Here is a 57,204-nt window from a genome sequence, read left to right on the forward strand (position 1 = left end):
CCCCCCCCCCCCCCCCCCCCCCCCCCCCCCCCCCCCCCCCCCCCCCCCCCCCCCCCCGCGGCGGGTTTGGCCGGGGGGGGGGGCTTGGGGGGGCCAACCCCCCCCACGACGTGCAACTCGGCGGGCCGGGTGGGCTCACACGAGGGCGGTGACAAGGGGGCGGAGCCAGGCGCGGAACGCGTGGGAGTCGTCGCGCAGGGTCGCTGAGACGACGACGGTGTGCGGTCCGACGATCCACGCGCCCTTCTCGGCCAAGGGCAGCACGTCGAGGTCGAGCCGGAAGTAGCCCGCCTGGCGCCGGAGCTCGTGCTCCCGCTCCCGGACCACGTCGACGATGTCGGCGGCGCGGCGGGCGTGGGTCGCCGCGGTCGCCTCCACGTACTCCGCGTGCCGGGCGGCGGCCCAGCCGGCGGCGGCGTCGTAGTGGGCGATCACCGCATCCTGAAGCTCGAGCGCCCGGTCGAACGCCTCGAAGTGCGGCGGACGCAGCAGCGGCGCGGTCAACCGCCGCGAGCGGTCGGCGACGATCTCGAACCAGGCCTGCCACTGCACCGCCAGCGGGTCGTCGCCGGCGCCCGCGGAATCGCCGGGCGCACCGCCGGGAGCCGGGCGCGCGACCTTCCGCCCCGACCGCGCGCCGCGCGACCGCAGCGCCGGCGTCACCGCGGGGTCGAGCGCCGGGAGCGACGGCCGCACGGCGTCCGACAGCCCGGCGAGATCGCGCACGGCGAGGGCGATGAGCAGGTCCCACGGGCAGTCCTCCGTGACCTGCCATCGAAGGGTGCCCTCGACGAACATGCCGTCATTGTAGGTTCGCGCCGCGTGCGGAGGTAGGGGGATGCCGAACCGGTTCAGTCCTGCGGCCAGGGCTCCTCGGCGATCAGCTGCGACGCCGGGATGACCGCGGTCGCATACGGACCGCGCCCGTCCCGCCGGTGCTGCGGCTCCGAGAACGACACGGTCCAGGTGGTCAGGCCGTCGAGCGGACCGTAGACGTTCCGGAGGCTGCGGTCGCCGGGCGCGATGATCACGCCGGTCGGCTCCCCCACCCAGTCGTCGCCGGTCTCCGGCTCGTGCTCGCGCACGTACACCTGCACACCGACCCCGAGACCGGGGCGGCCCGCGGCAGGACGGCTCGCGTCCGCCTCCCGCCGGTCACCCGCTGCGCGCTTCCACATGCCGCCAGCCTGCCACACCCGGCTCCGCGGCCGCTCAGTGCGAGGTGGTCGCGCGGGCGCTGCCCCCGGCGCCCCGCTCGGGGTCGAGGAGACGGCGCAGTGTCCAGCGCTCGGCGACGGTCCACGCCGTCGACGTCAGGATGTAGACGGCCGCCGCGAGCGGGACGAACGCGGCGAACACCACCGTGATGTACGGCAGGAACGAGAGGGCGCGCAGCATGCCGCCCGGGGCGGCCGATCCCTCCGGCTGCGGGAGCGTCAGCACCCGCCGCGACACGGTGGTGACGACCGCGATCAGCGCGAGCACGCCGAGGTAGACGAGCATCGCGGGCCACACCCCCGCCGAGGCGCCGGTCAGCCCGACGAAGCTGGTGCCGAGCGGCGCGCCGAGGACGTGCTGGTCGAGCAGGCCGTTGGGGTGGCCGGCGATCGTCGGATGCGTGAACACCGCGTACACCAGCGTCACGACGGGGATCTGCGCGAACAGCGGCAGCATCCCGGCGAAGGGCGATACCTGCTCCCGCTGGTAGAGCTCCATCGTCTTCCTGGCGAGGGTCTCCCGGTCGCCGGAGTGGCGGCGCTGCAGCTCGGCGAGCTGCGGGGCGATGCGCCGGCGGTGGTACTCCGCGCGCACCTGGCTGACGCCGACCGGCACGAGGAGGAGGCGGACGAGGACGGTGAGCACGACGACGGCGACGAGCCCCGCGGCGGCGCCGGCGAACGGTTCCACGCCGGCGGAGAGGACGGTGACGAGGCCGTACGCCCCGTCGAGGACGGCCGCGATCGGCGGCCAGGAGAAGAAGTCCATGAGTGAGTGATCCCTGCGATGAAGACGGTGGGTGGACGCGTCTGGTCGCGAGGGCGCGCCGGTCCCGCGGAGAGCGGGCGGCGGCGCCGGTTACGCGACCGGCAGGGAGGCGCCGGGCGCCCTGGGCCGCGGACGGCCGTCGGCGTCGGGATCGGAGGTGCTCTCCACGAGCCACCCGACCACCGGCTCCACCGGCCGCGACCACACCGCACGGCGGCGGAGGGAGGCGGTGAGCGCGGCGACCGACCGGGTCGCCGCGACGGCGACCACGGCGACGAGCCCGAGGGCCCCGGCCACACCGGCGAGGGCCACGAAGGCCGCGGGGCTGCCGCCGCCGAACGCGCCGAGCGCGAACGCGACGGAGCGTCCGAGCAGCTCGAGCAGGGCGGTCATGGTCCGACGGTAACAGAGCGGGCGCGGCCAGGCCCAGAGCGTTCGCGCCCGGCGGACGCGTGTCGCCGTTGGAATGGAGGCGGGGGAATGGAGGCGGTGGAAGGATGGACGCATGAGAGTCGCGATCATCGGAGCCCACGGAAAAGTCGCCCAGCAGCTGATGCGGGTGCTCTACGACCTCGGCGACGACTTCGTCGGGATCGTCCGCAACGACGAGCACGCGGACGACGTCTACCGCCTGGGCGGCGAGGGCGTGCTCCTCGACATCGAGTCGGCCGACGCCTCCGCCCTCGCCGGCGCGATCGCCGGCTGCGACGCGGTCGTCTTCGCCGCGGGCGCGGGCGCCGGCTCCGGCATCGAGCGCAAGCGCACCGTCGACTACGGCGGCTCGGTGAAGTCGCAGGAGGCGGCCGCGCAGGCCGGCATCCGCCGCTTCGTGCAGGTGTCCGCCTGGGGCGTCGACGCGCCGGTCGAGGGCGACGACCCCGTGTGGACCGCCTACGTCGAGGCGAAGCGCGACGCCGACGCGGCGCTCCGCGCCTCCGGTCTCGACTGGACCATCCTGCGCCCCGGCGGCCTCACCACCGAGGAGGGGACCGGCCTCGTCACGCTCGGCGACAGCGTCCCGCGCGGCAGCATCGCCCGCGAGGACGTCGCGCGCCTCATCGCGGTCGCGCTGCACGAGCCGGGCACCATCGGCCGGCAGTGGGAGGTCGTCGCCGGCGACACCCCGCTGGAGGACGCCGTGCGGGCGCTCGTCGCCTCCGCGTAGGCTTGCGGCCGTGACCACCGACAGCGCGACGGGCGCCGGCGCCCGCGACCACTCCCCCTACGACGCGATGCCCTGGGTGGCCTCCTACGCACCGGACGTGCCGGCCCGGGTGGAGGAGCCGGAGGGCTCCCTCTCGCACCTGATCGACGAGTCGGTCCGCACCTACGGCAGCCACGTCGCACTGGAGTTCTTCGGCGCCACCACCACCTACGCCGAGCTCGGCGACCAGATCGCGCGGGCAGCGGAGGGCCTCCGCAAGCTGGGAGTGAAGAAGGGCGACCGCGTCGCGCTGGTGCTGCCCAACTGCCCGCAGCACGTCGCCGCGTTCTACGCGGTGCTGCGCCTCGGCGCGGTCGTGGTGGAGCACAACCCGCTGTACACGCCGCGCGAGCTCAGGCACCAGTTCGAGGACCACGGCGCGACGGTCGCGATCGTCTGGGACAAGGTGGCCGGCACCGTCCAGGAGCTGCCCGCCGACCTCGGCGTGACCACGGTCGTCTCCGTCGACCTCACCCGGGCCATGCCCGCGTCCAAGCGGATCGCCCTGCGCCTGCCGGTGAAGGCGGCGCGCACGGCTCGCGACCAGCTGACCGCGAAGACGTCCGGGACCGTCCGGTGGGATGCGCTCGTCGCCTCCCGCAAGCTCAAGGCGAGCTACCCGCGGCCGGAGCGGGACGACCTCGCTCTGATCCAATACACCTCCGGAACGACCGGGCTGCCGAAGGGCGCCATGCTGAGCCACGGCAACCTGTCGGTCAACGCGGCGCAGTCGCGCGCGTGGGTGCCGACGATCGAGCGCGGTACCTCCGTGGTCTACGCGGTGCTGCCGCTGTTCCACGCCTACGGGCTCACGCTCTGCCTCACCTTCGCGATGAGCATGGGCGCCAGGCTCGTGCTGTTCCCGAAGTTCGACCCCGACCTTGTGCTGGACGTGGTCAAGAAGCGTCCGGCCACGTTCCTCCCCGCCGTTCCCCCGATCTACGAGCGGCTGGTGCAGTCGGCGGAGAAGCGGAAGGTGTCGCTGTCGGGCATCCAGATCGCGATCTCCGGAGCGATGAGCCTGCCGCAGAGCATCGTCGACCTGTGGGAGCAGAAGACCGGCGGCTACCTGGTCGAAGGCTACGGGCTGTCCGAGTGCTCGCCGGTGCTCATGGCGAACCCGGTCGGCGCGACCAGGAAGCCGGGCACCGTCGGCCTGGCGCTGCCGAGCACCGAGCTGCGCGTCGCCGACCCGGACGACCCCTCGGTGGACCGGCCGCTCGGCGAGGAGGGCGAGCTGCTCGCCCGCGGCCCCCAGGTGTTCTCGGGCTACTGGCGCAAGCCGGACGAGACCGCGAAGGTGCTCACGGCCGACGGCTGGTTCCGCACCGGCGACATCGTGACGATGGACGAGGACGGCTTCGTCCGCATCGTCGACCGCATCAAGGAGCTCATCGTCACCGGCGGCTTCAACGTCTCGCCGACCGAGGTGGAGGACGCGCTGCGCTCGTTCCCCGGCGTCGCGGACGTCGCAGTGGTCGGCCTCCCGCACCGGCGCGGCGGCGAGGACGTGGTGGCCGCGGTCGTCATGGAGGAGGGGGCCTCGTTCGACGAGGAGGCCATCCGGGCGTACGGGCGCGACTGCCTGACCCCGTACAAGGTGCCGAAGCACGTCGTGCAGGTGGACGAGCTGCCACGCTCGATCGTCGGCAAGGTGATCCGCCGCAAGGTGCGCGACCAGCTGCTCGCCGCGCACCAGTAACGCCGCCGCGATTCGTGCCGAATGTGCGTTTTGGCGCGCTGAAAGCGCACATTCGGCACGAATCGCGCGCCGGCTAGTCGCCGATCGGGAAGACGAGGAGAGAGCCGGTCGCGGTCGCGACCGGCTTGCCCGTCGCGTCGGCGATCACGGCGTCGGCGAACGCGACCCGGCTGCCCGGCTTCGACACCGTCGCCGTGCACGTCAGCGACCCGGAGTGCGCGTACACCGGGCGCAGGTAGTTCACGTTGATCTCGATGGACGTGTACCCCTGCCCCTGCGCGAGCGTCGTCTGCACCGCGCAGCCGAGGGCCGAGTCGAGCACCGTGCAGAGGAAGCCGCCGTGCACGGACCCGATCGGGTTGTAGTGCGACTCGTCCGGCTCGCAGACGAAGGTCGCGGTGCCCGGGTCGGCTGCGACCAGCGTCATCCGCATGAGCTCGGCGATGGGAGGCGGCGGGAGCTCGCCGCGGATCATCGACCGCAGATACTCGAGCCCGGTCATCGCAGGCATCCGTGCGACCCCGGGCGCCGGGTCCTCCCAGGTGACGGTGCGGGTTCGCTCGGTCGGGTGATCGGTCGGGGCCTCTTCGCTGGCGGCGTCGCTCATGCCGCCATCCTCTCGCGCCGACGGCCGGTCGCGCGAGCCGGGCTCAGGATGCGGCGAGACGGTCGAGTCGGCGCCGGGCGGCCAGCTCGGCCTGCGTCTGCGGGCCGAGCAGCACCCGGGCGCCGCGGAGCACCGCCGCGGTTGTCGCGTGCAGCGGCACGACCCGCTGCAGCGGAGTGGACGGGAGCCCGAGCATCGCGCGGTGCCGTGGCTCGAGCGTCGACACGGCGGCGTCGAACACCACCCGGTACGACGGTCGCAGCATGCGGCGGAGCGGCGCGCGGCGGATGAAGCGGACGATCTCCTCCACCTCCGGACCGCCACGCAGCTCCCCCGCGTCGGTCGTCGCATCGATCTCCGTGCGGAGCTCGGCGGTCGTGCGCGGCGCGTCCGGCACGCCCATGAGGTCCGCCGCCGTGGCCCACTCGCCCACGTACCCGTCGGCCCCTCCCGGGAGCGGCCCGCCCCACCGCTCGTGCGCGGTCAGGAAGGCGTCGGTGAACGCCAGGTGCACCCAGCGGGCGAGCTCCGGGTCGTTCGCCGAGTACGGCCGCGCGACGCCGTGCCCGTCGACGAACGTGCCGGTCACGCGGCGGTGCAGGGACTTCACCATCTCCGACCCCGCGATCGCCTGGCCGCGGCTGCCGAAGGTGACCGTGTGGATCCACTGGATGGTGCCCGCGAGCCGGCCCAGCGGGTCCTCCCTGTAGCGCGAGAAGTCGCGCACGCCCGCCAGCGCCCCCGGGTGAAGCGCCTGGAGGAGAAGCGCACGCACGCCGGCGACGAGGGTCGGCATCCCGCCGTGCACCGCCCAAGCCGCGCTGCCGGGCCCGAAGAAGCCTTCGTCTTCGCCGAACTCGAGGCGCAGCACCCACGCCGGTACCTCGTCCGACCGCCCGGCGAGCGTCTCGATCAGGCGGGAGCGGACCGGGCCGAGGACGCCGCCCGAGACGCCGGTGGTCGTTCCTGTCATCGTGACCGGCTCATCCCGCGGCGACCTCGAGGCCGAGACCGTCGATCGACCGGGCGGCAGGGAGCTCGGCCAGCAGGCGCCCCGGCAGGAGGATCTTCGACCGCCGCACGCCGGAGCCGATGATGACGACGTCCTGCTCGCCGACACGGGAGTCCACCAGCACGGGCCACTCGGCTGGGATGCCGATCGGGGTGATGCCGCCGTACTCCATCCCGGTCAGCTCGACTGCCCGGTCCATCGGCAGGAAGGAGGCCTTGCGCACGTCCAGCATCCGCTTCACGGTGTTGTTCACGTCCGCCCGCGTGGTGGAGAGCACGACGCACGCGGCGATCCGCTCGACCCCCTCGCGCTTGCCCGCCACGACGACGCAGTTGGCCAGGTGGGAGGCGTCAAGCCCGAAGGCGTCGCGCGTCGCCGCGGTGTCGGAGATGTCGGGGTCGATCTCCACGACGCCGACCTGCTCCAGCCAGCCGAGGTCTTCCAACGCGGCGAGCGTGGCAGGGGCCAGCAGATCGGTGCGGGTGGAGGCCGGCGCGGTGGTGAGCCCGCCGAGAGTGAAGACGCCCATGCCGCTACTCTGCCCGCGGAGGCTGGGAGTCGGCAAACAGCGAGCCGGGCAGCAGCGCGTCGGCGGCGGGCTCGTCGGAGAGCCGCTTGTACATCACAGTCGTGCCGCCGAGCCTGCCTGACGGCATGACCGCGAAGTCCGGGATGACGCCGACGGCGTGCCAGCCCCACCGCGCGTAGAGGGTCTCGGCCAGGCTGCCGGTCTCCGTGTCGAGGACGAGGAGCGTCAGTCCGGTGACGCGGGCGTGCTGCTCAAGCGCGCGCATCAGGGCGGGTGCGACGCCGCGCCCGCGAGCGTCCGGGTGCACCATCAGCTTGACGACCTCCCCGCGGTGCGGGCCGTTCGGCTTCGGCGAGAGGAGCAGTGTGATGGTGCCGAGCGCCCGGCCGTCGTCGCCCCGGGCCACCCACGACGTCGCGTCCGGGTCGTCGAAGAGCCGCAGCCACCACGACGTCGCCTCGTCTGCCGTCGGCGGCTCGATCCAGCCGACGCTGGCTCCGGCCGCGACGGTGGCGATCAGCACCGCGGAGAGCGCGGCGGCATCCTCCGCCGCGCTCTCTGCGGTGACACGCACGACGGCGACCGGAGGGCGTCCCGTCCCGGTCATCCGTCCGCCCTCGGCTACTCCGCCGAGCCGGCGCGCTCCAGCACCAGCTCGCGCACCCGGGCTGCGTCGGCCTGGCCGCGCATGGCCTTCATCACCGCGCCGATGACGGCGCCGGCGGCCTGCACCTTGCCGTCGCGGATCTTCGCGAGGACGTCCGGCTGAGCGGCCAGGGCCTCGTCGATGGCCGCGATGAGCGCCCCGTCGTCGGAGACGACGGCGAGGCCGCGGGCGTCGACGACCTCCTGCGGACGGCCCTCGCCGGCGATGACGCCCTCGAGTACCTGGCGGGCCAGGCGGTCGGTCAGCGTGCCGGCGTCGACCAGGGCGGCCAGCTCGGCGACGTGCTGCGGGCTCACCAGGGTGCCGGCCGGCACGTTCTGGGCGTTGGCGAGGCGGGCGATCTCGCCCGTCCACCACTTGCGCGCCGCGGCGGGAGAGGCACCGGCGGCGATGGTCGCCTCCACCTCGTCCAGCAGGTCGGCGTTGGCGACGTCCTGGAACTCCAGGGCAGTGAAGCCCCACTCCGCGGTCAGGCGCTTGCGGCGGGCGGCCGGCTGCTCCGGCAGGGTGCCGCGCAGCTCCTCCACCCACTCGCGGCTCGGCGCGACCGGGACGAGGTCGGGCTCCGGGAAGTACCGGTAGTCGTCCGCATCCGACTTCGGGCGGCCGGCGCTCGTGGTGCCGGTGTCCTCATGCCAGTGGCGGGTCTCCTGCACGATCGTTCCGCCGGCCTCCAGGATCGCCGCCTGGCGCTGGATCTCGTACCGCACCGCGCGCTCGATCGACCGGAGCGAGTTCACGTTCTTGGTCTCCGTGCGGGTGCCGAGCTCGGTGGTGCCGCGGCGACGGAGGGAGACGTTGGCGTCGCAGCGGACGTTGCCCTCCTCCATCCGGGCGTTGGAGACGCCGAGCGCCTTCACGATGTCGCGGATGGCGCGCACGTAGGTGCGGCCCACCTCCGGAGCGTCGCCCTCCGCGCCCTCGATGATCTTGGTGACGATCTCGACCAGCGGCACGCCGCCGCGGTTGAAGTCGACCAGCGAGTAGTCGGCGCCCTGGATGCGGCCGGTCGCGCCGCCCACGTGCGTGAGCTTGCCCGCGTCCTCCTCCATGTGCGCCCGCTCGATCTCGACGGTGATCTCGCGGCCGTTCTCCAGCTCGATGGTGATCGAGCCGTCGTGGGCGATCGGCTCGTCGTACTGCGAGGTCTGGAAGTTCTTCGCGAGGTCCGGGTAGAAGTAGTTCTTCCGTGCGAACCGGCTCGACTCGGCGATGTCGCAGCCGAGCGCGAGACCGAGGCGGATGCTCGACTCGATCGCCTTCTCGTTCACCTGCGGCATGCCGCCGGGGAGGCCCAGGCAGGTCGGGCAGGTGTTCGTGTTGGCGCCGGAGCCGAACTCGTTGGCGCAGCCGCAGAACATCTTGGTCTTGGTGTTCAGCTCGACGTGCACCTCGAAGCCGAGCACCGGCTCGAACAGCTCGAGGGCCTTGTCGTAATCCAGCAGGTCGGCCTTGGCCATCAGACGGCTCCCTCTTCGCTCGCGAACATCTCGGTGGCGCTCAGGTCGGGCGCCGAGCTGAGCAGCGTCCCGCCCCAGCTCTCCTCCAGCAGCTGCTCCAGCGCCGCGCCGTAGGTGTACAGGCGGGCGTCGGCGCGCGCGGGCGCCATCAGCTGCATGCCGACCGGCAGGCCGTCCTCCGGCGCGAGGCCGATCGGCAGGCCCATGCCCGGCACACCGGCGAGGTTCGCCGGGATGGTGGTGATGTCGTTGAGGTACATCGCCATCGGGTCGTCGATCTTCTCGCCGAGCTTGAACGCCGTGGTCGGCGCGCTCGGGCTGACCAGCACGTCCACCTTCTCGAACGCGGCCTGGAAGTCGCGCTGGATGAGCGTGCGCACCTTCTGGGCGCTGCCGTAGTAGGCGTCGTAGTAGCCGGCGCTCAGCGCGTAGGTGCCGAGGATGATGCGACGCTTGACCTCCGGACCGAAGCCCGCGTCACGCGTGGCGGACATGACGCGCTCGACCGTCACGGGCGGCTCGGCGGGGTCGACCCGCAGGCCGAAGCGCACCGAGTCGAACCGGGCGAGGTTGCTCGACGCCTCGGCGGGCAGGATGAGGTAGTACGCGGCGACGGCGTACTCGAAGCTCGGGGCGCTGACCTCGACGATCTCGGCGCCCGCCGACTCCAGCAGGGCCAGGGACTCGTCGAAGCGCTGCTTGACGCCGGCCTGGAAGCCGTCGCCCGCGATCTCGCGGATGACGCCGACCCGGACGCCCTTGAGGGCGCCCTCGCGGTGCCCGGCGCGCGCGGCGTCGGCCATCGACGGCCAGGTGTCTGTGAGCGAGGTCGAGTCGAGCGGGTCGTGACCGCCGATGACGTCGTGCAGCAGGCCCGCGTCGAGCACGCTGCGCGACACCGGACCGACCTGGTCGAGCGAGCTCGCGAGCGCGATCGCGCCGTAGCGGCTGACGCCGCCGTAGGTGGGCTTCACGCCGACCGAGCCGGTCACGGCCGCGGGCTGGCGGATCGAGCCGCCGGTGTCGGAGCCGAGCGCGAGCGGCGCCTCGAACGCGGACACCGCGGCGGCCGAGCCGCCGCCGGAGCCGCCGGGGATGCGCTCCAGGTCCCACGGGTTGCGGGTGGGGCCGTACGCGGAGTGCTCGGTCGAGGAGCCCATGGCGAACTCGTCCATGTTGGTCTTGCCGAGGGGCACGAGGTCGGCCTCGCGCAGCTTGCGCACGACGGTCGCGTCGTACGGCGGGATCCAGCCCTCGAGGATCTTCGATCCGGAGGTGGACGGCATGTCGTGGGTCGCCAGCACGTCCTTGATCGCGATCGGGACGCCGGCGAGCGGGCCGAGCGGGTCGCCCGCGGCCCGGCGGCCGTCGACCTCGGCGGCGGTGCGGAGCGCGGTCTCCCCCGCGACGTGGAGGAACGCGTGGACGTCGGCGTCCACCGACTCGATGCGGTCGAGGTGCGCGCGCACGGCGTCCACGGAGGAGACCTCGCGCGCGGCGAGCTTCTCGGCGAGGGCGGAGGCGGAGAGCCTGGTCAGATCGGTCATGGCCTACTCCTCGTCCAGGATGGTCGCGACCTTGAAGCGGTCGCCTTCGCGCGCCGGGGCGCCGGAGAGCGCCTGCTCGACCGTCAGCGACGGCCGCACCTCGTCCTTGCGGAACACGTTGGTCAGCGGGAGCGGGTGGCTGGTGGCCGGGACCTCCGGTCCCGCCACCTCCTGCACCTTCGCGACGGACTCGACGATCTGGCCGAGCTCCTTCGTGAGGCTCTCGAGCTCGTCGGGGCTGAGGTCGATCCTGGCGAGGTTCGCCAGGTGCGCGACCTGTTCTGCGCTGATCTCGCGTGCGCTGGTTTCAGACAAGGGTGCGTCTCCGTGGGATTCGGTGGTGGGCGGCAGGGATCGCGTGGCATCCCGCCGCTATCGATTCTAGGACGAGCCGAACAGCCCGCGCCCCAGCCGGTTGACCGCTTCGTAGGCCTGCTTGTAGGTGGCGGGCACGGGCGCGCCCGGCTCGCCGTAGCGCGCCATCAGGAGGCCGACGAGGCCGACGCCGGGCGGGCTGAGCGGCCGGTCCTCGTCCTGCGGCGCCGGCGCGTCGGCTTCGGGATTCGGCGGCAGATACTGCGGGTGCGTGTCCGGCCAGGTGCCCGGTTGGCGGGGCGCCGTGCGGTTGATGGCGTTGTCGATCGTCCGCGCCCCGCGGTCGCGCTCGGTCAGGTGCTTCAGCCCGTACTTCTTGCTGAGCGTCGCCACGACCGCCGAGTGGTGCATCTCCTCGTGGATGATCGTGTTGCGCGCCGTGTACGCCGAGATCGCGATCGCCGGCACGCGCACGCCCAGGCGGTCGAACCCGAAGCCGTTCTCCCCCGGCCCGCTGTCGTCCGGAGGGGTGGCGGCCCCGGGCGCGACGTGGTCGTACGTCCCGCCGTGCTCGTCGAAGGTGACGAGCAGCATCGTGTTGAGCGCGTTCGACCCCTTCGCGCTCCGCGCCGAGCGGATCGCGGAGTACACCCGGTGCAGCAGCAGGTCGCCCGCGCGCACATCGGAGATGGCGCCGCCCACGACGATGTCGCCGGCGACCTCTTCTTCGGTCATCGGACCACCCGGCGGGTGCATGTCGTTGTGGTCGTACAGCAGCCGCGGCTCGACGAAGGCGTAGTCCGGGAGGGTGCCCTCGGCCACATCCGTGTAGAACTGCGTCATCGTCCGGAAGTGGGTCTTCCAGTACGGCTGCAGCGCCGGCGCGTGGATGAACCCGGTCAGCGAGATCAGCTGCCGGTCGTCGAAATAGACCCGCCAGCTGCGGCCCGCCTCCTCCAGCCGGTTGAAGATCGTCGGGCTGTCGTTCTTCGGGTCGAACCACTTGCCCGGCCCCTCGGCTCCGCCGTTGTCGACATAGCCGTGCGAGGTGGACGCGTGGAAGAACGAGCGGTTGCAGAAGGTCTGCGACGGGACGGCGCAGTGCCAGTGATCGTAGACCGCGAACTGCCGCGCGAGGGTGGAGAACACCGGGAGCATCTCCGGCGTGAACCCGCCCATGATGCGGCGGTACTGATCGGTCGTCGGCTCCTGGCCCGTGTCCTTGCGGAGCACCCCGATGTAGTCGCGCACGAAGCCGCGCATGGTCGGCTTGGCGCCGGCGGCCGGCGCGTTGTACGGCGGGAGCATCTGCCGGAGACGGGCGTCGGCGTTCGACGGCGGGTCCACCACCTCGTAGAGCTGCGTGTTCACGTGCGGGTAGACCTCGCCGGGGTCGGGCGAGGGCTGGCGCATGATGAAGTCGGTGGTGCCGTCGTAGGCGTGCGCCGGGATGTCGGGGCCGCCCGCGGGATCCGGGTTGCTGTAGTCGCCGAACGCCAGCCCCTCGAAGCGCCGGCCCTCCGGCAGGTTCTCCTCGTCGTAGAGCAGGCCGAGGAGGTTGTCGAACGAGCGGTTCTCGTACATCAGCACGACGAGGTGGTCGAAGCCGGGACCGCCCGCGCGCGGCGGAAGGGGCGGGTACTCCTCGCCGGACTCGTCCGCCGTCGGCGCGGTCTGGCCGGCCGCCGACCCGAAGGCCGCGCCCGCGGCGCCGCCCGCTGCGCCGCCCGTGACGGCGCCGGCCGCGACGAGGCCCGCTCCCTTCAGGAATGAGCGCCTGCTCGCGCCGGGGCGCCCGGGCTCCCCCGCAGTCTCCCCGGCGGCCTCACCGCTGGGCGCGCCAGGGCCGGGCACGGCGGGGTGGTCGTCGTCCGATCGCATCCCCACCATTATGGGCGCACCCGCCGACAGGGGCTCAGCGCGCGGAGGCGGTCTTCACGGTGTCGCCCGAGTACGGGCCCGGTGCGAGCACCAGGTCGCCGCGGTCGATGCCGATCATCGCCAGGTTGCGCATGCACTCCGTCCCGGCCGTGAAGTACGCGTTGTGGCCCGACGAACCAGCGAGCGTGGCGTGCGTGAGGGGGTCGACCGCACCGCCGACGCCCATCGGCGTCGCGCCATAGCTCGGCGACCCCGGGTCGCTGCCGAAGAACGCGCTGTTCACGATCGGGTCCATCGGCGCCTCGCCGACGAACACGTTGCCGTGCGCCACGGCGAGACCCGCGACGGACTGCGCGGCGCTGCCCGGCGAGCCCATGAGCGCGAGCGCGTCGACCGTGACGGTGTGGCGTTCGAGCGCCATCAGGGCGGCGGTCGAGCCGTAGGAGTGCGCGAAGACGCTGAGGAACGGCTGATCCGCCTTGCGGATCGCCCGGATGCCCTGGAGGGTGCGCTCCAAGCTGTCGGCGCCCTGCGTGGCGAGCGTCGTGCCGCCGATGTTGGTCAGCACCGGCGTCTGGTACCCGATCCACGCGACGACCGCGACGCCGGGCGCTCCGCCGCTCCCGCGCGGTCCGAGCACGCGGCGCAGGAAGCCGGTCTGCAGGTCGTACTGCTCCTGGGCGACCTTCGCCCAGTCCTGGATCTGCTCGCCCACCGACATGTACATCCCGGGGACCAGCACGCTGACGTAACGGGCGGTGGCGAGGTCGCCGACGACGATCGACGCCTTCGCATCGGTGGACGGATCCAGCCCGACCAGGGTCCTGGTCACCCCGTCGTGCTTCGACAGTGCCTTCCGCACGTTCTCCAGCGTCTCCAGCTGGCGCTGCAGGCCGACGCGCTCGGCGCGGCCGTGCTCGGTCCGCAGGCGCGTGGTGACGTGCGAGATGGTCTGCTTCAGGTCGAGGGAGTTCGCCCGGCCGCGCACGGCGTAGGGGACGCCCTCCAGATTGCCGATGACGTGCGGTGCCGCCTCGATGAGAAGCTTCTGCTTGGCCGGGTCGATCAGCTTCCAGAGCCGGCTGACGTCGGCCGCCGCCGGCGACTCGACCAGCAGCGACTCCAGTTTCGCCCGGTTGGCGTCGAGGAAGGCCGGGAGGGCGGACGCGTCGACGCTCGCGACGGAGCCAAGCAGCGAGGCCGCGGCGCCCCGGCCGTTGGGTGCCGAGGGCAGGTCCGAGACACCCGAAGCGATGGGGTCCCCCGAGACGGCGGATTCAGCCGTCGCGACCGTGACGGAGGAGACCGCGGAGACCGGTTGCGGCAGGTCGGCGGGCATGACAGAGGCCCCGGTCAGTCCGGAGACGACCGAGGTCACAGTGAGTACAGCTGCAAAGCCGACCAGCACTCCGTCCGGGTCCCTCCGAGAGCGAGCGAGCTTAGCCCTTGCGCGTGCGCCCAGGGGCAGCGCACGCCTCGACTCTACCCGTGAACGGGTGGCGGACGGCAAGCCGTTCTACCCCCGATTCGGGGGGAGAATTTCAATCCTGTCGGCGAGTTGGAGGACCGAAATCCCGCGGATTTCACTCCGCGTCCAGCGCGGCGGGCCCTTCCTCGACCAGCTTCTTGAACTGGGCGGCGTCGATGACCCGCACGCCGAGCTCCTCGGCCTTGGCCAGTTTCGACCCCGCACCCGGCCCCGCGGCGACGAAATCGGTCTTCTTGGACACGCTCGACGCGGCCTTCCCGCCAGCCGCGATGATGGCCTCCTGAGCACCCTCGCGGGTGAAGCCCTCGAGCGAGCCGGTGGCGACCACGGTGAGCCCGGCGAGGACTCCCCCGGCCTCGTCCGCGCGCCCGGGCCCCGGGTGGCCAGGGGTGGTGAACTGCACGCCGTCGGCGGCCCAGCGCTCGACGATCTCGCGGTGCCAGTCGACCTCGAACCAGGCCAGCACGGCGTCCGCGATGATGCCGCCCACCCCATCCACGTCGGCGAGCTCGTCGCGCGTCGCCGAGCGGATCGCGTCGAGCGACCCGAAGTGGTTGCCCAGCGCGCGGGCGGCCACCGGGCCGACGTGACGGATGTTGAGGGCCACCAGGATGCGCCACAGCGGCTTCTCCCGGGCGGCGGCGAGGTTGTTCAGCAGCTCGATCGCGCTCTTCGACGGAACGTACAGCTCGTCGCCCGCGAACTCCTCGGCGGCCGGGTCGTAGGCGCCGTCCTTCTTCTGCCGCCGGCGGCGGAACGGGGTGTCTACCTTCTCCTCCCCCGAGTCGGTCAGTTTCGGCAGGCCGGTCTCCGAATCCCGCACCACGACCTCGATCGGGAACAGGTCGGCGAGCCGGAGGCCGAACAGCCCTGCCTCGGTCGGAAGCGGCGGCGTCTCCGGGAAGCGCGGCTGGGTGAGCGCCGCGGCGGCGACCTCGCCGAGCGCCTCGATGTCGAGCGCGCCGCGCGAGCCGATGTGCTCGACGCGGCCGCGCACCTGCGCCGGGCAGAACTCGGCGTTCGGGCAGCGCAGGTCGATGTCGCCCTCCTTGGCCGGGGCGAGCTTCGTGCCGCACTCCGGGCAGTTCTCGGGCATGACGAACTCGCGCTCGGTGCCGTCGCGCAGCTCCACCACCGGGCCGAGCACCTCGGGGATGACGTCGCCGGCCTTGCGGAGCACGACCGTGTCGCCGATGAGCACACCCTTGGCCTTGACGACCTCCTGGTTGTGCAGGGTGGCCTGCCGCACCTCGGAGCCGGCGACGCGCACCTTCTCCATGACGGCGAACGGCGTGGCACGACCCGTGCGCCCGACGCTCACGACGATGTCGAGCAGCTTGGTGTTCACCTGCTCGGGCGGGTACTTGTACGCGATGGCCCAGCGCGGTGCACGGCTCGTCGCGCCCAACTCGTCGTGCAGCGCCAGCTCGTCGACCTTGATGACGATGCCGTCGATCTCGTGCTCCACGGCGCCGCGGTGGGCGCCGTAGTACTCGATGAACTCGTCGACCTTCTTCGCGTCGTCGACCACCCGGTAGTGGGTGGAGGTCGGAAGACCCCAGCCCTTCAGCAGCTCGTAGACCTTCGACTGCGCGTCGACCGGCGGGTTCTGCCAGGCTCCGATGCCGTGCACGAGCATGTGCAGCCGGCGCAGGCGGTTGCGCATGAGCTCCAGCTGCGCCGGGTTCTTGCCCTCGGCCTTCTGCCGGAGGGACCCGCTCGCGGCGTTGCGCGCGTTCGCGAACACGCGCTCGCCCGCCTCCAGCTGGTGCGCGTTGAGCTCCTCGAACTCGGCCACCGGGAAGAACACCTCGCCGCGCACCTCGACCAGCGCGGGCGGGTCGTCGGTCGCCAGCCGGGTCGGGATGACGGGGATCCAGCGGATGTTCTCCGTCACGTCCTCGCCCACCACGCCGTCGCCGCGTGTCGCCGCGGAGACCAGCACGCCCCGCTCGTAGCGGAGGTTGATGGCGAGGCCGTCGATCTTGAGCTCGCACAGGTAGTCGACCCTCCGGCCCGCGTCGCGCTCGACCTTCGCCGCCCAGGCCTCGAACTCCTCCAGCGAGAAGACGTTGTCGAGGCTCAGCATGCGCTCGGCGTGCTCGACCGGCGCGAACAGCGTGGTCTGGGCGCGGCCGCCGACGGTCTGCGTCGGGCTGTCCTGCGACTGGAGCTCGGGGTACAGCCGCTCGAGCTCCTCCAGCCGCCGCATCATGCGGTCGTACTCCTCGTCGCTCACGAGCACGGTGTCGCGCTCGTAGTACGCGTCGCGCAGCTCGAGGATGCGCGTGGTCAGCTGCTGCGCCTCGGCCCGCGCGTCAGCGAGCTGGTCGTCCGTCGTCGTCTCGATCGCCACGCGTCCAGCTTATTCGGCACCCCCGACGTCCGACGCGGCCGCCGGCGTCGACCGCGGCCGGTGTTCGCGGCGCGACGGCGGCCGTACCGGGCGACGGCTGAGCACCGCCGCGACGAGGAAGCACGCCGCGCCCAGCAGCGTCCCGAGGTTCGCCCACAGCAGGCTCAGCGGGTCACCCGTCGACGGGATGGTGTACGCGCCGATCGCCGAGAGACCGAACAGCACCGACCCGACCAGGTTCAGCCCGGTGCCGTGCCAGGTGCGGGCGCTGGGATCCCACAGCCGCTCGCGGTCGACCGTCGCCGCCACCGCCAGCGCGCTGGAGACCAGGAAGCAGATCGACCCGAACGCGTCCGGACGCCAGCCGTCGCCGACCCGGGTGGAGCTGTTCGCCGCGGTGATGAGGGCCTCCGTCGTGCTGACGTTGAAGAACAGCGTCCCGGCGAACTGGATGGCCGCAGCCCACCAGTCGTACCGGTCCGGCGCGGAGCTCTCCCGGCGCGGCGGACGGCGACCGCTGAGCGCGAGCTGGATGAACGCGGCGGCTGTGAAGAACAGCGCCCCGACGAAGAAGGTCGCGTTGGCCACGACGTCGCCCACGGCGTCCTGGTACGCGGGAACGGCGCCGACCAGGAAGAACAGCGAGCCGATCGCGAAGCCCCACGCCTCGCGCCGCAGACGAGTCGACCGCTGTGCCGTCATGGCGGGAGCCTAGGGCGCGGCGCCCCTCCCGGGTACCCCGTGCTGTCGGCGGCGGCTCAGACCGGGACGGCGGAGACCGTGCGGTCGATCGTCGTCTGGCCGAGCACGCGCGTTCCGATGTACACGACGGCGGTCTGGCCGGGCGCGACGCCGTTGAGCGGCGCATCGGGCCGGATGACGAGCTCCCCCGCGGTCACGGACGCGACGGCCGGCACCGGGTCGGCGTGGGCGCGGATCTGCACCTCGCAGGCGAACGGCGTCGCCGGGTCGGCCGGCGCGAGCCCCGCCCAGGTGAACCGCGACCCCGCGATCTCGGCGATGTCGAGCGCCTCGCGCGGGCCGACGACGACCTCGTTCTCCTTCGGCCGCACCTCCAGCACGAACCGCGGACGGCCGTCGGGCGACGGATAGCCGACGTTCAGGCCCTTGCGCTGCCCGACCGTGTAGGCGTGCGCGCCCTCGTGCGTGCCGAGCCGGTTGCCCTCGCGGTCGACGATGTCGCCGGTCGCCGTGCCCACCCGCTCGGCCAGCCAGCCGCGGGTGTCGCCGTCCGGGATGAAGCAGATGTCGTGCGAGTCCGGCTTGTTCGCGACGGAGAGACCGCGGGCGGCCGCCTCGGCCCGCACCTCGGCCTTCGACGGCGTGGCGCCGAGCGGGAACATGGCGTGCGCCAGCTGCTCGGCCGTGAGAACGCCGAGCACGTACGACTGGTCCTTGGCCCAGGCGCTCGCGCGGTGGAGCTCGCGGTTGCCGTGCTCGTCGTTCACGATCGCGGCGTAGTGACCGGTGCAGACCGCGTCGAAACCGAGGTCGAGCGCCTTCTCCAGCAGCGCGGCGAACTTGATGCGCTCGTTGCAGCGCATGCACGGGTTCGGGGTGCGCCCGGCGGAGTACTCGGCGATGAAGTCGTCGACCACGTCCAGCTTGAAGCGCTCGGAGAAGTCCCACACGTAGTACGGGATGCCGATAATGTTCGCCGCACGCTGCGCATCCATCGAGTCCTCGATCGTGCAGCAGCCGCGGCTGCCGGTGCGGAGCGTGCCGGGCATGCGCGAGAGCGCAAGGTGCACGCCGACCACGTCGTGCCCCGCCTCGACGGCGCGGGCCGCCGCCACGGCGGAGTCCACCCCGCCGCTCATCGCCGCCAGAACCTTCACCTGCCCCATCCTACCGCCGCGCTCCTGCGCCCCGAGTTGCACGTCGTGGTCGCTATCCGGCCGAAATAGGCGCCACTACGTGCAACTCGAGGGCGGGGTCAGGGGGCGAGGCGGGAGGGGCGCTCGGAGAGGCCGGCGCGGGTCGCCTGCGCGTAGGCGGCGGGGAGCGCGGCGAGCAGCGCGTCGACGTCGGCCTCGGTCGAGGTGCGGCCGAGCGTGAACCGCAGGGCGCTGCGCGCCTCCTCCTCCGTCCGTCCCATCGCGATCAGCACGTGCGACGGCTCCGGGATGCCCGCCTGGCACGCCGAGCCCGTCGAGACCGAGACGCCCGCGAGGTCGAGCAGGAACAGCAGCGAGTCGCCCTGCGCGCCGGGGAATGTGAAGTGCGCGTTGGACGCCACCCGCTCCCCCGACGCCGGCTCCGGCCCGCTCAGCACCGCCTCCGGCACCGCGGCCCGCACCCCGCGGATGAGCCGGTCGCGCAGCGCGGACAGCCGGGCCGTCTCCTCCACCCGTTCGGCCTCCGCCGCACGGGCCGCCACCGCGAACGACACGGCGGCCGCCACATCCTGAGTCCCGCTGCGCACCTGCCGCTGCTGCCCGCCGCCGTGGATGAGCGGCACCACCGTCGAGGCCCGGCTCAGCACCAGCGCACCGATGCCCACGGGGCCGCCGATCTTGTGCGCCGACACGCTCAGCGCATCCACCCCGAGGGCGCGGAAGTCGAGCGGCAGGTGCCCGTAGGCCGACACCGCATCCACGTGGACGGGCACCCCGGCCGCGCGCGCGACCGCGGCGAGCGCCGCCACCGGCTGGACGGTGCCGACCTCGTTGTTGACGGCGAGGAAGCTGAGCAGCGCGACGTCGTCCCCGTCGATCGACTCCGGCACGACGATCCGGCCCTCGCGGTCGAGGGGCAGCCAGTCGGCACGAGCCCCCTCCGCGCGCTCCAGCCACTCCACGGTGTCCAGGGTCGCGTGGTGCTCCCCGCCCGGCGCGAGGATGCGCGGGCGCCGTCCGCCGTCGGCCCGCGCCCAGTACATCCCCTTGACCGCCAGGTTGACCGCTTCGGTGCCGCCGGAGGTGAACACGACCTCGATCGGATCGGCGCCGAGGGTGGCGGCCACGGTCTCGCGCGCCTCCTCGAGCATCCGCCGGGCCTGCTGTCCCTGGCTGTGGATGCTGGAGGGGTTGCCGACGACGGCCATGGCCTCGGTGTAGGCGGCGATCGCCTCCGGGCGCATCGGCGTGGTGGCGGCGTGGTCGAGGTAGACCGGCACGGTGTTCTCCGAGCTTTCTCTCCGGGCGGGTATCACTACTGTAGATCGCATGACCTCGTCCGATCCCCTGCGCAACCTCGGAGTACGTGTCGGGCCGCAGGCGGGCGAGCTCCGGGTGTTCTCCGCGAGCGCGGATGCCATGGAGCTGTGCCTGTTCGACGAGACCGACCCGAACTGGCTGGTCAAGTCGGTTCCGATGACCCGGGACGCTAACGGCGTCTGGGTCGGCCGGTCGCGCTCGCTCACCGTCGGCACCCGCTACGCGCTGCGCGTGTCGGGTCCGAACGCGCCGGCGAACTCCTTCGACCCGGAGGCCCTGCTGATCGACCCGTACGCGCGCGGCCTCGTGCACGTCGGGGGCGACGGGTGGCGCTCCGTCGTCGTGCCGGACGGCTTCGACTGGGGCGACGCGCGCAAGCCGGGGACGCCGCTCGACCACACGGTGATCTACGAGGCGCACGTGAAGGGCATCAGCCGGCTGAACCCCGACGTGCCGGAGGAGCTGCGCGGCAGCTATGCCGGGCTCGCCCACGAGTCCACGATCGCGTACCTGAAGGATCTCGGTGTCACCGCCGTCGAACTGCTCCCGGTGCAGGCGTTCGTCTCCGAGCAGCGCCTGGTGCAGGAGGGCCTCACGAACTACTGGGGCTACAACACGCTCAACTTCTTCTCCCCGCACACGCCGTACGCCTCCCGCGCTGCGCAGGCGGCGGGACCGGCGGCGGTCCTCGCGGAGTTCAAGGGCATGGTGAAGCTGCTGCACCTGGCGGGCATCGAGGTCATCCTCGACGTGGTCTACAACCACACGGCCGAGGAGGGCATCGACGGCCCCCGCACCAGCTTCCGCGGCATCGACAACGCCACCTACTACCGGCACGACGACACCGGCGCGTACATCGACGTCACGGGATGCGGCAACACGGTCGACTTCGGCAACCCCGTCCCGCAGCGGCTGGTGCTCGACTCGCTCCGCTACTGGGCGAACGAGATGCAGATCGACGGGTTCCGGTTCGACCTGGCCGCGACGCTCGGTCGCGGGACGGACGCGTCGTTCCATCGCGACCATCCGCTGCTCGTCGCCGCGCAGACCGACCCGGCGCTGCAGGGCGTCAAGCTCATCGCCGAGCCGTGGGACGTGGGGCTCGGCGGCTGGCAGACCGGCAACTTCCCCGGTCCCGTGGACGGGCACGCCGGCTGGTCGGAGTGGAACGACCGCTACCGCGACCGGGTGCGCAACTTCTGGCTGGCCGACATCGCGGAGGCGCGGCGCAACGGCCAGGCGCCGGTCGGCATCGGCGGCTTCGCCACCCGCTTGGCCGGGTCGTCCAACACCTTCTCGCCGGAGCGCGGCCCGCTCGCCTCGGTGAACTTCGTGACGGCGCACGACGGCTTCACCATGGCCGACCTGACCGCCTACGACGTGAAGCACAATCTCGGCAACGGCGAGGACAACCGCGACGGCACCGACAACAACCGGTCGTTCAACCACGGCGTCGAGGGGCCGACGGTGGATGAGGCCGTGCTGATGACGCGCGCCAAGGCGGTCCGCAACCTCCTCGGAACGCTGCTGCTGTCGGCGGGCGTGCCCATGATCACCGCGGGCGACGAGTACGGCCGCAGCCAGCGCGGCAACAACAACGCGTACTGCCATGACAGCGAGCTCACCTGGCTGAGCTGGCTGCGCACGCGCGAGCAGCGGGAACTGGCCGACACCACCAAGCGCCTGCTGCAGCTGCGGCGCGAGAACCCGGCGCTTCGTCCCGCCCTCTACGCCGTCGCCGGGCAGACCACGCCGAACGCCAGCCACATGGACTGGTACGACGCGACCGGCCAGCGGATGGACGACGACGACTGGAACTCGCCCGAGAACCGCACGCTCCAGTACCTCGCGGCCTCGACGCCCGACAAGGAGGAGTTCAACCGCATCCTCCTGATCGTGCACGGCGTGGAGGACGACGTGGAGGTCTCCCTGCCGCAGGCCCCGGGCGTCACCTCGTACCAGCTGCTGTGGGACTCGGCGACCGAGGTGCCGATCCCGGAGGACGAGACCGAGCTGCCGCCGGGAACGACGCGACTCGTGGGCGGCACCTCCATGCAGCTGTACCGGGCGAACGGACCGCGGGAGGCGTCCTGATGGCGAAGCAGAAGGCCGCGGCCGGCACCCCGGCGACGGTCGCGCTGACGGCCCTCGGCCTGCCGTTCGCGGCGCACCCGTACGAGCACGACCCGTCCGCGCCGTCGTTCGGGCTGGAGGCGGCCGAGGCGCTCGGCGTCGAACCCGACCGGGTGTTCAAGACCCTGCTGGCGGACACCGACCTCGGCCTCGTCGTCGGCGTCGTGCCGGTCACCGGGATGCTGGACCTGAAGGCGCTGGCCGCCGCCGTCGGTGCGAAGCGCGCGGCGATGGCCGACCCGGCCGTCGCGGAGCGGCGCACCGGCTACGTGGTCGGTGGCATCAGCCCGATCGGTCAGAAGACCCGTCACGTCACGGTCGTCGACGAGACCGCGCAGCTGTTCGACACGGTTTTCGTCTCCGGCGGCAAGCGCGGCTTCGACATCGAGCTCTCCCCCGCCGACCTCCTCACCGCGACCGACGCCAGCTACGCCCCCATCGCCAAATAGCCCGCCCCCAAGCCATCAGCTCCGGACTTTTTCGAGCGAATCGGCGCGAATCGGTCGAAAAAGTCCGGAGCTGACGGCTTGGGGGGTGGGTCAGGAGGCGGTGGTGACGAGGCCGAGCTCGGCGGGGGTCAGCAGGTACGGGTTGACCGGGACGACACGGACCGTGTAGCCGAAGGAGCCGGCCCACGCGAGACGGACCGTTCCGACGAACTCGTGCGCGACCGACGCGTCGTGCGTGCCGGGGACGGACGTGTCGACGGTGAGCGCCTGGCGGTGCACGTCGACCAGCTCGTCGCCCTCCTGGCTGCGGCCGTAGACGACCTGCACCTCGACGTCGTCCGGCGACAGCCCGTTCAGCTGCACCAGCGCGCGGACGTGCAGCTCGTCGCCCACCTGCGGCACCGCGTCCAGCCCGCCGGCGTCGACGTGCGCGACCGCGACGCCCGGCCAGGCGGCCTTGACCCGGGTCTTCCAGTCGGCGAGCGAGCGGGCGCCGGCGTAGTCGTCGGTGGTCAGCCGGCTCTCGTAACCCGCCGCCGGCAGGTACAGCCGTTCGACGTACTCGCGCACCATCCGCTCCGCCGACAGCGGCGAGGACAGCGTCGCGAGCGTGTGCCGGATGCGCGCGACCCAGGCGGCGGGGACGCCGTCGGCGTCGCGGTCGTAGAACCGCGGCGCGATCTGGTGCTCGATCAGGTCGTACATCGCCTCGGCCTCGAGCGCGTCGCGCTCGGCGCCGTCGCCCGCAGCGTCGGCGGACGGGATCGCCCAGCCGTTCTCGCCGTCGTAGAACTCGTTCCACCAGCCGTCGAGGATCGACAGGTTCAGCGCGCCGTTGAGGGCTGCCTTCATGCCGGACGTGCCGCACGCCTCGAGCGGGCGCAGCGGGTTGTTCAGCCACACATCGGTGCCCGGGTACAGCAGCTGCGCCATCCCGATGTCGTAGTCGGGCAGGAACACCATCCGCTGCCGGATGTCGTTCTCCGACGCGAACTGCACCAGCTTCTGGATGAGGCGCTTGCCTTCGTCGTCGGCCGGGTGCGACTTGCCCGCGATCACGAACTGCACCGGCCGCTCCGGGTCGGTGAGGATGCGGCGGAGCCGGTCGGGGTCGTGCAGCATCAGCGTGAGCCGCTTATAGGTCGGCACGCGGCGGGCGAAGCCGATGGTGAGCACGTTCGGGTCGAGCAGGTCGTCCATCCACGCGGGCGAGATGCCGCCCGGGTTCTGCTCCGCCCACGCGGCCTCGAGCCGTCGGCGCGCGTCCTGCACCAGCTGCTCGCGCATCCGGTTGCGCACGCCCCAGAGGTCGAGGTCGGTCACCGCGGAGGCGTTGCCCCAGTCGGCGTGCGTCGTGTCCTCGGTGCCGAGGCGCTCGAGGGCGAGGGCGCGGAGCATCGGGTCGGTCCAGGTCGGCGCGTGCACGCCGTTGGTGACCGAGTCGATCGGCACCTCCTGCGGATCGAAACCCGGGTAGAGGCCGTTGAACATGTGCCGGGACACGTCGCCGTGCAGCTGGGAGACGCCGTTGGCGTGCTGGCCGAGCCGCAGGCCCATGACAGCCATGTTGAACACGTCGGGCGAGCCGCCCGGGTAGTCCTCCGCGCCGAGCGGCAGAACCTCGTCGGCGCTCACCCCCGGCAGCAGCGAGGTGGAGAAATACCGCTGGACCAGCGCCCGGTCGAACCGGTCGATGCCCGCGGGCACCGGCGTGTGCGTGGTGAACACGGTGCCGGCGCGGACCACCTGGAGGGCCTGGTCGAAGGTCAGCCCCTCGCCGATCAGGTCGGAGATGCGCTCCAGCCCCAGGAACCCGGCGTGGCCCTCGTTGGTGTGGAACACCTCCGCGGGCGGCGCGCCGGTGAGCTCGGTCCACGCCTTGACGGCGCGCACCCCGCCGACGCCGAGCAGCAGCTCCTGCAGCAGCCGGTGCTCTCCCCCGCCGCCGTACAGGCGGTCGGTCACCGAGCGCAGGCGCTCCTCGTTGTCCGGGATGTCGGTGTCGAGCAGCAGCAGCGTCACGCGGCCGACCGCGGCCTGCCAGACGCGCGCGTGCAGCACGCCATCCGGCAGGGCCAGCGAGATCTGCACCGGCGAGCCGTCCGGGTTGCGCAGCACGCTGAGCGGCAGCCCGTCGGGGTCGAGCACGGGGTAGCTCTCCAGCTGCCAGCCGTCCGGCGAGATCGCCTGGGAGAAGTAGCCGGAGCGGTAGAACAGGCCGGCCGCCACCAGCGGAACGCCGAGGTCGCTTGCCGCCTTCAGGTGGTCGCCCGCGAGGATGCCGAGGCCGCCGGAGTACTGCGGCAGGGTGGCCGCGATGCCGAACTCGGGCGAGAAGTACGCGATCGTCTGCGGCGCGTCCGACCCGAGCGACTGGTACCAGCGCGGCTCGCCGAGGTACGACCGGAGGTCGTCGCGGATGTGGTTCGCCCAGTCGACGTACCCCTGGTCGCCCGCCAGCTCCTGCAGCCGGGACGGCTCCACGGCGCCGAGCAGCGCGATCGGGTCGTGTCTCACCTGCTGCCAGAGGTCGGGCGAGATCCTGGCGAAGAGCTCGCGTGTCGGCTCGTGCCAGGACCACCGCAGGTTGGCGGCGATCTCCTCCAATGCGGAGAGGTTCTCGGGGAGGACTGCGCGGACGGTGAATCTACGGATGGCCTTCACCCGGTCCACTGTAAACGAGCCTCATGTCGCGCAGGTTAATGAGTGTACGGTCGGGACGTGGTGAAGAACGCAGCGACCAGGTCAGCAGCCGCCGCGACAGAGGCGGCCACGGCGACGCCCGCGGCAGGCAGCCGGGGCACGAACGGGCAGGAGACGGACGACACGGGCACGAACGGACGGTCCGCGGCGAGCGCGCTGCAGGCGCAGGCTCCTGCGCCGTACGAGCCGCTGCTGCCGCGTATCCCGATCCTGGAGCTCTCCCCGCAGGTGGATGAGGGGCTCTGGGCGGCGACGGCGTTCAGCGGCGAGGTGATCCCGTTCCGGGCGACCGCGTTCCGCGAGGGGCACGACAAGATCGGCGTCGACCTGATCCTGCTCGACCCCTCCGGCACGCAGACCGAGCACCACATGCACCCGATCGAGCCGGGCACCGACCGCTGGGAGGTGCACGTGCAGCTCGAGGAGACGGGCCTCTGGCGGTACCGCGTGCAGGCGTACGCCGACGAGTACGCGACCTGGCGGCACAACGCCGAGGTGAAGGTCCCGGCCGGGATCGACGTCGAGCTCATGCTGACCATCGGCCACGACCTGCTGGTGCGGGCGTCGAAGGACAAGCGCCGCAGCACGGCGGAGCGCCGTCACCTCTCCGAGGCGGCGAAGGTCGTCGCGGACACCAAGCGGCCAGTCGAGGAGCGCTTCCAGGCCGCCGTGGACGACCGCATCCAGCACGTGCTCACCGAGCGCCCGGTGGTCAGTCTGCCGTCGCTGTCGGCCACCAGGGCCATCCAGGTGGAGCGCACGCGCGCCGGCGTCGGCAGCTGGTACGAGTTCTTCCCGCGCTCCGAGGGCGCGAAGAGGCTGGCCGACGGCTCCTGGCAGTCCGGCACGTTCCGCACCGCGGCGAAGCGGCTTCCGGAGGTCGCCGCGATGGGCTTCGACGTCGTCTACCTGCCCCCGATCCACCCGATCGGGCGCACCTTCCGCAAGGGCCCGAACAACACCCTGGTCGCGGGCGAGAACGACCCGGGATCGCCGTGGGCCATCGGCAGCGCGGAGGGCGGCCACGACGCCATCCACCCCGACCTGGGCACCGAGAAAGACTTCGTGTTCTTCCTCGGCAAGGCCAAGCAGGCCGGACTCGAAGTCGCGCTCGACCTCGCCCTGCAGGCGTCGCCCGACCACCCGTGGGTGACCGAGCACCCGGAGTGGTTCACAACCCTCCCGGACGGCTCCATCGCCTACGCGGAGAACCCGCCGAAGAAGTACCAGGACATCTATCCGATCAACTTCGACAACGACTACGAGGGCCTGCGCCAGGAGGTGCTCCGCATCGTCCGGCACTGGATGTCGCTCGGCGTCCGCATCTTCCGTGTGGACAATCCGCACACCAAGCCGCTGCACTTCTGGGAGTGGCTCATCCACACGGTCAACGCCACCGACCCGGACGTCGTGTTCCTCGCCGAGGCGTTCACGCGCCCGGCTATCCTGCGGACGCTCGCGAAGGCCGGCTTCCAGCAGTCGTACACGTACTTCACCTGGCGGAACACGAAGGAGGAGCTGGAGGAGTTCCTCGACTCGCTCGCGCACGAGACGGCCGACTACCTGCGGCCGAACCTCTTCGTGAACACGCCGGACATCCTCACCGAGTACCTGCAGTTCGGCGGTCAGCCGGCGTTCAAGATCCGCGCCGCCATCGCCGCGACCGCCGCGCCCACCTGGGGCGTCTACTCCGGGTTCGAGCTGTTCGAGAACGTCGCCCGGCCGGGCGCGGAGGAGTACATCGACAACGAGAAGTTCGAGTACCGGCCGCGCGACTACGCCAAGGCGCAGGCGCAGGGCCGCTCGCTCGCCGGCTATCTGACCATGCTGAATCGGGCCCGCAGCGAGCACCCCGCCCTGCGGCAGCTGCGCAACCTGACGCTGCACAGCAGCGACGACGACAGCATCCTCGTCTACTCGAAGTACCTCGACGGACGGTTCACCCGCAGCGGCAAGGCCGACGCGGTCATCGTCGTCGCCAACGTCGACCCGCACTCGGTGCGCGAGACGATCGTCCACCTCGACTCCGCGGCGTTCGGCATCCCGTACGGCGCACAGTTCGAGGTGAAGGACCGGGTGACCGGCCAGCGCTGGATCTGGGGCGCCGACGACTACGTCCGTCTGGACGCGTTCACCGAGCCCGTGCACATCCTGTCCGTCCGACCGCTCTGACCGCCGAACGCGACCCGCAAACCGCAAGGAGTACCGCCATGTCCCCGATCCCCGAAGGCGCGGCCGCCGTCGATCTGCCCACGCTCGACGACACCCTGCTCGCCACCATCGCCTCCGGCAGCCACCACGACCCGCACACGGTCCTGGGCCAGCACCAGGTCGCCGCTCCCGGCGTCGCCGACCCGATCACGGTGATCCGGGCGCTCCGGCCGCTGGCGAAGGAGGTGTTCGCCGTGCTCCCGAACGGTGCGCACGTCGAGCTCGCCCACCTCGGGCACGGCGTGTGGCAGGGCGTCGACATCATCGGCCCCGGCGCGTACCTGCTCGAGGCGCGCTACGACGACGGCAGCGTGTGGACGGCGGACGACCCGTACCGCTTCCTGCCCACGATCGGCCAGCTCGACCTGCACCTGATCGGCGAGGGCCGCCACGAGACGCTGTGGACCGCGCTGGGTGCGCACGTCCGCGACCTCGGCGGCGTGGTCGGCACCGCATTCACCGTCTGGGCGCCGCACGCGCGCGCCGTGCGCGTGGTCGGCGACTTCAACGGCTGGGACGGCACCCTGTACGCCATGCGCAACATGGGCTCCTCCGGCGTCTGGGAGCTGTTCGTCCCCGGCCTCGGCGAGGGCGCGATCTACAAGTTCGACATCCTGGCGCAGGACGGCCAGTGGGTGCGCAAGATCGACCCGCTCGCGCAGCTGGCCGAGACCCCGCCTGCGACCGCCTCCCGGATCACCGTCAGCCGGCACGAGTGGGCGGACGACGAGTGGATGCAGCACCGCGCCGCGCACGACCCGCACTCCGGCCCCATGAGCGTCTACGAGCTGCACCTGGGCTCCTGGCGCCCGGGCCTGGGCTACCGCGAGGCCGCGGACGAGCTGATCGACTACGTCGGCGCGCTCGGGTACACGCACGTGGAGTTCCTGCCGCTCGCCGAGCATCCCTTCGGCGGGTCGTGGGGTTACCAGGTGACCGGGTACTACGCCCCCACCAGCCGGTTCGGCGACCCCGACGACCTCAAGTACCTGATCGACCGGCTGCACCAGGCCGGCATCGGCGTCATCCTCGACTGGGTGCCCGGCCACTTCCCTAAGGACGACTGGGCGCTCGCCCGCTTCGACGGCCAGCCGCTGTACGAGCACGCGGACCCGCGCCGCGGCGAGCACAAGGACTGGGGCACCTACATCTTCGACTACGGCAACTCGCAGGTGCGCAACTTCCTCGTCGCCAACGCCCTGTACTGGCTGGAGGAGTTCCACGTCGACGGCCTTCGGGTCGACGCGGTCGCCTCGATGCTCTACCTCGACTACTCGCGCAACGCCGGCGAGTGGGAGCCGAACATCCACGGCGGCCGGGAGAACCTGGAGGCGATCGGCTTCCTGCAGGAGGTCACCGCCACGGCGTACAAGCGCAACCCGGGCACCGTGATGATCGCGGAGGAGTCGACCAGCTACACCGGCGTCACCGCGCCCACCTCCTCCGGGGGCCTCGGCTTCGGGCTCAAGTGGAACATGGGCTGGATGCACGACTCGCTGCAGTACATCCACGAGGACCCGATGTACCGCAACTACCACCACAGCGAGCTCACGTTCTCGTTCGTGTACGCGTGGAGCGAGAACTTCCTGCTGCCGATCAGCCACGACGAGGTCGTGCACGGCAAGGGGTCGCTGCTGAACAAGATGCCCGGCGACCACTGGCAGCAGCTGGCCAACGTGCGTGCGTTCCTCGCGTTCATGTGGGCGCATCCCGGCAAGCAGCTGCTGTTCATGGGCCAGGAGTTCGGTCAGCTCTCGGAGTGGAGCGAGGAGCGCGGCCTCGACTGGTGGATGCTCGACCAGCCCGCCCACCAGGGGCTCTGGAACCTCGTCGCGCAGCTGAACGCCGTCTACCGCGCGCACCCGCAGCTGTGGGCGCGCGACAACGAGCCGGCCGGCTTCGAGTGGCTCGACGGGTCCGACGCCCAGGGCAACGTGATCGCGTTCCTGCGGAAGGACCACGACGGGGACCCGATCGCGGTGCTGTTCAACTTCTCCGGCAACCCGCACACCGACTACCGCGTCGGCCTGCCCTTCGCCGGGGAGTGGGACGAGCTGCTCAACACGGATGCGGAAGCGTACGGCGGCTCCGGCGTCGGCAACTTCGGCTCGGCGACCGCGGTCGACGAGCCGTGGATGGGGCGCCCCGCCTCCGCCGTGCTGACCCTCCCCCCGCTCGGCGCCCTCTGGCTCAAGCCCCGCCGCTGAGCCGCGAGGCTCAGGCGCGGGCGTCAGGCGCGGGAGTCGAGCCAGGTGGCGTAGGGGGCGCCGTCGACGGCGTGCTCGGGGGCGAGGTTGCGGCCGGCGCGCCAGGTGGAGCCGAGCGGGCCTCCGAGCCGGATCGGGAGGATGTAGCGACGGCTGCCGCTGGCCCGCTTCCACTGCTCGGCCAGAGCGCGCGCGGACTCCACGCGGGGTCCGCCGATGTGCAGGACACCGTCCCGCTCCCCCGCGCCCTCCGCGGCGTCGACGAGCACGCGGGCCACATCGGCCACCGCGATCGGCTGGAACCGGGTGCCCGTCGGCGAGAGCAGTGCGCCGACGGGCCGTCCCCGGTCGAAGATCGCGGTGACGAAGTCGTGGAACTGGGTGGCGCGCACGATGCGCGTGTCCAGAGCGGAGTCGAGGTAGGCGCGCTCCTGCGCGGCCTTCGCCCGGTAGTAGCCGTACGACGACCCCTCGATGCCGACGATGGACAGCAGCACCGCGCGGTGCACTCCGAAGCGGGCCGCGGTGTGGACCAGGTTCTGGGTTCCGGTCGCGAAGACGTTCGCGGCCTGCTTGCCCAGGCCGTTGCTGGTGTCGATGAGCACGTCGACGCCGTCGACCGCCTCCTCGAGCCCCGCCCCGGTGACGAGGTCGGTCGTCACATAGGCGGCGCCGGGCACGTACGCCTCGGCGTCGTCGTCGGGCACCCGGCGGGCCGCGACCACCACCTCGTGCCCGCGCTCCACCGCCTCTTCGGTGACGGCGCGCCCGGCCAGGCCGGTGCCTCCGACGACGAGCACACGGGGCATGCGCGGTCACTCCCTCTGGTGGGGCGGACGGTGAGGATGCCGCCGGCCGGCCCGGTGGGGAGGGGCCTCAGTACAGCAGCGAGGCCAGCCTAGCCCTGGCCTTGGCCACCCGGGGGTCGTCGACACCCACGATCTCGAAATAGTCGAGCAGGCGGGAGCGCACCTCCTCCTTGCCCGTGGCGTCGAGCGACGGGAAGACGGAGAGCAGCCGGTCGAACGCGTCCTCGACGTGACCACCGGAGATGTCCAGGTCGGCGACGCCTAGCTGGGCAGCCGCGTCCTTCGGCGCCTCGGCCGCCGCCGTGCGCAGCTTGTCCGCGCTGTGCCCGCTCAGCCGCGCCAGGAGGCTGACCTGAGCGAGCCCGGCCACCGCCATCGCATCTCGCGGGTCCTGCGCGATCGCGGTGCGGTAGGCGCGGATCGCGCTCTCGTAGTCGCCGCGGTCGATCGCCTCGTACGCCTCGGCGTGCAGCGGGGGCAGCGGCGGCTCCGGCGCAGGCTCGGCCGCGGTGTCCGGCTCGCCGGCCGGGCCCTCGACGGCCACCGTGTCGGTGACGCCGTTCTGGGCGGCGAGCTGCAGCAGCTGCTCGAGCACATCCTTCACCTGCTCCTCCGGCACCGCGCCGGAGAAGAGCTGGACGGGGCGCCCGGCGACCAGCGCGGCGACGGTCGGCACGGCCGTCGCCTGGAACGCCTGGGTGAGCTGCGGGTTCGCGTCGACGTCGATGCGCACGAGCACGAGCCGGCCGCCGAAGCCGCCGACCAGGCGCTCGAGGACCGGCGAGAACTGCTTCCACTGCTCCGAGCGCTCCGTGCCCAAGTCGACCAGGACCGGGACCCGCATGGACAGGTCGATGAAGTCGTTGAAGTTGGCGTCCGTGCCCTCGAAGTACAGGCTCGGGAGCGTCAGGGCGGCCGAGCCGGGCTGCGCGGCCGCGGCGGGCGTCCCCTCCGCCGGCCGGTTGACGAGCGAGCTGAGGTCGACGGCTCCGCGGAGATTGGTGGGCGGCGGGACGTTGCTCATTGATCCTCCAGATGCGTGCGGTTCCAGCGTTGCACGACAGACAAGCCTACTCGCGTGGGGACACCGTCCGGTGCGCCCCGTCAGCCGATCTGCTTGGCCGCGACGAGACCCTGGGCGAAACCGAGCAGGCGGATCTTGTCCTTCGACCCGACCGGCGGGACGTAGAACATCAGCTGGTAGTCGAACACCGACTCGACACCGGTGTTGGAGGAGGCGATCCCGCTCAGGGCGGCGGTCGTGGCGCCGGGAATGACCTGCGCGCCGGCCTCCACGACCTTGTGCAGCTGGGTCTCGCGGGGGTTGACCCAGACGATGGCGCCCGAATCGTTGGTGGCCATCGCGAGCACGTCTCCCGGCCCGACCCCCGGCGTCCAGCTCAGGGCGGAGGTGTTGCCGAACTGCTGGGCCAGCTGCTGCTGCTGCTTGAGCTTCCACGCCGCGCCGACCTGGGGCTGCAAGGTGTCGCCGGCGGAGTCGAACTGGCTCGCGTACTGGCTCTTGTCGCCGTTCATCAGGATGTCGCCGTACGCGGCGGCCACCTTCGCGGGCGGCAGGGCGAGCAGCTTCGAGTCCGGCGGCACGACGGCGGATCCGATGCTCGCCGGGGCGAGGTTCGGCACCTTCGCCTTCGGCTCGAGCGAGACGGCGTACTCGACCTTGTAGTTGTCGCGCGGCGTCTCCTGCACCATGGTCAGGGCGATGGGCGCCTGAGCGTTGCCCTTCGCGTCCTTCGGCGAGTCGATCACCGCGGCCACCGTGCGCGGCCAGGCGTCGGTCGCCTGCGGGAGGGACAGCACGATCGGGCTCGCCGGGATGGCCGGGAGCGCCGGCTCGTCCGCCTTCTTGGCGCGGATGGCGTAGTTCGCGGTGCGCAGCTGCAGCGCCGGCCCGACGAAGCGTGCCTTGGCCAGGTCGGGGCTCGCCTTCGCGTCGGCGTCGGCGGCGGACTCGGAGATGCGCTTGACGATGCGCTCCAGCTGCGGGACGGTCACCGCGGGCGGCAGCTGGTCCTTCGCGTCGGGCGCCTCGGTGGCGAGCGGCGTCGCGGTCTTCGTCGGGGTCGTGGCCGCATCCGTGCCGGTCGTGCAGCCGGTGAGGGCCAGCGCGCCGATCAGGGCTGCGGGGAGCATGACGCGGGCGCGGCGGGTCGAGCGACGGCCGCGGGGGGTGGATTCGATCATGGCGGTCGGCTTGTACTTGGGCGCCTTCGGCAGCTTCGGCATCTTGGGGCCGCTCTTCCGGCGCGGGCCGCGCGAGCGGCGGTGCGCGTACAGGCCCCACAGGTAGAGGGCGATGCCGATCACGAGGAGGATCAGGCCGCCGATGATGAGCGGGAACGCCCACGGCGTGCTGGAGTCGACCGGCCAGGTGACGCTGACGTTCGACGGCGCCGCCTTCGTACCGTCGGAGGCGACGATGACGCTCACGTCGTCCGGGATGTTCATGCGGGTGACCTGCGCGGCCGTCCCGTCGAACTCCTCCAGCCAGAGGTCGGAGCCCGCGGGGTTCGGACCGGCCTTCGAGGCGGTGTCCGCCGTCGTCGCGGAGCCGGTGCCGGTCGCGGCGCCCGCGGCCGGAGTCGATGTGGGCGCCGGAGTCGAGGTCGAGGTCGAACCGCTGCCGCTGCCCTCGCTCGCGGCCTTCGGCGTGACGGTCTTCGTGGCGAGCTTGCCCGTCGCCTTCTGATAGCTGACGGCCACGTAGCGCTGGTCCCCGAGCCACGCCTTCATGTCCGCTGTACGGCCGTAAGCGACCACCTGCTTGCCCGGCTCCGGCGTTCCGGTGACCGTGAGCGTCTGCTGACCGGGGTGCGCGTTCAGCACGGAGCCGTCGATCACGACGTAACGGGGATCGCCCGACACGGTCGTCGCCGCCTTGATGCTGGTCGGCGGAGCGAAGACGGTGCGCTGAGCGATCCCGGCGACGATCATGACGGCGGCCACGACGAACGCGACGATGGCGAGTACGAAACGCAAGCAGGACTCCTCATGTGCCGGAATTCGGGGGCGGGCACATTTATCCGACGATAGCGGACGTGCCTGAGAGGCAGCTAACCCTTCTCTGGACGCTCGCGCAGCCCCCCGTGCGGGCGCCGACGGCGGAATTGTAGGATCGACGCGGCACGCGAGCGGCGAGTCGACCCGAATCATCCCCCAGGAGCAACCACAGTGGCCACCGACGAATCCAACTTCACGCAGGTCTTCCGCGGGTACGACAAGGACGAGGTCGACAAGGCGCTGCAGGAGCTCCGCCGCGAGCTGATCAAGTCGAACACCCAGGCGGCGGACGCCGCGAAGGAGATCAAGCGCCTCCAGGCCCGCATCGAGGACCTGAACGACGAGATCGAGGAGGTCGGCAGTCCCACCTACTCCGGCCTCGGCACCAAGCTCGAGAACACCCTGAGGGTGGCGGAGGAGCAGTCGACGCGCCTGATCGCGCAGGCCGACATCGACGCGGAGAAGCTGCGCGCCGGCGTCAGCGCCGAGGTGGAGAAGGTCAAGAAGGCCGCGGCCGCTCAGGCGGAGCGCATCCTGGCCGACGCCCAGGCCCGCGCGACCACCCTGCTCGAGGACGCCCAGATCGAGTCGGGCGAGCTGCTCACCAAGACCCGCGCCGACAAGGAGACCCTCCTCACCGACGCGATGCGCGAGGCCGCCGCGATCCGCGGCGCGGTCGCGACCGAGGCCGCGGAGCTGCGCGCCACGAGCAAGCGGGAGGCCGCCGCCGTCCGCGCGGAGGCCGACCGGGAGGCGGCCGAGCTGAAGGCCGTCGCCTCGCGCGAGGCGGAGGCCGCCCGCGCCGAGGCCGCGGAGCTCGACCGGACCATCGCCGAGCGCCGGGCCGAGCTCGAGAACGCCCTGGCCGACGACCGTGCCGCCTTCGAGCGCGAGGCGGCACAGATCCGCCTCGATCTGGACCGCCGCGTCGCCGAGACGAACGACCGCCTCGCCGCGCAGGAGGCCGAGACCCGCAACGCCCTCGCCGCCGAGGCCGCGCAGGCCAGGGCCGACCTCGCCGCCGAGGTGGAGGAGCAGCGCGCCGCGCTCGCTGCCGACGTCGCCCAGACCCGCGCCGACCTGGAGAACGAGGACGCGACCACCCGGCAGGCCCTCGCCACCGAGGTCGAGCAGACGAAGAAGGCCCTCGCCGCCGAGGTCGCCCAGGCGAAGTCCGCCCTCGCCGCCGAGACGGAGCAGACCCGCTCCGCGCTCGAGAACGAGGTCACCACCACGCGGTCCGCCCTGGCGGACGAAGTCCAGCGCACCAAGGCCGAGCTGGCCGACGAGGTGACCCGCACCCGCTCCGCCCTGGCCGAGGAGGTCGCCCGCACGAAGTCGGAGCTGGAGACCGAGGTCACCACCACACGATCCGCCCTCGAGAACGAGGTCACCTCCACCCGCGCCGCCCTGCAGGACGAGGTGACCACGACGACGTCGGCACTGGCCGAGCAGGTCGAGCGGACGACCAAGCAGCTCGCCGACGACGAGCTGCAGACGCGCAGCGCTCTGGAGAAGGAGTCCACCGAGACCCGTGCCGCGCTGGAGGCGGACCGCGTCGCGACCGCCGCCGCCCTCGCGGCCGACCGGGAGCAGACCGCGAGCGAACTGGCGGCCGAGGTCGAGCAGACCCGCACGCGCCTCGCCGCGGACGCCGAGCGGCAGCGCCGCGAGCTCGAGGCGGAGGCGGCGCAGCTGCGGGCCGACCTGGCGACCGAGGTCGACACCGCGCGCACCGCACTGGCGGACGAGATCGCCCGCGAGCGCAGCGCCGTCGAGGCCGAGCTCGCCGCCGAGCGCGCCCGCCTCGCCGCCGAGGTGGAGTCGACCACCACCGCTCTCGCGGCGGAGGTCGCCCAGACGAAGTCGGCCCTCGAGACCGAGGTCGCCACCACGAAGGCCGCGCTCGCCGCCGAGGTGGAGCAGACGAAGTCCGCCCTCGAGACCGAGGTCACCACGACGAAGGCCGCCCTGGCCGACGAGGTGGAGCGCACCCGCACCGAGCTGGCCGCCGAGGTCGAGCAGACCAAGGGCGAGCTTGCGGCCGAGGTCGAGCAGACGAAGTCCGCCCTCGAGACCGAGGTGAGCACCACCAAGGCCGCCCTCGCCGCCGAGGTCGAGCAGACGAAGTCCACTCTCGCCGCCGACCGCGAGCAGACCGCGAGCGAGCTGGCCGCCGAGACGGAGCAGACCCGCTCCCGCCTGGCCGAGGACGTGCGCCGCACGACGGTCGAGCTGGAGGACCTCCGGACCACCACCGCCACCGAGCTGGCCGACCAGCGCGAGCAGCAGCGGCTGGAGCTGGAGCGCGAGGCCGAGCGCACGCGCGTCGAGCTCGCGACGGAGACCGAGCAGTCCCGCGTCGACCTGGAGAAGGAGACGGCCCAGGCGCGCGCCGCCCTCGCCGCCGAGGTCGCCGAGGCCAGGACGTCGCTCGAGGCCGAGCTGGCCGAGCGGAAGGCCGCGTTCGAGCAGGAGGCCGCCGGCGCCCGCGCCGCCCTCGAGAGCGAGCTCGCCACGCTGCGCACCATGACGCAGAAAGAGGCGGAGGCCCGCAGGCACGAGATCGAGCAGGCCCGCATCGACCTCGACGTCGAGCTGCGCGCTCGCCGCGACGAAGCGGAGAAGGAGTACCTCGCCCGGCACCAGGAGGCGGTGGCGCAGACGCAGAAGTACCTGGACGAGGCGAACGTGCAGCTCGCCGACGCGGTGAAGCGCACAGCGCAGGCCCGCTCCGAGGCGGAGGCCTTCGAGGCCGAGGCGCGACGCACCGTCACCGAGGCTCGCAAGCAGGCCGAGGAGACCGCCTCCGAGGTCATCCGCGACGCCGAGGAGCGTTCGGCCGCCCTCCTGGAGGAGACGGAGGAGCGCACGCAACGCCTGGTCGCCGACGCGGAAGAGCGGCTCGCCCAGATTAGGATCGAGCGAGAGGCCGTCGCCGGGTACTTCGAGAACCTGCGCGGTGTACTCCAGCAGGCCGAGAAGGCGACCGCCGACCGCGAGTGAAGCTGCCCGCGACCGACCATAGGGGGAACCCGTGAAGATCCAGAACCCGTTCCGCCTCGGACTGATCGGCACCCTCGGCGTCGGGCTCGGGATCCTCATCCTGAGCGCCATCACGAGCCTGGCGACGATCATCACCTACATCGGCGCGGCGCTGTTCCTCGCGCTCGGCATCGAGCCGCTGATCTCGTTCCTCGAGCGCAGGCGGTTCCCCCGCTGGCTCGCGCTTGTCGTCACCCTCGTGATCATCATCGGCGCGTTCGTCGGACTCATCTGGGCCATCGTGCCGATCGCGGTCGGACAGGCCACGCAGCTGGTGCAGAACACCATCTCCTGGGTGAACAACGGCGGCGCGGAGGACTGGTTCCTCAGCCTTCAGCACCAGTTCCCGTCGGTCATCAACCAGCAGAACATCGACGCGGTCACCCAATGGCTGCAGCAGAACCTGCCGGACATCACCTCGAAGGTGCTGCAGACGGGCGTCGGGATCGTGCAGGGCGCCTTCGGCGTGATCATCGTCATCATCCTGACCATCTACTTCACGGCGTCGCTGCCGAGCATCAAGCGCTCGGCCTACCAGCTGGTCCCCGCCTCCCGCCGGGCGCGCTTCGCCGACCTCGGCGACCAGATCACCGACTCGGTCGGCAAGTACGTCATGGGCCAGGTGGCGCTGGCCCTCGTCAACGGCGTGCTGAGCGCGATCTTCCTGACCGTGATCGGAGCGAAGTTCCCCATCCTGCTCGCCTCGATCGCGTTCTTCTTCTCGCTGATCCCGCTCGTCGGAACCATCACCGGCTCGGTCATCATCGTGGCCGTGTGCTTCCTGTCCGGGACGCCGACCGCGATCACCGCCGCCATCTACTACCTGATCTACATGCAGGTGGAGGCCTACTTCTTGAGCCCGCGCATCATGAACCGGGCGGTCTCGGTCCCCGGAGCCCTGGTGGTCGTCGCCGCCCTCGCCGGCGGCACGCTGCTCGGCATCCTCGGCGCGCTGGTCGCCATCCCGTTCGCCGCCGCGATCCTGCTGATCGTCAAGCAGGTCGTCATCCCGCGCCAGAACGAGCTCTAGCCCGCCCCGAGTTGCACGTCGTGGCGGCTATTCCACTCGAATAGCCGCCACGACGTGCAACTCGGGGAGTCAGCGCGCGGGCGGCGGCCATTCGGTGGGGAGGGGAAGTGCGGCGGGGTTCAGGCGCTGCACGATCTCGGAGAGCACGCGGCGGGTCTGGTTCTCCCCCACCCACAGGTGCTTTCCGCCCTCCACGTTCACGAGCTCGATCTGCGGAACGGGCGCGAACCGCTCCGCGGCCTCCGCCGGTCGCAGATAGTCGTCGTGCTCCGGGATGAGCGCGACCATCGGTCGCCGGTCGCCGGCCCACGCCGCGAGGTGCTCCGGCTTCGCGCGGTGCAGCGGCGGCGACAGCAGGATGACGCCCTCCATCGGCAGCTCGCGCCCGTACATCAGGGCGAGCTCGGTGCCGAACGACCAGCCCAGCAGCCACGGATGGGGAAGCCCGCGCTCCGCCACGAACGCCATCGCCGCCTCCACGTCGTGACGCTCGCCCACACCGTGGTCGAACGCGCCCTGGCTGCGCCCGCGCGGCGACGCCGTGCCGCGGGTGTTGAAGCGCAGCACCGCGATGTCGGCCAGTGCGGGGAGCCGGCCCGCGGCCTTGCGCAGGATGTGCGAGTCCATGAACCCGCCACCGGTCGGCAGCGGGTGGAGGGTGACGAGCGTCGCCACGGGCGTCCGGTCGAGCGGCGCGGCAAGCTCGCCCACCAGCGTGAGCCCGTCGGCGGTGTGCAGCTCGATCTCCTCGCGCCGCGCGGGCAGCTCGATGCCGCCGCGGATCTCGGTCGTCGTTCCCTCGGTGCTCATGCGATCCTCCAGCAGGACTCGTGCCAGTGCCGGCGTGCGGCGAGGTCGGCCGCGTCGCCGAGGACGCCGTCCGCGCGCCAGGCGACGACGTGGGCGACGCCCGGCGGGATGTCGCGCCCGCAACCCGGGCACAAGTAGCTCTTCTGCGCCTGCACGGACGACACCGGCTGCACGTTCCACTCGATGCCGCGGCGCACCTCGATGCGCCGCCAGCCCGCGAGAAGGCGTTCCAGCCCGTCCGGCTCCTCGTCCCGCTGGCCGCCGTGGCGGCCTCGGGGTCGGTTGCTGCGCGGCATGACTCCCAGTCTAAAGGGAGGACTCAGTACCAGCCGTCGGACTCGGAGTGCGCCCAGGCGCCGCAGGGGTTCGTGTACCGGCCGGCGATGTAGCCGAGTCCCCAGCTGATCTGCACGGTGGCGTCGGTCTGCCACCCGGGGCCCATCTTGCTGCCGGGGAGCGCCTGCGGGATGCCGTACGCGCCGCTCGGGTTGGACGCGTTGACGCGCCAGCCGGACTCGCGGTTCCACAGCGAGACGAGGCAGCTGTACTGGTCGTCGCCCCAACCGCGCGCCTTCACCATGTCGTACGCGATGGCCTTCGCCGTTCCGGGATCCGGCGCGGGGGCCGACGGCGCGCTCGCGCCGGACGACGACGACTTCTTGGCCGTCGGCGTCGGGGTCGGAGTGGGGGTCGGCGTCGGCTTCGCCTTGACCGCCACCGGGTCGCGGCTGACGCTCAGGGCCGGCACCTCGGGAGCCGTGAGGCTCTGCGTCGAGGCCTCGCCGTAGCGGGAGGTGGTGGGGATGTCGTGCAGGGCCTCCGCGTAGGCGGGAGTGGTCGTCGCACCCGAGAACGGATCGACGACATTCACGAGCGCGAACCCGACCGCGGCGGTGAAGGCGAAGCCCCACACCGCCGCGCGCGACCGGATGTGCGGCCGCCTCGAACGGCGGAACGCGACACCGACCGGGTTGGCCGGAGTCAGCGGCACGATCTCTGCTGCTGCTTCTCGTCTACCCACGATCACAGAACGATAACGGAGATCCGGCGAAAACCCAAGAAACCGGCCGCGCACTCAGCGAACCGCCAGCATGACGTCGGTGACGCTGTCGAGCAGGAGGTCGACCTGCGCCTCCCGGTATCCGCCCCGTTGTTCGCGGAACGTGACCGTGCGCACCTCCTCGACGCTCATCGGACGGCCGTCCTGGAAGTAGCGCACCAGCCGGTTCGCGAAACGGTCGACGTCGTTGCGGTTGTAGCCGAGAGTGAGGAAGCCGACGCGGTCGAAACGGTGCCCGAGCGGACGATCGAGCCGGTTGAGCACGACCTGCGCGGTGGTGCGCGCCTCCTCGTACCAGGCGGCGTCGCCCTGACGCGCTCGCGCGTTCTCGCGCTCACGCGCCGCGAAGGCGTCCTCCAAGCGCTCCAGGGCCGCATCCACGTGCGTGGTGGAGTAGCCGCCCTTCGCCATCGAGAAGGCCGTGTGGCGGATGTCGGCGGCCGTCAGGGCGGGCGCGGTCTCGTCGCCGTCGTACGCGCGGCGCGCCGTCTGCAGGAATTCGTCCACCTGCTCGACGTCGTATCCCGGCGCGGACTTGGGGCTGCGGGGGAAGGTGCTCACTCCCCCATTGTGTCATCGGAAGATCAGGAACAGCACGTAGGTGGCCGCCGCAGACGGCAGGATCGAGTCCAGCCGGTCCAGGAACCCGCCGTGCCCGGGCAGCCACGAGCTCATGTCCTTGATGCCGAGATCGCGTTTGATCAGCGACTCCGCCAGGTCTCCCGCGGTGGCGGTCAGCAGCAGAACGACGCCGAAGACGACGCCGAACCACCACGGCTCGCCGAGCATGAACACCGAGAGCACGATGCCCGCGACGATCGCGGCCGCCGCGGCCCCGGCGAAGCCCTCCCACGTCTTCTTCGGGCTGATCGTCGGCGCCATCGGATGCTTGCCCCACGACAGCCCGCTCACGTAGGCGCCGGTGTCGACGGAGACGACCGTGATCAGGAACGCCAGCACCCACCACTCCCCCTGCGGCTCGGCGAGCAGCAGGATGACGAAGCTGGCCAGCAGGCTGACGTACAGCTGCAGGAACACCGACCACAGCAGGTCGCGGCCCAGCGCCCGGCCGCCGTGACGCCGTGCGGCGGCGATGGCCTCCTCCACCAGCCGCCAGACGACGACCAGCACGATGCCGCCCGACAGCGCAACGAGCTGGCCCCCGGCGTGCAGGAAGAACGTCACCGGCACGATGGCGACCGCCGCGATCACAGTGGGGATGCGCGGCACGCGACGCCCCGCACCGCGGAACGCCTGGGCCAGCTCGAAGCTGGCGAACCCGGCCATCGCCATCCCGAAGACCAGGAACAGCTCCTTGATGAAGATCAGGCTGACCACGACCACCGCGCCGACGACGACGCCGATCACGATGGCCAGGATGAGGTTGCGGCCCGTCCGCTCCGCGATCCGCTCGTTGGTGGCGTCGAGCTGCGCCTTCCTGGCCTGCACCTGCCGCTCGAAGTCGGCACGCGTCGCCTGGACCTGCGCGCGGAACTCCTCCCGCGACTTCGCCTTCGCCCGGCGCACCGAGCCGGCCGCCGGGAGCGGCACTGAGGCGGGCAGAGGCGCGGAGGCGGGCGCCGACGCGGCTGGAACGGCCGTGTTCGCCCCCGGCGGCTCTTGCGCCGGGCCCCCCGGGCTGCTGTCGTCCGTCATCGGCTAGACCTCGAGCAGTTCGGCTTCCTTGCGCTTCAACGCCTCGTCGACGGCGTCGACGTGGGTGCGCGTGATGGCCTCGAGCTCCTTCTCGGCGCGGGCCACCTCGTCGTCGCCGACCTCGCCCTTGAGCGCGTCGAGCTCGTCCTTCGACCGGCGGCGGATGTTGCGGAGCGCGACCTTGGCGTCCTCGCCCTTGCCGCGCACGATCTTGACGAACTCCTTGCGGCGGTCCTCGGTGAGCTCGGGCAGCGTGACGCGAACGATCTCGCCGTCGTTGCCGACGTTGGCCGAGAGGTTCGGCATCGCGACGATGGCCTTCTCGATCTCCTTGAGGGCCGACTTGTCGTACGGGGTGACCAGGAGGACGCGGGCCTCCGGGTTCTGGAGGCCGGCCAGCTGCGCGAGCGGCGTGGGCGAGCCGTAGTAGTCGACGAGCACCTTCTGGAACAGAGCCGGGTTCGCCCGGCCCGCGCTCACCGTGCCGAAGTCGTCCCTCGCCGCGTCCACGGTCTTGCTCATGCGCTGGCGGGCATCGGAAATCACATCCGCGATCACGGTCTCTCCTTCAGATCGGTGGGTCGGTGACTAGTCTATTGCGCCGCTGCTCGGCACTCAGCCGAGCAGTGTGCCGATCTCCGCCCCGAGAAGGGCGGCCGTCACGTTGCCCGCGGGCTCGATGCCGAAGATGCGCATCGGCATCCCGTTGTCCATGCAGAGGCTGAGGGCGGTCGAGTCGACGGCCTTCAGGTTCTGCTGCAGCGCCTCCTGGTGGCTGATCTGGTCGATCTTGCGGGCGTCCGGGTTGGTGCGCGGGTCGTCGTCGTACATGCCGTCGACGCCGTTCTTGGCGACGAGCACCACGTCGGCGCTGATCTCGAGCGCACGCTGCGCGGCGACCGTGTCGGTGGAGAAGTACGGCAGGCCGGCGCCGGCGCCGAAGATGACCACGCGGCCCTTCTCCAGGTGCCGCTCCGCCCGCCGCGGGATGTAGGGCTCCGCGACCTGGGTCATGGAGATCGCCGACTGGACGCGCGTCTCCGCTCCCGCCTGCTCCAGGAAGTCCTGCAGCGCCAGCGAGTTCATCACGGTGCCGAGCATGCCCATGTAGTCGGCCCGGCCGCGGTCCATTCCGCGCTGGGAGAGCTCCGCGCCGCGGAAGAAGTTGCCGCCGCCGACCACGATCGCGATCTCGACGTCCTGCGCCGCCTGGGCGATCTCGCGGGCGATGCTGCTGACGATGTCCGGGTTGACCCCGAGCTGGCCGCCGCCGAAGGCCTCACCGGAGAGTTTCAGAAGGACCCTGCGTCTCTTATTGACTGCCGACATACGTGAATAGCGTCCTTCCGTGTGTGGTTCTGGTCGATGCTAGTCGGTGGTGCGCACAGAAAAGGAGTCCGGATCGTCTGCACGATCCGGACTCCTTCATCGTCTGCTTACGCGCCGACCTTGAACCGGGCGAAGCCGGACACGGTCAACCCCGCGTCCTTGAGCACCTGGCTGATGGTCAGCTTGTTGTCGCGGGCGTACTCCTGCTCCAGCAGGGCGACCTGCTTGAAGTAGGCGCCGAGGCGGCCCTCGATGATCTTCGGGAGCGCGGCCTCCGGCTTGCCCTCGTTGCGCGAGATCTCCTCGACGATGCGACGCTCGTTCTCGACCTCGTCGGCCGGGACGTCCTCACGGGTGAGGTAGGTCGGGTTCGCGAACGAGATGTGCTGCGCGATGCTGCGGGCGGTCTCCGCGTCGTCGCCGGCGTAGCCGAGCACGACACCGACCTGCGGGGGCAGGTCCTTGGAGGTCTTGTGCAGGTAGATCGCGAACTTCTCGCCGTTCACGACGGCGATGCGGCGGAGCTCGACCTTCTCGCCGAGGATGGCGGCCTCGTCACCGATGAGCTCGGCGACGGTCTGGCTGCCGGCGGGGGCCGCGAGGGCCTCCTCCACGGTGGTGGCGCCCGCGGCGGCGGCCGCGTCGAGGACCTTGTCGGCCAGGGCGACGAACTTGTCGCCCTTCGCGACGAAGTCGGTCTCGCAGGCGAGCTCGATCATCGTGGCGGTGCCGTTGCCGTTCTCCTTGGCGGCGACGAGGCCCTCGCTCGTGGAGCGGTCGGCGCGCTTCGCGTTGCCCTTCGCACCCTTCAGGCGCAGGATCTCGGTGGCCTTCTCGACGTTGCCGTCGGCCTCCTCGAGCGCCTTCTTGGTGTCGACCATGCCGGTGCCGAGCTGCTCACGGAGAGCCTTGATGTCGGCGATGCTGATGTTTGCCATGTTCTGACTGGAACCTTCTTCTTCTCGAAGACTTCTGGTGGGGAGGGTTACTTGGACTCGGCGTCCGCGGCCGCCTCGGCGTCCGCCTCACCCTCGGCGATGACCTCGGCGGAGTCGGCCTTGGCCTCGGCCAGGTCGGCGTCCGCGTCCTTCTCGGTCTCGGCGCTCTCCTGGAGCTCGGTGTTCGCCTCGGTCGCAGCCGCCTCACCGGCGGACTGCTGCAGGAGCTCCTGCTCCCACTCGGCGAGCGGCTCGGCCTGCTCGGAGCCCTCCTCGGGCTTCTGGTGACGCTGGATGAGGCCCTCGGCCGCCGCGTCGGCGACGATGCGGGTCAGCAGCGTGACGGAGCGGATCGCGTCGTCGTTGCCCGGGATCGGGTACTGGACCTCGTCCGGGTCGCAGTTCGTGTCGAGGATGCCGATGACCGGGATGCCCAGCTTCTTGGCCTCGTCGATCGCGAGGTGCTCCTTCTTGGTGTCGACCACCCAGAGCGCGCTCGGGGTCTTCGACAGGTTGCGGATGCCGCCGAGCGACTTGTGCAGCTTGTCCAGCTCGCGCTTCTTGATCAGCAGCTCCTTCTTGGTGAAGCCGCTGGTGGTGCCCTCGAAGTCGAGCTCCTCGAGCTCCTTCATGCGGGCGAGGCGCTTGGACACGGTCTGGAAGTTGGTCAGCAGACCGCCCAGCCAGCGCTGGTTCACGTAGGGCTGGCCCACGCGGGTCGCCTGCTCGGCGATCGCCTGCTGGGCCTGCTTCTTGGTGCCGACGAAGAGGATGGTGCCGCCGTGGGCGACGGTCTCGCGGACGAAGTCGTACGTCTTGTCGATGTACGCGAGCGACTGCTGCAGGTCGATGATGTAGCTGCCCGAGCGCTCGGTGAGGATGAAGCGCTTCATCTTCGGGTTCCAGCGGCGGGTCTGGTGCCCGAAGTGGACGCCGCTGTCGAGCAGCTGGCGCATGGTGACGACGGCCATTGCCGTTCTCCTTTTGGTTGCGGTTGTCTCTGCGGCGGCCGGCGGCCGCCACACCTGGTGCCCCGCGCGCATCCGCACCCCTTCGACCGCACGGCGGTGGGCCGTGCTGTTCGCCAGAGGAGACCGGTGGATGCGCGTGCCGCCCCGGGCGGATGAACCGCTGAGGGCGTTCGGGCACGCGTAGTCACTCCGACGAGCGGAGTGCTTGCAACATCCTAGCAGGAAAGGGCGTCAGGCGGACTCGCCGCCGGAGCGCACCTGCGGCCCGCGCGAGCGCCCGCCCGCGTTCTTGAACAGCGTCTCCGCCTGCTCCAGCGCCATCCCGTTCGTCTCCGGGATCTTGAAGAACACGAAGAAGAACGACAGCGCCGCGAAGACGGCGTACATGCCGTAGGTGAACGGCAGTGAGAAGTCCGCCATCGGCGGGAACGAGATCGTCACCAGGAAGTTCGCGATCCACTGCGCCGCGGCGGCAACGCCGAGCGCCTTCCCGCGGATCCGGCTCGGGAAGATCTCGCCGAGCAGCACCCACACCAGCGGCCCCCAGGACGCGCCGAAGCAGACGACGAAGATGTTGGCCGCGACCAGCGCGATCGGCCCCCACGGCTCCGGGAGGGTGACCGCGCCGTTCTCCTTGACCGCGAACGCGAACGAGAGGGCCATCACGCCGAGCGAGAGCGCCATCCCGACCGAACCGGTGAGCAGGATCGGACGACGCCCGACGCGGTCGACGAGGAGGATGGCGACGATCGTGACGACGACGTTCGTCACCGAGGTGATGACGGTGATGAGCAGCGAGTTCTGCTCGGTGAAGCCGACCGCGCGCCACAGCGTCGTCGAGTAGTAGAAGATCACGTTGATGCCGACGAACTGCTGGAAGACGGACAGGATGATGCCGATCCAGACGATGGGCTTCAGGCCCAGCCGGTTGCCCACGAGGGTGGCCTTCGCCCCCTCCTTGTCCTCCTTGATCGCGTTCTCGATGTCGCCGATCTGCCGGTCGATGTCGCTCTCGGGCACCAGGGTCGCGAAGATGCGCCGCGCCTCGTCGCGGCGGCCGCTGGCCAGGAGGTAGCGCGGCGACTCCGGAAGGGTCAGGGCGAGGACGCCGTAGACGACCGACGGGATGACGCCGACCAGGAACATCCACCGCCAGGCCTCGAGGCCGAGCCACAGCTCCTTGGACGCGGACCCGGCGATCCCGGCGAGGAGTGCGTCGGAGAGCAGCGCGACGAAGATACCGATGGTGATCGCCAGCTGCTGCAGCGAGGCCAGCCGTCCGCGCGACTGGCGCGGCGAGATCTCGGCGATGTACGCCGGTGCGACGACGGACGCGATGCCGATGCCGAGGCCGCCGATCACGCGCCAGAAGCCCAGGTCCCAGGCGGAGAACGCGAGCCCGGCGCCGATGGAGCTGGCCAGGAACAGGATCGCGCCGATCAGCATGACCCGCAGCCGCCCCCAGCGGTCGGCGAGCCGGCCTGCGATGAAAGCGCCGACGGCGCAGCCGAGCAGGGCGATGGCGACGATGAAGCCGGTGACGAAGGCGTTGAGCGCGAAGTTGTGCTGGATCGAGTCGACCGCGCCGTTGATGACGGAGGAGTCGAACCCGAACAGGAAGCCGCCGACCGCCGCCGCGAGGGCGAGTCCGACGACTTTGCGTCGCATCGCCGCCGTCGGGCGGTGTGCGGCGTCGTCGTCGGTCGTGGAGCGTGCGGTGCTTCGTTGTTCTGACATGTCATCCCTTTTCGGTTGTGCTCGCCTCGCTGTCCGCGCCGCTCGGGGGCGTTGCGAGGGCGAACCTCACGGTACGCCAGGAAGCGGGTGGGGAGAACCGTCGGGTCTCCCTCGCGGTGCCCACAGGCGCGGTGCACACGGAGTTGTGCACAGATCCCGCGCGAGCGGGATGCGGTTGGGGGTGCGGACGCGAGAGTGGGTGCCGGAGAACTCGCGTGAGGCGGGAGGGAGGCGTCGGGATGGTGCGCTTGGCGATGGCGGGCTGGGTGATGGCGGTGGTGGCGATGGCGTTCGGGCCGTGGCCGGGAGCCGGATCGGTGAGCGAGTCCCGGTCGGGGTCGTGGCTGTGGCCGGTCCCGTCGCACATCCCGGTCGCGGCGTACGCCGCTCCCCCGACCCGGTACGCGGCCGGTCACCGCGGCATCGATCTCGCCGTGACGCCGGGCCAGCCGGTCGCCGCGCCGGCGGACGGGGTCGTGCGCTTCGCCGGGGTGGTCGTGGACCGCCCGGTGGTGACCCTCGACCACGGCGGCGGTGTGCTCTCCAGCTTCGAGCCGGTCGTGGCCGGCCTCCCGGTGGGTTCCACCGTCGCGCGGGGCGCCGTCTTCGGGACGACGGCGGACGGAGGGCACTGCGCAGATGGGTGTCTCCACGTGGGCGTGCGGATCGACGGCGAGTACGTCTCCCCGCTGCGGTTCTTCGCCCGTGTCCCGCGGGCCGTCCTGCTGCCGCTGGGGTCGGCGCGGTGACCGCAGCACACGACCACCCTCTCAGGCGCGCGGGTGCGCGATGCGGTAGGCCTCCTTGAGCCGCTCCGAGGAGACGTGCGTGTAGATCTGGGTGGTCCCCAGGCTGGCGTGCCCGAGGATCTCCTGCACCGCACGGAGGTCGGCGCCGCCGTCGAGCAGGTGCGTCGCCGCGGTGTGCCGGAGCGCGTGCGGCCCGGACGGCCCGCCGCCCGGCAGGTCGGCCAGCAGCCCTGCGACGAGTTGGTAGACGGCGCGGCTGCCGATGCGTCCGCCGCGCGCGCCGAGGAACAGCGCCGGACCGGAGGCCGCCGTCGCCAGCAGCGGCCGTCCCGCCGTGATCCAGCGCCGGATGGCCCGCAGGGCCGGGACCCCGAAGGGCACCACGCGCTCCTTCGACCCTTTGCCCGTGACCCGCACGGTGAGCCGGTCGAGGTCGACGTCGTCCACGTCGAGGCCCGTCAGCTCGGACACCCGGATCCCGGCCGCGTACAGCACCTCGATCAGGGCGACGTCCCGGAGTGACCCGGGCTCCCCGTCCTCCGCGCGCGCCGCCAGTCCCGCCAGCATCCCGTCCATCTGCTCGCGCGTGATCACCCGCGGCAGCGTCTTGTCCGCCTTCGGCGCCCGCAACCGGGCCGCGGCATCGACGATCGTCGCTCCCGCACTCTCCGGCCCAGCGCTCTCCGACCCGGCGCTCTCCGGCCCTGCGCTCTCCTCACCGGCACGCTCTCCGCCGGGCCCGTCCGGCGCGACAGCCGGAGGTGCGCCTGCCGGACTTGCGCCTGCCGGAGTTGCGCCTGCCATCGCTGTCCGCGCCAGCCAGGCGCTGAAACCCCGGGCCGAGGCCGATCGGCGCGCGAGCGTGGACTTGGCGAGGCCCCGCTGCGACCCCTCCCAGAGCCAGTCGCGGTACAGGTCGAGGGTCAAGCCGGCCGGCGACACGACGCCGCGCGTCTCCGCGAATTCCGCCAACGCAGCGAGGTCGGAACGGTACGCCCGGATCGTCTGCGGCGAGTACCCGCGCTCCACGCGCAGATGGCGCTCGTACGCATCGATCGAGGCCGCCAGGTTCACCCCTCAAGCATCGCGCGGCGGCCCTCGCGGGAGCGGGAGCGACGCGCGACGGCCGATGCAGCTCCGCCGACCGGGGCGGCGCATCATCGGGTGGCCCGTCGTGGCTGGTCGCCGATCAGGACCCATCCTCCGCCCCGCTCCCGGGCTCGTCCGGCGAGATCCATGCGGCCGAGGACGGCGGCGACGGTTGAGAACGGGAGGCCGGCTCGCGCTGCGACCTCATCCGCGCTCGCCGCTCGCGACGACGACAGGTGGGCGATGACGCGGGGCTCCGGATCGGGGCCGTCCGGCACCCCGCCACTCGGACCGGCGTCGTCCGGAGGTGGAGCACTGCTGCCGAGCGGGTCCGCCAGTTCCGCCATCTCCTCGACCGTGGTCACACACGTGGCCGCGTACTCGCGGATCAGCCGGTGCGTGCCCGCCGACGCGGGCGACAGGATGCTGCCCGGAACCGCCCCGAGAGGTCGGGCCATCTGTGCGGCGTGCCCAGCGGTGTTGAGCGAGCCGGAGCGGTGACCGGCCTCCACGACCACCGTGGCGGTGGCGGACGCCGCGATCAGCCTGTTCCGCATCAGGAAGCGCCAACGTGTCGGCGCCGAACCCGGCGGCAGCTCCGCGGCGAGCACGCCCGTGGCCGCGATGCGACGCAGCAGCTCGCTATTGCCCGCCGGATACAGCCGGTCGACACCGCCCGCGAGGAACGCGACCGTGACGCCCCCGCTGGCGACGGCGGCGCGGTGCGCGGCGGCGTCGATCCCGTACGCGCCGCCGGACACGATGGCGAAGCCGCGATCCACCAGTCCTGCCGCGCTCTCCCCCGCCACGTGCTCTCCGTACGCCGTGGCCGCCCGCGCCCCGACAAGGGCGATCGAGCGGTCGAGCCGTGCCAGACGGGATGGGTCGCCGCGGACCCACAGAGCCAGCGGCGCCGCTTCCTCGAGCGCCTCGAAGCCCGACGGCCAGAGCGGTGAGCATGGCGTCAGGAGCTGCGAGCCGATCCGTGCTGCACGCTCCAGCACGCGCTGCGTCTCCGCCAGAGTGAGGCGCGATCGCCATCGGGACAGGCATTCCTCGAGGCGGCGCTCCGCCCGGCTGTCACGCCGCTTCGAGTCACCGCGGGAAGGACGCGGGTCTGGCCGCGGAGCCCCGTCGACCGCTCGGGCGTCTCCGAGCGACGGGCCCCAATCGGCCGCCGAAGCGGACCCGCTGTTCGTGGGGTCGCTCTTCGAGTGAATTCTCGCGTCTCCGCTCACTCGGCGCCGCGAGCTCCGGGCGGCGCCGGGTGCGGCGTCCGTTCTCGAAGGCGGTGACGAATCGGTCTGAGACTCCAATGCGACCGGCCTCGGACCGTCATACGCCTGCTGAGGCAGGAGGTCGCCGGAGCGTGCGAAGTCGTCCGCACTCCCCCTCAGCGCTTGCAGCAGGCGACGGGCATCGGTCCCGTCGATGATCGCGGAGACCAGCGCCACCGGACCGAGAGCCCCCAGCAAGCGCCCGGCCTCCTGATCACCGGGTTCGATCGCCGTCGAGAGCGCGACGCGCGCGAAGAGTTCGGCGCAGACGGCGCGATCGCTCAGCGACCCGTCGGGCGATCCGTCGACCGGTGGCAGAACGGGTGCGAGAAGCCGCGGCAGCGCTGCGTCTGCGACGCCCGGGAAGTCTCCTGGAGCGAAGCCCGAGTCGCAGTCCGTACCGATAGTGGGCGCGGCGATGTGCCGGTGGACGGCGCAGTCATCGCAGGGCCCGGTCACGAGGCGATCCCTCGACGCAGGAAGAGGGCGCGGCCGACGTGGTCGACGTCCGGTGACGGCGCCTGGTCGAGGTCGGCCAGCGTCCAGGCAAGGCGCAGAGTGCGATCGTAGCCGCGCATGGTGATCGCGCCGCGCTCGAGGGCGCGGTCGAGCGGAGCGATCGCGCGGGACCCCAGACGGCGCTCGCCGGCGCGCAGCCAGCTGCCGGAGACGTCGGCGTTGCGCGACCACTCCGTTCCGCGCAGGCGCTCTGCGGCGACGGCTCGCGCAGTCTCGACCCGAGCGCGGAGCAGCTCGCTCGTACGGTCAGAGCGCTGGTGATCGGCGGAACGGACCGCCGCCACGCCGAGCCGCCGGACCGTGAGCCGGATGTCGACGCGGTCGAGCAGCGGCCCGGACATTCGGGCGAAATAGCGACGCCGCGACATGGGCGAGCAGGTGCACTCCTCGTCCGCCGAGCCGTAGTGGCCGCAGGGGCAGGGATTCGAGGCGAGCACGAGCTGGAAGCGGGCCGGGAAGGAAGCCGCCCCGCTCGCCCGGTGGATGGTGATGCTGCCGTTCTCGAGCGGCTGCCGCAGGGCGTCCAGCACCGACGGAGGGAACTCCGCCGCCTCGTCGAGGAACAGCACGCCGTGCGTCGCACGCACGATCGCGCCGGGGGCGATGCGGCCCGTCCCGCCACCGACCAGCGCGGCGGCGGACGCCGTGTGGTGCGGAGCCTCGAACGGCGGACGGCGGACGAGGTCTTTGCCGACGCCCGCTCCGGTCAGCGAGCGGATGCAGGTGGCCTCCACCGCCTCCGGCCCGGCCAGATCGGGCAAGATCGTCGGCAGGCGCCGGGCGAGCATCGTCTTGCCCGAGCCCGGTGGTCCGACCATCGACAGGTGGTGGCCGCCGGCGGCGGCCGCCAGCAGGGCCGCGATGGCCTCGTCGTTCCCGGCGACATCGGCCATGTCGGGCTCGGCCGCCTCGCGGACCTCCGGCTGAGGCGGCAGCACCGGCTCCTCCTCCACCGGATCGAGCTCGGCGCCGTGGGCGATCGCCGCGGCACGAAGGCCGGTGACGCCCAGGACGTCGATGCCCTCGACCAGCGACGCCTCCTCGGCGTTGCCCGCGGGCACGAAGACGCGGGCGAAGCCGGCGTCACGGGCGGCGAGCACGGCGGGAAGGATGCCCGAGACCGGCCGGAGCCTTCCGTCGAGCCCGAGCTCGCCGAGGTGGACGGCACCGGCGGCCGAGTCCGGCGGCACGGTTCCGGCCGCGGACAGGGCCGCGATGGCGATGGCGAGGTCGAATCCCGATCCCTGCTTCGGAAGGGCGGCGGGCGACAGGTTGATCGTGAGCTTCTTCTGCGTCAGCGGGCACCCGGCGTTCACCGCGGCCGCTCCGACCCGCTTCCGGGACTCGCCCAGCGCGGTGTCGGGGAGCCCGATCAGGACGAAGGCGGGAAGGCCGGCGGAGATGTCGGCCTCGACCTCGACCACATGACCGCGGACGCCGTGCAGGGCGACGGCGAAGGTGCGTGCGAGTGCCATCAGACGATCCCGGTCAGGTGCTCGACCTGCGGGCGCTCACTCCACGCGTCGGTGACGGCGACCGCGTCGATGCGCACCTCTGCCGCGACCGGTGCGTGCTCACGGCACCACTGGGCCGCCAGACGCCGGAGCCTGGCACTCTTCTCGAATGTGATCGCCTCGAACGGGTGGCCGAATTCGAGCGAGGACCGCGTCTTCACCTCCGCGAAGACCAGCGTCCGCCCCTGGCGAAGCACCAGGTCGAGTTCCCCGGTCGCGCACCGCCAGTTGCGGTCGATGACCCGGTAACCGAGCCCCTCCAGCCAGTCGGCCGCGACCTGTTCGCCGCGCCGACCCAAATCGTCTTTCCGTGCCATGTGAACCTCCGCCACCAGCCTCGTGGAGGCATCGAGGCGCAGAAGGGCGGAGGAAGAGAACGGTGGAGAACCGGCCGGTCCGTCAGGCTGTGGACGGAAACTCGATCATGCGAACAGCGTCACCGAGCGTCACTCGTCGAGCGCGAGCTCCTTCGGCAACTCGAACTCCTTCGACGACAGCTCCTCGATGTTGACGTCCTTGAACGTCAGCACCCGCACGGACTTCACGAAGCGGTCGGCGCGGTACACGTCCCACACCCAGACGTCGTTCATCGTCAGCTCGAAGTAGAAGTCGTGCTCGGTGTCGCGGCGCACGAACTCCACCTCGTTCGCGAGGTAGAACCGCCGCTCCGTCTCGATCACATACTTGAACTGCGAGACGACGTCCCGGTACTCGCGATACAAAGCCAACTCGACCTCGCGGTCGTAGTCGTCGAACTCGTCTTCATCCATCGTCCGACAAGTCTATGCCGGTTGAGCCGGGAGCGCGCCGGGTGTGCGCCGGACCTACTCGGACAGTTCGACCAGCGCGGGCTGCTTCAGCCAGGTGAGACGGTGCAGCGCACTGGGGCCGAGCTCGGCGATCGCAGCGAAATGCTCCGGAGACGAGTAGCCCTTGTTGCTCGCCCAGCCGTAGCCGGGATACTCCAGGTCGTGCGCGATCATCATCCGGTCGCGGTGCACCTTGGCGATCACGGAGGCCGCCGCCACCGAGGCGCAGTCGCGGTCGGCCTTGATGCGGGTCACGACCTTCGCCGGACGCATCAGCGACGGATTGAGATAGTCGTAATTGCCGTCGAGGATGAGCGTGCTGTCGTGCACGGGGGCGTCCTGCTCCTCCAGCTGGGCGAGGGCGCGAGCACCGGCGAGACCCAGGCAGCGCATGATCCCGAGGGCGTCGACCTCCTCTGCGCTGGCGAGCCCGACGGCGTGGTGCATCGCCCACCTGCGGCAGAGCGGTTCGAGCGACTCGCGCGCGGGCTCCGGCAGCAGCTTGGAGTCGCGCAGCCCCGGCGGGATGCGCTTGACCGCGGTGTCGATGACGACCATCCCGACGGCGACCGGCCCGGCGAGCGCTCCGCGGCCGACCTCGTCCACCGCGACGATCGAGGTCACTCCCTGCCGGTACAGGGCCTTCTCGAAGCGCAGCGTGGGGGACACCGGGGTCATCATCCGCTCGTCACTCCCTCACGTTCCTGCCGACCGTCCCAGGATAAACGCTCGCGGAGCCGCGGGCCGACCGGAAACGACGGAACCCCCGGTCCGAGTGGACCGGGGGTTCCGGAAAGGGACGCGGAGACTCAGCTCTCGCGCTTCTCCTTGATCTTCGCCTTCTTGCCGCGGAGCTCGCGCAGGTAGTAGAGCTTCGCGCGACGGACGTCACCGCGGGTGACGACCTCGATCTTGTCGATGACCGGGGAGTGCACGGGGAAGGTACGCTCGACGCCGACCTGGAAGCTGACCTTGCGGACCGTGAAGGTCTCGCGGACGCCCTCGCCGGAGCGGCCGATGACCACGCCCTGGAAGACCTGGATACGAGAGCGGGTGCCCTCGATGATGTTCACGTGCACCTTGACGGTGTCGCCGGCGCGGAACGCGGGGATGTCCTGCTTAAGGGACGCGGCGTCCACCTGATCGAGGATGTGCATGGCTGTTCGCTCTCTGTACCCGCCGCAGGTCGGGGACGGACTCGGGGCCGGCTCCAGGCGGAGCGGCCATGATTCGGTAAGTGGGTGTCCGCGAGAAGTGCTGGCTCCCCTGTGGCAGAGCCTGGCCGCGGCACAAGGGTCAATTCTGCCAGACGCGGGGCCTGAATGCCAAAGCGGACGACGGCTCAGTCGCGCTCGCGCCGCTCCTCGATGACGATGTACTCGCCGCCGTCCACCGACTCCCCCGGCGCGTCCGGCACCTCGCGCGGCTGGGCGGCGCGCTGGTAGGCCTCGAAAGTGAGCTGGACGCGCGCCCGCGTCTCGGTCAGCAGCTCCCACAGCGACACCCAGAAGATCGCGGCGAACAGCAGGAGGCCGATCACGGCGAACCAGCCGGTGGCGCCCGGCACGAAGAACCCGAACCCGATGATCGAGAGGTGCCAGAGGGTGAAGAGCAGGACGTCCCACCACGACACCGCGCGCTGCTCGCGCACACTGCGCCGTGCCATGACGATGCCGCCGACGACCAGCATGGCGACGAACAGGATCGGGCACAGCACCAGGAGCCCGAGGAAGGACCAGCCGCTGCCCTGACTGAAGGCGGCCCAGCCGACGAGAAGCCACGCCGGCAGCACCACGGCGGACGGGAAGAGCCACCAGTAGAACGCCTTGCGGATGATCACGCCTCCAGCGTAGCCGCGGGCGCCTGTGCCGGGGCTGCGGGTTTCCCTCGCGCACCTGACAGACTGGAGTCGTCGCCGAAGAGAGGAACCCGCGTGATCGAGCTGAGGACACCCGCCGAGATCGAGCAGATGCGCCCGGCCGGACGGTTCGTCGCCGACGTGCTGGCACAGACTTCTGCGGCGGCGAAGGTGGGCGTGAACCTGCTCGAGCTGGACGCTCTGGCGCACGAGCTGATCCGGCGCCGCGGGGCCGAGTCCTGCTACATCGACTACCACCCCTCCTTCGGCGCGAGCCCGTTCGGGAAGGTGATCTGCACCTCCGTCAACGACGCGGTGCTGCACGGGCTGCCGCACGACTACCGGCTGCAGGACGGCGACCTCCTGACGCTCGATTTCGCGGCGAGCGTCGACGGCTGGGTGGCCGACTCGGCCGTCAGCGTCGTGGTCGGCACGCCGCGCGATCAGGACCTCCGGCTCATCGAGACGACGCGCCGCGCGCTCGCGGCGGGCATCCAGGCCGCGCAGCCCGGCGGCAAGGTGGGCGACATCTCGGCCGCGATCGCCGCCGTCGCCCATGCGGAGGGGTACTCGATCAACACGCAGTTCGGCGGCCACGGCGTCGGGCGCACGATGCACGGCGACCCGCACGTCCCCAACGACGGGCGCGCCGGCCGCGGCTACCCGCTCCGCCCGGGCCTCGTGATCGCGATCGAGCCGTGGTTCCTGGAGACAACCGACGAGATCTACACGGACAAGGACGGCTGGACCCTCCGCAGCGCGGACGGGTCCCGCGGCGCGCACTCCGAGCACACGATCGCCATCACCCCCGACGGCCCTCTCGTCCTCACCGCTCCCTGACTCGCCCCTCCACGCCCCGGTCAGGGGAGGAGGTCGGGGCGGACGGCGCGGGTGCGCGCCAGCTGCTGCTCGTGGCGCCAGGCGTCGACGGCGCCATGATTGCCGGACAGGAGCACGGGCGGCACCTCCCGGCCGCGCCAGACGGCGGGCTTCGTGTAGCTCGGGTACTCGAGCAACCCGTCCTCGTGGGATTCCTCCACCAGGCTCTCGGGGTTGCCGACCACACCGGGGATGAGCCGCCCGATCGCCTCGATCATCGCCATGGTGGCGACCTCTCCCCCGTTCAGCACGTAGTCGCCGATGCTCATCAGCCGCACCCGCGCCCGCGCGGCCGTGTCGTCGAACACTCGCTGGTCGATGCCCTCGTACCGGCCGCAGCCGAACACGAGGTGCTGCTCCTGCGCCAGCTCGCGCGCCGTGGCCTGGGTGAAGACCTCACCGGCCGGCGACGGGAAGATCACCACCGGGTCGGACGCGCCCTCGAGGATGCCGTCGAGCGCCTCCCCCCAGGGTTCCGGCTTCATCACCATGCCCGCTCCCCCGCCGTACGGCGTGTCGTCGACGGTGCGGTGCCGGTCGTGCGTGTGGTCGCGGAGGTCGTGCACGCCGAGCGTGATCAGCCCCGACTGGCGGGCCTTGCCGAGCAGGGAGATGTCGAGCACATCGAAGAAGGTCGGGAAGATCGTGACGATGTCGATGCGCATGGGGAAAGTCTAGAAGGGCGCGGCCTCACACCGGCACGACGGCCAGCTCCCGGTCGCGCGGCACGAGCGGCGTCGCGACGGCCGGGCAGACCGCCACGAGCGCGAAGGCGAGCGGGTAGCCGACCCAGCCGATGAGCGCGCCGACGGCGGGGCCGACGACCGAGGCGGCGAGGAACTGGCCCGTGTTCTGCGTGCCGAGCGCGCGTCCCGACCAGAACGGTCCGGCGATCTCGGCGACCGAGGTGTAGGCGAGCCCGTTGTCGGCGACGGTCACGATCGCCGCCACGATGAGGATGACGGCCGCGGCGACCGATCCGAGAGCCGAGGCCGCCGCCATCAGCAGCATGACCGCGACAGCGCACAGCGAGACCCAGCGCAGCGGCCGCAGGTGACTGCCGACGCGGTCGCTGAGCAGGCCGACGCCGATGCGGCCGAGCGCCCCGGCGAACTGGCTGACGCCGATGACGATGCCGGCGGCGAGCGACGGGAAGTGCAGCTGCGACACCAGCCAGACCAGCCCGAAGGTGGACACGGTGAACTGGGGGACGACGAGCAGCATCGAGACCGCGTGGATGCGCCATAGCAGCGACGTCTCCCGGTACGGCCGCCAGGCCGCCTGCGGGTGCGCCCGCTCCCCTTCGGCCGCACGGCGCGGCGGGCGCGGCGGGTCGACGATGCCGATCGCGCACAGCACGGCCGACACCGCGCAGAGCACCGCGGGAACGACGAGCGCGGCCGCGATGCCGCCCGTCGAGGCGAGCACCGGGACGCTGACTGCGGCGATCGCGACGCCGAGCGGCTGGCACATCTGCCGGATGCCCATGGCGAGCCCTCGGCGCTCCTTCGGGAACCAGCCGATCACCACGCGGCCACTGGCGGCGTTCGGGCTGGCGGAGGCCATGCCGCCGACGAGGAACAGCGCGCCGAGCGCCAGGTAGGAGTCGGCGAACATCGCGGCGAACGCGGCCAGCGCGGTCACCGCGAGACCGGAGGCGATGACCCAGCGCTCCCCGATCCGGTCGCTCAGGGCGCCCCAGGCGATCAGGGTGAGCACGAGCCCGAGCGTCGGCGCCGAGGCGAGCAGTCCGGCCTGCGCCAGGCTCAGTCCGCGCTCGGTGTGCAGCAGCGGGATGAGGAAGGCGGGGGTCGAGACGAACACGGTGGAGCTCGCCTGGGCGAGGACGCCGAAGGCCAGCATCAACCAAGGGCGTGGATGACGTGCGCGCGTGCCGATCATGGGTATACCCTAGCGGTATACCAAGCCGGTATACCAAAGGAGGACCGTGTCAGAGCCGCAGCCCGTCGACGAGCCCTCCGGCGTGTACGACCGCCTCAGAGCCCAGATCCTCGACCTCGACCGCGTCCCCGGCTCGCGCCTCACCGAACGCGGACTCGAAGCCGAGCTCGGTGCCTCCCGCACCCCGCTCCGGGCGGCGCTCATGCGGCTCGAGGCCGACGGACTGGTGTGCCGAGACGGCCGGGCCTGGCAGGTCTCCCCCATCGACCTGGGCGAGATCGCCCGCCTCAGCGAGCTGCGGGACGCCGTGGAGACCGCCGCGGTCCGGCTCAGCTGCCGACGCGCGTCCGACTCCGACATCGCCGGCCTGGCGCACGACCTCGAGGCCGTCGATGGGGACCAGCCGGCCGACGACGCTGTGCGCGCAGGCACCGACTTCCACGTCAGGCTCGCCGCACTCTCGGGCAACCACTTCTTCGCCGACGCCGTCGGCTCCGCCATGACCCGGCTCGCGCGCTCGCGCTGGCTCGTGGCGCGCAGCGAGGAGGCCTGGGACGAGCACCGC

General features: G+C 71.7%; 52 protein-coding genes (1 of these 52 cut by a window edge). 11 read left to right on the top strand and 41 right to left on the bottom strand.

Annotation, left to right across the window (positions count from 1 at the left end; translation table 11 throughout):
- Positions 1–135: 135 nt before the first annotated feature.
- From P5G59_RS04645 to P5G59_RS04660, 4 genes are all read right to left on the bottom strand, one after another.
- Entirely contained in the window at positions 136–798 is a 663-nt protein-coding gene (locus tag P5G59_RS04645) for a hypothetical protein (RefSeq protein WP_301216458.1), read from the bottom strand.
- Positions 799–851: 53 nt separating this feature from the next.
- Entirely contained in the window at positions 852–1,178 is a 327-nt protein-coding gene (locus P5G59_RS04650) for a hypothetical protein (RefSeq protein WP_301216460.1), read from the bottom strand.
- Positions 1,179–1,212: 34 nt separating this feature from the next.
- Positions 1,213–1,986, bottom strand: coding sequence for a YidC/Oxa1 family membrane protein insertase (locus tag P5G59_RS04655; protein ID WP_301216462.1), 774 nt, complete (start codon positions 1,984–1,986; stop codon positions 1,213–1,215).
- Positions 1,987–2,076: 90 nt separating this feature from the next.
- Positions 2,077–2,379, bottom strand: a complete 303-nt coding sequence (locus P5G59_RS04660; protein WP_301216464.1) for a DUF6412 domain-containing protein — start codon at positions 2,377–2,379, stop codon at positions 2,077–2,079.
- Positions 2,380–2,491: 112 nt separating this feature from the next.
- Between P5G59_RS04660 and P5G59_RS04665 the strand changes: the two genes are divergently transcribed.
- Complete coding sequence (locus P5G59_RS04665; protein WP_301216466.1) at positions 2,492–3,151, top strand: SDR family oxidoreductase; 660 nt, start codon at positions 2,492–2,494, stop codon at positions 3,149–3,151.
- A gap of 67 nt (positions 3,152–3,218) precedes the next feature.
- Complete coding sequence (locus P5G59_RS04670; protein ID WP_435871243.1) at positions 3,219–4,892, top strand: long-chain-fatty-acid--CoA ligase; 1,674 nt, start codon at positions 3,219–3,221, stop codon at positions 4,890–4,892.
- Between the two features lie 73 nt (positions 4,893–4,965).
- Here the strand turns inward: P5G59_RS04670 and P5G59_RS04675 are convergent, their stop codons facing one another.
- The 13 genes from P5G59_RS04675 to P5G59_RS04735 form a co-directional block, all read right to left on the bottom strand.
- Positions 4,966–5,499, bottom strand: coding sequence for a PaaI family thioesterase (locus P5G59_RS04675; protein ID WP_301216470.1), 534 nt, complete (start codon positions 5,497–5,499; stop codon positions 4,966–4,968).
- 43 nt (positions 5,500–5,542) lie between these two features.
- Complete coding sequence (locus tag P5G59_RS04680; RefSeq protein WP_301216471.1) at positions 5,543–6,472, bottom strand: oxygenase MpaB family protein; 930 nt, start codon at positions 6,470–6,472, stop codon at positions 5,543–5,545.
- A 10-nt stretch (positions 6,473–6,482) separates the two neighbouring features.
- Positions 6,483–7,040: a YbaK/EbsC family protein gene (locus P5G59_RS04685; RefSeq protein ID WP_301216473.1), complete on the bottom strand. Its 558-nt coding sequence runs from the start codon at positions 7,038–7,040 to the stop codon at positions 6,483–6,485.
- A gap of 4 nt (positions 7,041–7,044) precedes the next feature.
- On the bottom strand, positions 7,045–7,647 hold the full coding sequence (locus P5G59_RS04690) for a GNAT family N-acetyltransferase (RefSeq protein WP_301216475.1): 603 nt from the start codon (positions 7,645–7,647) through the stop codon (positions 7,045–7,047).
- A gap of 14 nt (positions 7,648–7,661) precedes the next feature.
- Positions 7,662–9,167 (bottom strand): Asp-tRNA(Asn)/Glu-tRNA(Gln) amidotransferase subunit GatB, encoded by a 1,506-nt coding sequence (gene gatB / locus P5G59_RS04695; protein ID WP_301216477.1) that lies wholly within the window; start codon positions 9,165–9,167, stop codon positions 7,662–7,664.
- Positions 9,167–10,714: an Asp-tRNA(Asn)/Glu-tRNA(Gln) amidotransferase subunit GatA gene (gatA, locus tag P5G59_RS04700; RefSeq protein WP_301216479.1), complete on the bottom strand. Its 1,548-nt coding sequence runs from the start codon at positions 10,712–10,714 to the stop codon at positions 9,167–9,169. Before gatA ends, gatB begins: the two co-directional genes overlap by 1 nt.
- 3 nt (positions 10,715–10,717) lie before the next feature.
- Positions 10,718–11,029, bottom strand: coding sequence for an Asp-tRNA(Asn)/Glu-tRNA(Gln) amidotransferase subunit GatC (gene gatC, locus P5G59_RS04705; protein WP_435871235.1), 312 nt, complete (start codon positions 11,027–11,029; stop codon positions 10,718–10,720).
- 66 nt (positions 11,030–11,095) lie between these two features.
- Positions 11,096–12,910, bottom strand: a complete 1,815-nt coding sequence (locus tag P5G59_RS04710; RefSeq protein WP_301216481.1) for an alkaline phosphatase family protein — start codon at positions 12,908–12,910, stop codon at positions 11,096–11,098.
- Positions 12,911–12,944: 34 nt separating this feature from the next.
- Positions 12,945–14,288 (bottom strand): alpha/beta hydrolase, encoded by a 1,344-nt coding sequence (locus tag P5G59_RS04715; RefSeq protein ID WP_301216483.1) that lies wholly within the window; start codon positions 14,286–14,288, stop codon positions 12,945–12,947.
- Positions 14,289–14,493: 205 nt separating this feature from the next.
- A complete protein-coding gene (ligA, locus tag P5G59_RS04720) occupies positions 14,494–16,755 on the bottom strand; it encodes an NAD-dependent DNA ligase LigA (RefSeq protein WP_301216485.1) in 2,262 nt (753 codons plus the stop codon).
- A 9-nt stretch (positions 16,756–16,764) separates the two neighbouring features.
- Entirely contained in the window at positions 16,765–17,457 is a 693-nt protein-coding gene (locus P5G59_RS04725; RefSeq protein WP_301216487.1) for a hypothetical protein, read from the bottom strand.
- 56 nt (positions 17,458–17,513) lie between these two features.
- On the bottom strand, positions 17,514–18,614 hold the full coding sequence (mnmA, locus tag P5G59_RS04730; protein WP_301216489.1) for a tRNA 2-thiouridine(34) synthase MnmA: 1,101 nt from the start codon (positions 18,612–18,614) through the stop codon (positions 17,514–17,516).
- A 98-nt stretch (positions 18,615–18,712) separates the two neighbouring features.
- Complete coding sequence (locus P5G59_RS04735; protein ID WP_301216491.1) at positions 18,713–19,894, bottom strand: cysteine desulfurase family protein; 1,182 nt, start codon at positions 19,892–19,894, stop codon at positions 18,713–18,715.
- Positions 19,895–19,943: 49 nt separating this feature from the next.
- On the opposite strand from P5G59_RS04735, the gene glgX reads away from it, so the two are divergent.
- Complete coding sequence (glgX, locus tag P5G59_RS04740) at positions 19,944–22,028, top strand: glycogen debranching protein GlgX (protein ID WP_301216493.1); 2,085 nt, start codon at positions 19,944–19,946, stop codon at positions 22,026–22,028.
- Complete coding sequence (ybaK, locus tag P5G59_RS04745; protein WP_301216495.1) at positions 22,028–22,516, top strand: Cys-tRNA(Pro) deacylase; 489 nt, start codon at positions 22,028–22,030, stop codon at positions 22,514–22,516. The genes glgX and ybaK overlap by 1 nt, the downstream gene beginning before the upstream one ends.
- A 90-nt stretch (positions 22,517–22,606) precedes the next feature.
- Here ybaK and glgP read toward each other — a convergent pair whose 3' ends face one another.
- The gene (glgP, locus tag P5G59_RS04750) at positions 22,607–25,180 is read right to left on the bottom strand and encodes an alpha-glucan family phosphorylase (protein ID WP_301216497.1); all 2,574 of its coding nucleotides are present in this window, start codon (positions 25,178–25,180) and stop codon (positions 22,607–22,609) included.
- Between the two features lie 231 nt (positions 25,181–25,411).
- Between glgP and P5G59_RS04755 the strand changes: the two genes are divergently transcribed.
- Together P5G59_RS04755 and glgB are read left to right on the top strand one after the other, a co-directional pair.
- Positions 25,412–27,391, top strand: coding sequence for an alpha-1,4-glucan--maltose-1-phosphate maltosyltransferase (locus tag P5G59_RS04755; protein ID WP_301217007.1), 1,980 nt, complete (start codon positions 25,412–25,414; stop codon positions 27,389–27,391).
- 38 nt (positions 27,392–27,429) lie between these two features.
- Positions 27,430–29,637 (top strand): 1,4-alpha-glucan branching protein GlgB, encoded by a 2,208-nt coding sequence (gene glgB / locus P5G59_RS04760; RefSeq protein WP_301216499.1) that lies wholly within the window; start codon positions 27,430–27,432, stop codon positions 29,635–29,637.
- 23 nt (positions 29,638–29,660) lie between these two features.
- On the opposite strand, the gene P5G59_RS04765 is transcribed toward glgB, so the two are convergent.
- The 3 genes from P5G59_RS04765 to P5G59_RS04775 all read right to left on the bottom strand — a co-directional run bounded on the left by P5G59_RS04765 (position 29,661) and on the right by P5G59_RS04775 (position 33,446).
- Positions 29,661–30,446, bottom strand: coding sequence for an SDR family oxidoreductase (locus P5G59_RS04765; protein WP_301216501.1), 786 nt, complete (start codon positions 30,444–30,446; stop codon positions 29,661–29,663).
- Between the two features lie 67 nt (positions 30,447–30,513).
- Entirely contained in the window at positions 30,514–31,470 is a 957-nt protein-coding gene (locus P5G59_RS04770; RefSeq protein ID WP_301216503.1) for a tetratricopeptide repeat protein, read from the bottom strand.
- 80 nt (positions 31,471–31,550) lie between these two features.
- Positions 31,551–33,446, bottom strand: a complete 1,896-nt coding sequence (locus P5G59_RS04775) for a hypothetical protein (RefSeq protein WP_301216505.1) — start codon at positions 33,444–33,446, stop codon at positions 31,551–31,553.
- A gap of 192 nt (positions 33,447–33,638) precedes the next feature.
- Between P5G59_RS04775 and P5G59_RS04780 the strand changes: the two genes are divergently transcribed.
- Entirely contained in the window at positions 33,639–36,473 is a 2,835-nt protein-coding gene (locus P5G59_RS04780; protein WP_301216507.1) for a DivIVA domain-containing protein, read from the top strand.
- Positions 36,474–36,504: 31 nt separating this feature from the next.
- Positions 36,505–37,542: an AI-2E family transporter gene (locus tag P5G59_RS04785; protein WP_301216509.1), complete on the top strand. Its 1,038-nt coding sequence runs from the start codon at positions 36,505–36,507 to the stop codon at positions 37,540–37,542.
- Positions 37,543–37,611: 69 nt separating this feature from the next.
- Here the strand turns inward: P5G59_RS04785 and P5G59_RS04790 are convergent, their stop codons facing one another.
- The 10 genes from P5G59_RS04790 to P5G59_RS04835 all read right to left on the bottom strand — a co-directional run bounded on the left by P5G59_RS04790 (position 37,612) and on the right by P5G59_RS04835 (position 45,974).
- The gene (locus tag P5G59_RS04790) at positions 37,612–38,352 is read right to left on the bottom strand and encodes an alpha/beta hydrolase (RefSeq protein WP_301216511.1); all 741 of its coding nucleotides are present in this window, start codon (positions 38,350–38,352) and stop codon (positions 37,612–37,614) included.
- Positions 38,349–38,648 carry a hypothetical protein gene (locus tag P5G59_RS04795; protein WP_301216513.1) on the bottom strand — a complete coding sequence of 100 codons (300 nt, stop codon included), beginning with the start codon at positions 38,646–38,648 and terminating at the stop codon, positions 38,349–38,351. Before P5G59_RS04795 ends, P5G59_RS04790 begins: the two co-directional genes overlap by 4 nt.
- Positions 38,649–38,671: 23 nt before the next feature.
- Positions 38,672–39,373, bottom strand: coding sequence for an aggregation-promoting factor C-terminal-like domain-containing protein (locus P5G59_RS04800; protein ID WP_301216515.1), 702 nt, complete (start codon positions 39,371–39,373; stop codon positions 38,672–38,674).
- 54 nt (positions 39,374–39,427) lie between these two features.
- The gene (locus P5G59_RS04805; protein WP_301216517.1) at positions 39,428–39,973 is read right to left on the bottom strand and encodes a DivIVA domain-containing protein; all 546 of its coding nucleotides are present in this window, start codon (positions 39,971–39,973) and stop codon (positions 39,428–39,430) included.
- A 12-nt stretch (positions 39,974–39,985) separates the two neighbouring features.
- The gene (locus tag P5G59_RS04810; protein ID WP_301216519.1) at positions 39,986–41,068 is read right to left on the bottom strand and encodes a phosphatidate cytidylyltransferase; all 1,083 of its coding nucleotides are present in this window, start codon (positions 41,066–41,068) and stop codon (positions 39,986–39,988) included.
- Between the two features lie 3 nt (positions 41,069–41,071).
- Positions 41,072–41,626: a ribosome recycling factor gene (gene frr, locus P5G59_RS04815; RefSeq protein WP_301216521.1), complete on the bottom strand. Its 555-nt coding sequence runs from the start codon at positions 41,624–41,626 to the stop codon at positions 41,072–41,074.
- A 57-nt stretch (positions 41,627–41,683) separates the two neighbouring features.
- The gene (pyrH, locus tag P5G59_RS04820; RefSeq protein WP_121260453.1) at positions 41,684–42,397 is read right to left on the bottom strand and encodes a UMP kinase; all 714 of its coding nucleotides are present in this window, start codon (positions 42,395–42,397) and stop codon (positions 41,684–41,686) included.
- Positions 42,398–42,504: 107 nt separating this feature from the next.
- Positions 42,505–43,335 (bottom strand): translation elongation factor Ts, encoded by an 831-nt coding sequence (gene tsf / locus P5G59_RS04825; RefSeq protein WP_301216525.1) that lies wholly within the window; start codon positions 43,333–43,335, stop codon positions 42,505–42,507.
- A 47-nt stretch (positions 43,336–43,382) separates the two neighbouring features.
- Positions 43,383–44,306 carry a 30S ribosomal protein S2 gene (rpsB, locus tag P5G59_RS04830; protein ID WP_301216527.1) on the bottom strand — a complete coding sequence of 308 codons (924 nt, stop codon included), beginning with the start codon at positions 44,304–44,306 and terminating at the stop codon, positions 43,383–43,385.
- 231 nt (positions 44,307–44,537) lie between these two features.
- The gene (locus P5G59_RS04835; RefSeq protein ID WP_435871244.1) at positions 44,538–45,974 is read right to left on the bottom strand and encodes a sugar porter family MFS transporter; all 1,437 of its coding nucleotides are present in this window, start codon (positions 45,972–45,974) and stop codon (positions 44,538–44,540) included.
- Positions 45,975–46,258: 284 nt separating this feature from the next.
- Here P5G59_RS04835 and P5G59_RS04840 point away from each other — a divergent pair, with 284 nt between their 5' ends.
- Positions 46,259–46,792: a murein hydrolase activator EnvC family protein gene (locus tag P5G59_RS04840; RefSeq protein WP_301216531.1), complete on the top strand. Its 534-nt coding sequence runs from the start codon at positions 46,259–46,261 to the stop codon at positions 46,790–46,792.
- Positions 46,793–46,813: 21 nt separating this feature from the next.
- On the opposite strand, the gene P5G59_RS04845 is transcribed toward P5G59_RS04840, so the two are convergent.
- The 8 genes from P5G59_RS04845 to P5G59_RS04880 all read right to left on the bottom strand — a co-directional run bounded on the left by P5G59_RS04845 (position 46,814) and on the right by P5G59_RS04880 (position 53,840).
- Positions 46,814–47,866, bottom strand: a complete 1,053-nt coding sequence (locus P5G59_RS04845) for a tyrosine recombinase XerC (protein WP_301216533.1) — start codon at positions 47,864–47,866, stop codon at positions 46,814–46,816.
- Positions 47,867–47,949: 83 nt separating this feature from the next.
- Positions 47,950–48,885, bottom strand: coding sequence for a DNA-processing protein DprA (gene dprA / locus P5G59_RS04850; RefSeq protein ID WP_301216535.1), 936 nt, complete (start codon positions 48,883–48,885; stop codon positions 47,950–47,952).
- A 728-nt stretch (positions 48,886–49,613) separates the two neighbouring features.
- Complete coding sequence (locus tag P5G59_RS04855; protein WP_301216537.1) at positions 49,614–51,152, bottom strand: YifB family Mg chelatase-like AAA ATPase; 1,539 nt, start codon at positions 51,150–51,152, stop codon at positions 49,614–49,616.
- Positions 51,152–51,508: a YraN family protein gene (locus tag P5G59_RS04860; RefSeq protein WP_301216539.1), complete on the bottom strand. Its 357-nt coding sequence runs from the start codon at positions 51,506–51,508 to the stop codon at positions 51,152–51,154. Before P5G59_RS04860 ends, P5G59_RS04855 begins: the two co-directional genes overlap by 1 nt.
- 129 nt (positions 51,509–51,637) lie before the next feature.
- Positions 51,638–51,961: a DUF2469 family protein gene (locus P5G59_RS04865; protein WP_018190696.1), complete on the bottom strand. Its 324-nt coding sequence runs from the start codon at positions 51,959–51,961 to the stop codon at positions 51,638–51,640.
- A gap of 54 nt (positions 51,962–52,015) precedes the next feature.
- The gene (locus P5G59_RS04870) at positions 52,016–52,678 is read right to left on the bottom strand and encodes a ribonuclease HII (protein ID WP_301216541.1); all 663 of its coding nucleotides are present in this window, start codon (positions 52,676–52,678) and stop codon (positions 52,016–52,018) included.
- Positions 52,679–52,809: 131 nt separating this feature from the next.
- Positions 52,810–53,157: a 50S ribosomal protein L19 gene (gene rplS, locus P5G59_RS04875; protein WP_301216543.1), complete on the bottom strand. Its 348-nt coding sequence runs from the start codon at positions 53,155–53,157 to the stop codon at positions 52,810–52,812.
- 185 nt (positions 53,158–53,342) lie between these two features.
- A complete protein-coding gene (locus P5G59_RS04880; protein WP_301216545.1) occupies positions 53,343–53,840 on the bottom strand; it encodes a hypothetical protein in 498 nt (165 codons plus the stop codon).
- A gap of 93 nt (positions 53,841–53,933) precedes the next feature.
- Here P5G59_RS04880 and map point away from each other — a divergent pair, with 93 nt between their 5' ends.
- Complete coding sequence (map, locus tag P5G59_RS04885) at positions 53,934–54,698, top strand: type I methionyl aminopeptidase (RefSeq protein WP_301216546.1); 765 nt, start codon at positions 53,934–53,936, stop codon at positions 54,696–54,698.
- A gap of 20 nt (positions 54,699–54,718) precedes the next feature.
- On the opposite strand, the gene trmD is transcribed toward map, so the two are convergent.
- Positions 54,719–55,402, bottom strand: a complete 684-nt coding sequence (gene trmD / locus P5G59_RS04890) for a tRNA (guanosine(37)-N1)-methyltransferase TrmD (RefSeq protein WP_301216547.1) — start codon at positions 55,400–55,402, stop codon at positions 54,719–54,721.
- Between the two features lie 25 nt (positions 55,403–55,427).
- Positions 55,428–56,639 (bottom strand): MFS transporter, encoded by a 1,212-nt coding sequence (locus tag P5G59_RS04895; protein WP_301216548.1) that lies wholly within the window; start codon positions 56,637–56,639, stop codon positions 55,428–55,430.
- A gap of 46 nt (positions 56,640–56,685) precedes the next feature.
- Between P5G59_RS04895 and P5G59_RS04900 the strand changes: the two genes are divergently transcribed.
- A protein-coding gene (locus P5G59_RS04900; RefSeq protein WP_301216550.1) for a GntR family transcriptional regulator crosses the window boundary here: on the top strand, positions 56,686–57,204 show its 5' portion. Its footprint extends 150 nt past the window's final position; only the first 519 of its 669 coding nucleotides appear in the window; its start codon is at positions 56,686–56,688; its stop codon lies off the right edge, out of view.

The sequence above is a fragment of the Leifsonia virtsii genome (assembly GCF_030433675.1).
Taxonomy (GTDB): domain Bacteria; phylum Actinomycetota; class Actinomycetes; order Actinomycetales; family Microbacteriaceae; genus Leifsonia; species Leifsonia virtsii.

What these genes read in the sequence shown, in the direction of transcription:
- glgB (WP_301216499.1), top strand. Translation starts at nt 27,430, where the DNA reads ATGTCCCCGATCCCCGAAGGCGCGGCCGCCGTCGATCTGCCCACGCTC.
- P5G59_RS04665 (WP_301216466.1), top strand. Translation starts at nt 2,492, where the DNA reads ATGAGAGTCGCGATCATCGGAGCCCACGGAAAAGTCGCCCAGCAGCTG.
- glgX (WP_301216493.1), top strand. Translation starts at nt 19,944, where the DNA reads ATGACCTCGTCCGATCCCCTGCGCAACCTCGGAGTACGTGTCGGGCCG.
- P5G59_RS04895 (WP_301216548.1), bottom strand. Translation starts at nt 56,639, where the DNA reads ATGATCGGCACGCGCGCACGTCATCCACGCCCTTGGTTGATGCTGGCC.
- rplS (WP_301216543.1), bottom strand. Translation starts at nt 53,157, where the DNA reads ATGCACATCCTCGATCAGGTGGACGCCGCGTCCCTTAAGCAGGACATC.
- P5G59_RS04765 (WP_301216501.1), bottom strand. Translation starts at nt 30,446, where the DNA reads ATGCCCCGTGTGCTCGTCGTCGGAGGCACCGGCCTGGCCGGGCGCGCC.
- P5G59_RS04645 (WP_301216458.1), bottom strand. Translation starts at nt 798, where the DNA reads ATGTTCGTCGAGGGCACCCTTCGATGGCAGGTCACGGAGGACTGCCCG.
- P5G59_RS04670 (WP_435871243.1), top strand. Translation starts at nt 3,219, where the DNA reads ATGCCCTGGGTGGCCTCCTACGCACCGGACGTGCCGGCCCGGGTGGAG.
- tsf (WP_301216525.1), bottom strand. Translation starts at nt 43,335, where the DNA reads ATGGCAAACATCAGCATCGCCGACATCAAGGCTCTCCGTGAGCAGCTC.
- P5G59_RS04835 (WP_435871244.1), bottom strand. Translation starts at nt 45,974, where the DNA reads ATGCGACGCAAAGTCGTCGGACTCGCCCTCGCGGCGGCGGTCGGCGGC.
- P5G59_RS04810 (WP_301216519.1), bottom strand. Translation starts at nt 41,068, where the DNA reads ATGACGGACGACAGCAGCCCGGGGGGCCCGGCGCAAGAGCCGCCGGGG.
- gatB (WP_301216477.1), bottom strand. Translation starts at nt 9,167, where the DNA reads ATGGCCAAGGCCGACCTGCTGGATTACGACAAGGCCCTCGAGCTGTTC.
- P5G59_RS04855 (WP_301216537.1), bottom strand. Translation starts at nt 51,152, where the DNA reads ATGGCACTCGCACGCACCTTCGCCGTCGCCCTGCACGGCGTCCGCGGT.
- P5G59_RS04795 (WP_301216513.1), bottom strand. Translation starts at nt 38,648, where the DNA reads ATGCCGCGCAGCAACCGACCCCGAGGCCGCCACGGCGGCCAGCGGGAC.
- P5G59_RS04790 (WP_301216511.1), bottom strand. Translation starts at nt 38,352, where the DNA reads ATGAGCACCGAGGGAACGACGACCGAGATCCGCGGCGGCATCGAGCTG.
- P5G59_RS04685 (WP_301216473.1), bottom strand. Translation starts at nt 7,040, where the DNA reads ATGGGCGTCTTCACTCTCGGCGGGCTCACCACCGCGCCGGCCTCCACC.
- P5G59_RS04865 (WP_018190696.1), bottom strand. Translation starts at nt 51,961, where the DNA reads ATGGATGAAGACGAGTTCGACGACTACGACCGCGAGGTCGAGTTGGCT.
- rpsB (WP_301216527.1), bottom strand. Translation starts at nt 44,306, where the DNA reads ATGGCCGTCGTCACCATGCGCCAGCTGCTCGACAGCGGCGTCCACTTC.
- trmD (WP_301216547.1), bottom strand. Translation starts at nt 55,402, where the DNA reads ATGCGCATCGACATCGTCACGATCTTCCCGACCTTCTTCGATGTGCTC.
- P5G59_RS04710 (WP_301216481.1), bottom strand. Translation starts at nt 12,910, where the DNA reads ATGCGATCGGACGACGACCACCCCGCCGTGCCCGGCCCTGGCGCGCCC.
- P5G59_RS04725 (WP_301216487.1), bottom strand. Translation starts at nt 17,457, where the DNA reads ATGACGGCACAGCGGTCGACTCGTCTGCGGCGCGAGGCGTGGGGCTTC.
- P5G59_RS04675 (WP_301216470.1), bottom strand. Translation starts at nt 5,499, where the DNA reads ATGAGCGACGCCGCCAGCGAAGAGGCCCCGACCGATCACCCGACCGAG.
- pyrH (WP_121260453.1), bottom strand. Translation starts at nt 42,397, where the DNA reads ATGTCGGCAGTCAATAAGAGACGCAGGGTCCTTCTGAAACTCTCCGGT.
- P5G59_RS04655 (WP_301216462.1), bottom strand. Translation starts at nt 1,986, where the DNA reads ATGGACTTCTTCTCCTGGCCGCCGATCGCGGCCGTCCTCGACGGGGCG.
- P5G59_RS04650 (WP_301216460.1), bottom strand. Translation starts at nt 1,178, where the DNA reads ATGTGGAAGCGCGCAGCGGGTGACCGGCGGGAGGCGGACGCGAGCCGT.
- P5G59_RS04870 (WP_301216541.1), bottom strand. Translation starts at nt 52,678, where the DNA reads ATGACCCCGGTGTCCCCCACGCTGCGCTTCGAGAAGGCCCTGTACCGG.
- ybaK (WP_301216495.1), top strand. Translation starts at nt 22,028, where the DNA reads ATGGCGAAGCAGAAGGCCGCGGCCGGCACCCCGGCGACGGTCGCGCTG.
- P5G59_RS04770 (WP_301216503.1), bottom strand. Translation starts at nt 31,470, where the DNA reads ATGAGCAACGTCCCGCCGCCCACCAATCTCCGCGGAGCCGTCGACCTC.
- P5G59_RS04690 (WP_301216475.1), bottom strand. Translation starts at nt 7,647, where the DNA reads ATGACCGGGACGGGACGCCCTCCGGTCGCCGTCGTGCGTGTCACCGCA.
- P5G59_RS04680 (WP_301216471.1), bottom strand. Translation starts at nt 6,472, where the DNA reads ATGACAGGAACGACCACCGGCGTCTCGGGCGGCGTCCTCGGCCCGGTC.
- P5G59_RS04660 (WP_301216464.1), bottom strand. Translation starts at nt 2,379, where the DNA reads ATGACCGCCCTGCTCGAGCTGCTCGGACGCTCCGTCGCGTTCGCGCTC.
- P5G59_RS04860 (WP_301216539.1), bottom strand. Translation starts at nt 51,508, where the DNA reads ATGGCACGGAAAGACGATTTGGGTCGGCGCGGCGAACAGGTCGCGGCC.
- gatA (WP_301216479.1), bottom strand. Translation starts at nt 10,714, where the DNA reads ATGACCGATCTGACCAGGCTCTCCGCCTCCGCCCTCGCCGAGAAGCTC.